The organism is Streptomyces sp. NPDC002838, assembly GCF_040295365.1.
Lineage (GTDB): Bacteria > Actinomycetota > Actinomycetes > Streptomycetales > Streptomycetaceae > Streptomyces.
Genome location: NZ_JBEOVF010000031.1, coordinates 57,672 through 115,342 on the forward strand (window position 1 = coordinate 57,672; position 57,671 = coordinate 115,342).

At 68.9% G+C, this 57,671-nt stretch carries 43 protein-coding genes and 1 pseudogene (2 of these 44 cut by a window edge); 19 read left to right on the forward strand and 25 right to left on the reverse strand.

Annotated features, from left to right (window positions below; genetic code table 11):
* The 3 genes in view from ABT063_RS32500 to ABT063_RS32510 are tightly spaced (each overlapping or abutting the next) and all read right to left on the reverse strand, a layout consistent with a single transcriptional unit that may run on beyond the window.
* Positions 1–502, reverse strand: the 5' portion of a protein-coding gene (locus ABT063_RS32500; RefSeq protein ID WP_351063307.1) for a carbohydrate ABC transporter permease. It extends 329 nt beyond the left edge of the window; 502 of the gene's 831 nt are visible here — the first part of the coding sequence; the start codon lies at positions 500–502; its stop codon lies beyond the left edge, outside the window.
* Complete coding sequence (locus tag ABT063_RS32505; protein WP_351063308.1) at positions 499–1,452, reverse strand: carbohydrate ABC transporter permease; 954 nt, start codon at positions 1,450–1,452, stop codon at positions 499–501. Before ABT063_RS32505 ends, ABT063_RS32500 begins: the two co-directional genes overlap by 4 nt.
* Positions 1,452–2,765: an ABC transporter substrate-binding protein gene (locus ABT063_RS32510; RefSeq protein WP_351063310.1), complete on the reverse strand. Its 1,314-nt coding sequence runs from the start codon at positions 2,763–2,765 to the stop codon at positions 1,452–1,454. The genes ABT063_RS32505 and ABT063_RS32510 overlap by 1 nt, the downstream gene beginning before the upstream one ends.
* Before the next feature lie 347 nt (positions 2,766–3,112).
* Here ABT063_RS32510 and ABT063_RS32515 point away from each other — a divergent pair, with 347 nt between their 5' ends.
* The 6 genes from ABT063_RS32515 (at position 3,113) to ABT063_RS32540 (ending at position 13,070) form a co-directional block, all read left to right on the forward strand.
* On the forward strand, positions 3,113–5,482 hold the full coding sequence (locus ABT063_RS32515; RefSeq protein ID WP_351063312.1) for a glycoside hydrolase family 2 protein: 2,370 nt from the start codon (positions 3,113–3,115) through the stop codon (positions 5,480–5,482).
* The gene (locus ABT063_RS32520; protein ID WP_351063313.1) at positions 5,479–6,507 is read left to right on the forward strand and encodes a LacI family DNA-binding transcriptional regulator; all 1,029 of its coding nucleotides are present in this window, start codon (positions 5,479–5,481) and stop codon (positions 6,505–6,507) included. Before ABT063_RS32515 ends, ABT063_RS32520 begins: the two co-directional genes overlap by 4 nt.
* A gap of 130 nt (positions 6,508–6,637) precedes the next feature.
* On the forward strand, positions 6,638–7,855 hold the full coding sequence (locus ABT063_RS32525; RefSeq protein ID WP_351063315.1) for a thiolase family protein: 1,218 nt from the start codon (positions 6,638–6,640) through the stop codon (positions 7,853–7,855).
* On the forward strand, positions 7,852–9,993 hold the full coding sequence (locus ABT063_RS32530) for a 3-hydroxyacyl-CoA dehydrogenase NAD-binding domain-containing protein (RefSeq protein WP_351063317.1): 2,142 nt from the start codon (positions 7,852–7,854) through the stop codon (positions 9,991–9,993). The genes ABT063_RS32525 and ABT063_RS32530 overlap by 4 nt, the downstream gene beginning before the upstream one ends.
* 163 nt (positions 9,994–10,156) lie before the next feature.
* Positions 10,157–11,593 (forward strand): cellulose binding domain-containing protein, encoded by a 1,437-nt coding sequence (locus ABT063_RS32535; protein ID WP_351063319.1) that lies wholly within the window; start codon positions 10,157–10,159, stop codon positions 11,591–11,593.
* Positions 11,594–11,609: 16 nt separating this feature from the next.
* Positions 11,610–13,070, forward strand: a complete 1,461-nt coding sequence (locus ABT063_RS32540; protein WP_351063321.1) for a polysaccharide deacetylase family protein — start codon at positions 11,610–11,612, stop codon at positions 13,068–13,070.
* Between the two features lie 58 nt (positions 13,071–13,128).
* Here the strand turns inward: ABT063_RS32540 and ABT063_RS32545 are convergent, their stop codons facing one another.
* The 3 genes from ABT063_RS32545 to ABT063_RS32555 form a co-directional block, all read right to left on the reverse strand.
* A complete protein-coding gene (locus ABT063_RS32545; protein ID WP_351063323.1) occupies positions 13,129–14,847 on the reverse strand; it encodes a glycosyltransferase in 1,719 nt (572 codons plus the stop codon).
* A complete protein-coding gene (locus ABT063_RS32550; RefSeq protein WP_351063325.1) occupies positions 14,844–16,115 on the reverse strand; it encodes a nucleotide sugar dehydrogenase in 1,272 nt (423 codons plus the stop codon). The genes ABT063_RS32545 and ABT063_RS32550 overlap by 4 nt, the downstream gene beginning before the upstream one ends.
* A 236-nt stretch (positions 16,116–16,351) precedes the next feature.
* The gene (locus ABT063_RS32555) at positions 16,352–17,368 is read right to left on the reverse strand and encodes a PLL family lectin (RefSeq protein ID WP_351063327.1); all 1,017 of its coding nucleotides are present in this window, start codon (positions 17,366–17,368) and stop codon (positions 16,352–16,354) included.
* A 32-nt stretch (positions 17,369–17,400) separates the two neighbouring features.
* On the opposite strand from ABT063_RS32555, the gene ABT063_RS32560 reads away from it, so the two are divergent.
* Genes ABT063_RS32560 through ABT063_RS32570 form a run of 3 tightly spaced genes read left to right on the forward strand, consistent with a single transcriptional unit; the run spans position 17,401 to position 18,850 of the window.
* On the forward strand, positions 17,401–17,547 hold the full coding sequence (locus tag ABT063_RS32560) for a hypothetical protein (RefSeq protein ID WP_351063329.1): 147 nt from the start codon (positions 17,401–17,403) through the stop codon (positions 17,545–17,547).
* Positions 17,544–18,434 (forward strand): NAD(P)-dependent oxidoreductase, encoded by an 891-nt coding sequence (locus ABT063_RS32565; protein ID WP_351063331.1) that lies wholly within the window; start codon positions 17,544–17,546, stop codon positions 18,432–18,434. The genes ABT063_RS32560 and ABT063_RS32565 overlap by 4 nt, the downstream gene beginning before the upstream one ends.
* Positions 18,435–18,478: 44 nt before the next feature.
* On the forward strand, positions 18,479–18,850 hold the full coding sequence (locus ABT063_RS32570) for a PIN domain-containing protein (RefSeq protein WP_351063333.1): 372 nt from the start codon (positions 18,479–18,481) through the stop codon (positions 18,848–18,850).
* A 662-nt stretch (positions 18,851–19,512) separates the two neighbouring features.
* Here the strand turns inward: ABT063_RS32570 and ABT063_RS32575 are convergent.
* From ABT063_RS32575 to ngcE, 9 genes are all read right to left on the reverse strand, one after another.
* The gene (locus ABT063_RS32575; protein WP_351063334.1) at positions 19,513–21,036 is read right to left on the reverse strand and encodes an amino acid permease; all 1,524 of its coding nucleotides are present in this window, start codon (positions 21,034–21,036) and stop codon (positions 19,513–19,515) included.
* Positions 21,037–21,180: 144 nt separating this feature from the next.
* Positions 21,181–23,109, reverse strand: a complete 1,929-nt coding sequence (gene dxs, locus ABT063_RS32580; protein WP_351063336.1) for a 1-deoxy-D-xylulose-5-phosphate synthase — start codon at positions 23,107–23,109, stop codon at positions 21,181–21,183.
* Between the two features lie 191 nt (positions 23,110–23,300).
* On the reverse strand, positions 23,301–24,605 hold the full coding sequence (locus tag ABT063_RS32585) for a sugar ABC transporter permease (protein WP_351063337.1): 1,305 nt from the start codon (positions 24,603–24,605) through the stop codon (positions 23,301–23,303).
* Positions 24,602–25,393 carry an ATP-binding cassette domain-containing protein gene (locus tag ABT063_RS32590; RefSeq protein WP_351063338.1) on the reverse strand — a complete coding sequence of 264 codons (792 nt, stop codon included), beginning with the start codon at positions 25,391–25,393 and terminating at the stop codon, positions 24,602–24,604. Before ABT063_RS32590 ends, ABT063_RS32585 begins: the two co-directional genes overlap by 4 nt.
* A 194-nt stretch (positions 25,394–25,587) precedes the next feature.
* The gene (locus ABT063_RS32595) at positions 25,588–26,691 is read right to left on the reverse strand and encodes an ABC transporter substrate-binding protein (RefSeq protein ID WP_351063392.1); all 1,104 of its coding nucleotides are present in this window, start codon (positions 26,689–26,691) and stop codon (positions 25,588–25,590) included.
* Between the two features lie 133 nt (positions 26,692–26,824).
* A complete protein-coding gene (locus ABT063_RS32600; RefSeq protein ID WP_351063340.1) occupies positions 26,825–28,024 on the reverse strand; it encodes an ROK family transcriptional regulator in 1,200 nt (399 codons plus the stop codon).
* Positions 28,025–28,206: 182 nt separating this feature from the next.
* Complete coding sequence (locus tag ABT063_RS32605) at positions 28,207–29,130, reverse strand: carbohydrate ABC transporter permease (protein WP_351063342.1); 924 nt, start codon at positions 29,128–29,130, stop codon at positions 28,207–28,209.
* Positions 29,131–29,134: 4 nt separating this feature from the next.
* Entirely contained in the window at positions 29,135–30,061 is a 927-nt protein-coding gene (locus ABT063_RS32610) for a carbohydrate ABC transporter permease (protein WP_351063343.1), read from the reverse strand.
* Positions 30,062–30,089: 28 nt separating this feature from the next.
* Entirely contained in the window at positions 30,090–31,550 is a 1,461-nt protein-coding gene (ngcE, locus tag ABT063_RS32615) for an N-acetylglucosamine/diacetylchitobiose ABC transporter substrate-binding protein (protein ID WP_351063345.1), read from the reverse strand.
* A 382-nt stretch (positions 31,551–31,932) separates the two neighbouring features.
* Between ngcE and ABT063_RS32620 the strand changes: the two genes are divergently transcribed.
* A complete protein-coding gene (locus ABT063_RS32620; protein WP_351063347.1) occupies positions 31,933–35,760 on the forward strand; it encodes a GH92 family glycosyl hydrolase in 3,828 nt (1,275 codons plus the stop codon).
* Between the two features lie 20 nt (positions 35,761–35,780).
* Positions 35,781–37,754 carry an alpha-glucuronidase gene (locus ABT063_RS32625; protein ID WP_351063348.1) on the forward strand — a complete coding sequence of 658 codons (1,974 nt, stop codon included), beginning with the start codon at positions 35,781–35,783 and terminating at the stop codon, positions 37,752–37,754.
* A 7-nt stretch (positions 37,755–37,761) separates the two neighbouring features.
* Here the strand turns inward: ABT063_RS32625 and ABT063_RS32630 are convergent, their stop codons facing one another.
* The 5 genes from ABT063_RS32630 to ABT063_RS32650 form a co-directional block, all read right to left on the reverse strand.
* Positions 37,762–39,774 carry a beta-galactosidase gene (locus tag ABT063_RS32630; protein ID WP_351063349.1) on the reverse strand — a complete coding sequence of 671 codons (2,013 nt, stop codon included), beginning with the start codon at positions 39,772–39,774 and terminating at the stop codon, positions 37,762–37,764.
* On the reverse strand, positions 39,771–40,460 hold the full coding sequence (locus ABT063_RS32635) for a YesL family protein (protein WP_351063393.1): 690 nt from the start codon (positions 40,458–40,460) through the stop codon (positions 39,771–39,773). The genes ABT063_RS32630 and ABT063_RS32635 overlap by 4 nt, the downstream gene beginning before the upstream one ends.
* 80 nt (positions 40,461–40,540) lie before the next feature.
* A complete protein-coding gene (locus tag ABT063_RS32640) occupies positions 40,541–42,196 on the reverse strand; it encodes an ABC transporter substrate-binding protein (RefSeq protein WP_351063351.1) in 1,656 nt (551 codons plus the stop codon).
* A gap of 104 nt (positions 42,197–42,300) precedes the next feature.
* Positions 42,301–43,182 (reverse strand): carbohydrate ABC transporter permease, encoded by an 882-nt coding sequence (locus tag ABT063_RS32645; protein WP_351063353.1) that lies wholly within the window; start codon positions 43,180–43,182, stop codon positions 42,301–42,303.
* Positions 43,176–44,171 carry an ABC transporter permease gene (locus tag ABT063_RS32650; protein WP_351063355.1) on the reverse strand — a complete coding sequence of 332 codons (996 nt, stop codon included), beginning with the start codon at positions 44,169–44,171 and terminating at the stop codon, positions 43,176–43,178. Before ABT063_RS32650 ends, ABT063_RS32645 begins: the two co-directional genes overlap by 7 nt.
* Positions 44,172–44,439: 268 nt before the next feature.
* On the opposite strand from ABT063_RS32650, the gene ABT063_RS32655 reads away from it, so the two are divergent.
* On the forward strand, positions 44,440–45,474 hold the full coding sequence (locus tag ABT063_RS32655; protein ID WP_351063357.1) for an acetylxylan esterase: 1,035 nt from the start codon (positions 44,440–44,442) through the stop codon (positions 45,472–45,474).
* A gap of 218 nt (positions 45,475–45,692) precedes the next feature.
* Here ABT063_RS32655 and ABT063_RS32660 read toward each other — a convergent pair whose 3' ends face one another.
* Positions 45,693–46,790, reverse strand: a complete 1,098-nt coding sequence (locus tag ABT063_RS32660; protein ID WP_351063359.1) for a lytic polysaccharide monooxygenase auxiliary activity family 9 protein — start codon at positions 46,788–46,790, stop codon at positions 45,693–45,695.
* A gap of 374 nt (positions 46,791–47,164) precedes the next feature.
* On the opposite strand from ABT063_RS32660, the pseudogene ABT063_RS32665 reads away from it, so the two are divergent.
* Positions 47,165–47,839: pseudogene (locus ABT063_RS32665) on the forward strand (IS200/IS605 family accessory protein TnpB-related protein); the annotation flags it as partial.
* A 165-nt stretch (positions 47,840–48,004) separates the two neighbouring features.
* On the opposite strand, the gene ABT063_RS32670 reads toward ABT063_RS32665, so the two are convergent.
* The 3 genes from ABT063_RS32670 to acnA form a co-directional block, all read right to left on the reverse strand.
* Complete coding sequence (locus ABT063_RS32670) at positions 48,005–49,588, reverse strand: ATP-binding protein (RefSeq protein ID WP_351063361.1); 1,584 nt, start codon at positions 49,586–49,588, stop codon at positions 48,005–48,007.
* The gene (locus ABT063_RS32675; protein ID WP_351063363.1) at positions 49,585–49,710 is read right to left on the reverse strand and encodes a hypothetical protein; all 126 of its coding nucleotides are present in this window, start codon (positions 49,708–49,710) and stop codon (positions 49,585–49,587) included. The genes ABT063_RS32670 and ABT063_RS32675 overlap by 4 nt, the downstream gene beginning before the upstream one ends.
* Positions 49,711–49,880: 170 nt before the next feature.
* Positions 49,881–52,598: an aconitate hydratase AcnA gene (acnA, locus tag ABT063_RS32680; protein WP_351063365.1), complete on the reverse strand. Its 2,718-nt coding sequence runs from the start codon at positions 52,596–52,598 to the stop codon at positions 49,881–49,883.
* Positions 52,599–52,938: 340 nt separating this feature from the next.
* Here acnA and ABT063_RS32685 point away from each other — a divergent pair, with 340 nt between their 5' ends.
* From ABT063_RS32685 to ABT063_RS32705, 5 genes are all read left to right on the forward strand, one after another.
* Entirely contained in the window at positions 52,939–53,721 is a 783-nt protein-coding gene (locus ABT063_RS32685) for a DUF899 domain-containing protein (protein WP_351063367.1), read from the forward strand.
* 37 nt (positions 53,722–53,758) lie between these two features.
* Positions 53,759–53,938 (forward strand): hypothetical protein, encoded by a 180-nt coding sequence (locus tag ABT063_RS32690; RefSeq protein ID WP_351063369.1) that lies wholly within the window; start codon positions 53,759–53,761, stop codon positions 53,936–53,938.
* A 58-nt stretch (positions 53,939–53,996) separates the two neighbouring features.
* On the forward strand, positions 53,997–54,611 hold the full coding sequence (locus tag ABT063_RS32695; RefSeq protein ID WP_351063371.1) for a hypothetical protein: 615 nt from the start codon (positions 53,997–53,999) through the stop codon (positions 54,609–54,611).
* Between the two features lie 426 nt (positions 54,612–55,037).
* Complete coding sequence (locus ABT063_RS32700) at positions 55,038–55,694, forward strand: class I SAM-dependent methyltransferase (RefSeq protein WP_351063373.1); 657 nt, start codon at positions 55,038–55,040, stop codon at positions 55,692–55,694.
* 168 nt (positions 55,695–55,862) lie between these two features.
* Positions 55,863–56,510, forward strand: coding sequence for a class I SAM-dependent methyltransferase (locus ABT063_RS32705; RefSeq protein ID WP_351063375.1), 648 nt, complete (start codon positions 55,863–55,865; stop codon positions 56,508–56,510).
* A 16-nt stretch (positions 56,511–56,526) separates the two neighbouring features.
* Here the strand turns inward: ABT063_RS32705 and ABT063_RS32710 are convergent, their stop codons facing one another.
* Positions 56,527–57,435 carry an SMP-30/gluconolactonase/LRE family protein gene (locus tag ABT063_RS32710; RefSeq protein WP_351063377.1) on the reverse strand — a complete coding sequence of 303 codons (909 nt, stop codon included), beginning with the start codon at positions 57,433–57,435 and terminating at the stop codon, positions 56,527–56,529.
* A gap of 98 nt (positions 57,436–57,533) precedes the next feature.
* Here ABT063_RS32710 and ABT063_RS32715 point away from each other — a divergent pair, with 98 nt between their 5' ends.
* On the forward strand, positions 57,534–57,671 hold the start of the coding sequence (locus tag ABT063_RS32715) for an Lrp/AsnC family transcriptional regulator (RefSeq protein ID WP_351063379.1). The gene runs 297 nt beyond the window's last position; the window shows 138 of its 435 coding nt (coding positions 1–138); the start codon lies at positions 57,534–57,536; the stop codon falls past the right edge of the window.

Sequence of the window (57,671 nt, forward strand, 5' to 3'; positions counted from 1 at the left end):
AGATCGGGATGGACCGGACGAACTGCAGGAAGATGTAGATCGAGACGATGTCCGTACCCATGTAGAGCGCGATCGGCGCCCACAGGGAGTCGAACATCCCGAAGCTGTTGACGATCTGGAAGGTCGCCACCTGGGTGGTGACGCCGGGGACGAGCGCGGCGACCAGGAAGAGCGCGACCACCGTCTTCTTGAGGCGGAAGGTGAAGCGGTCGATGGCGTAGGCCGTCATCGAGCCGATGAGGACCGTGCCGCCGATGGCGACCAGCAGGATGAGGGCCGTGTTGCCGAAGGCCGAGAGCATCCGGCCGTCCTGGAACGCCGTCACGTAGTTGTGGAAGTTGAGCAGGTCGTCGGGGAGCGACAGCGCGCCGCTGCCGTTCGCGATCTCCTTCGAGGACTTGAGGGAGGTCAGGAAGACCACGCCGAGCGGGAGCAGGACGACCAGTGTCGCGGCGATCAGCGACAGGTACACGAACGTTCGGGCTACCGCACGGCGCGTCATGCGAGGTCCACCTTGTCGTCGGGGACGAGGCGTCGCTGCACCCAGGTCACCACCAGGATGATCAGCAGCAGCACGACCGCGGCCGCCGAGGCGAGCCCCGTCTTGTTGAACCGGAAGGCCAGGTTCAGCGTCTGGATCACGAAGGTCTCGGTGCCGGTCGCCCCGCCGGTCATGATGTACGGGACCTCGAAGACCGACAGCGAGCCGGAGACGGAGAGGATCACCGTCAGGGTGAGGACCGGCTTGATACCGGGCGCGATGATGTAGCGGAACTGGTGCCAGCGGCTGGCCCCGTCCAGTTCGGCCGCCTCGTACAACTCCCCCGGGATGGACTGGATCGCGCCCAGGAAGAGCACGAAGTTCAGGCCCATGTAGCGCCAGATCGAGACGCCGGCGAGAGAGGTGTTGGCGGAGACGGGGGTGCCGAGCCAGGCGTGGTCCGTGTGGTAGCCGAACAGGCTCAGCACCGAGTCGAGGGTGCCGCCGTCCTGGAAGAAGTAGAGGAAGACGAAGCCGATCGCCACCCCGTTGATCAGGTACGGGAAGAAGAGCACGCCCTTGAAGAAGTTCCGGAAACGGACGTTGAAGCTCAGGATCGTCGCGAAGTAGAGCGCGGCGACGATCTGGACGGCGGAGGCGGCGAGGTAGTAGCCGCTGACGAAGAAGACCCGGAAGAGGTCTTCCCTGGTGAAGATCTCCGTGTAGTTCTCGGCGCCCGTGTAGCGCAGTTCGGGGCTCACGCCGTCCCAGTCGGTGAAGCTGTACGCGATCATGTTGGCGATCGGCGCGTACGTGAAGGTGATCAGCAGGGCGAGCGGGGCGATCAGGAAGAGCCAGGGGGTGACTCCGCGCCAGACACGCGCCCTGCGGGGCGCGGGGGCCGGGGCGGGGGCGACGGGTGCCGCCCCCGCCCCGGCCCTGACGGCCGCCTTCTCGGTGGTGTCCGTCATCAGGACCCCAGGGTCTGCTGCGTCTCGGTCCAGCGTTTGCTGAGGTCGGCGAAGAAGTCGTCCAGGTCGCCCTTCTTCGCACCGCGCGCGAGGTCGACGAGGTTCTGGCGGTACTCGGGGGCGTAGATGCCGATCTCCGACTGGTTGTCGATCTGCTTGACGCGGGCTCCCTGGGCGTCGTCGACCTCGATGAGCTTCACGCCGGTGTCCTCGTACGGCTTCAGCACCTCCGGCAGGGGCGCGTCCTTGAGCGGCGAGATGGCCAGGTTGTCCTTGTCGTAGCCGGACTTGTCGGTGAACCAGTCGATCCAGGCGCGGGCCGCCGGCTTGTTCTTGGAGTGGACGTTGACGGCCTGGTTGTAGTCGGGCGCGACGACCGCGCAGAACTTTCCGTCCTGCTGGGCCGGGAAGGGCATGAAGCCGATGTCGTCGGGGTTGACGCCGGCCTTCCGGGCTGCGTCCTGGAACTGGATGATCGCCCAGGTTCCGAGCCACTGCGTGGCCAGCTCGCCCTTCGCCAACCGGGGCTTGGACTCCTCCCAGTTGGTCGTCGTCGGGTCCTTCTCGATCAGCTTCTCGCGCACGATGTCGTGCAGGAGCTGGTCACCGACGCGCAGGTCGGCTCCCTCGGCCCACGGGTCGCCCTCGGCGAGCTCGGTGGTGGCCCGGGTGTCGCAGCTCACCGAGCCGTTGACGGACGTCCACTGGGACAGGGGCCACTGGGCGGCGAAGTTGGTGTAGTACGGGACCGCGTCGGTCTTGGACTTGATCGCCTTCAGCGCGGTGATGAACTCGGCCGGGGTCGTGGGCCACTGGGTGACCCCGGCTTCCTCCCAGACCTTCTTGTTGTAGAGGAATCCGGGGATCACTCCGATCGGGCTCTGGCCGTAGACCTTGCCGTCGACGGTGGTGTAGTCGGTGAACAGGTACTTCTTGCCGCGCTCCGCCTCGGTGCCCAGCGAGGCGAAGAATCTCGGGTAGTCGTCCTTCTTGATGACCGCGGGGATCAGCAGCACATCGCCGTAGTTCTCCGTGTTCATACGGATCTTGACTTCGGTCTCGTAGTTCGTGAGGGCCTCGAACTCGACCTTGACCTTCGGATACGTCTTGTTGAACTCGGCGGCGTACTTCTTCATCGTGCCGTCGGCGACGAGGTCGGTGCGCTGGGTGAGGACCTTGATGGTTCCGCTGACCTTTGACGGATCGTCAGCTGCCTTGGCGTCGGCGCCTTTAGAGGTGCCTCCGGTGCCGGTACACGCCGAGAGCATCAGGGCTCCGGCGGCCAGAGCGAGGACGGTGCGGCGGCGGTTCATGTGCATCAGCTCCGTTCGTGGGACGGACTCAGGGCCTGCCCGGCGGATCCTGTCGGAGACGCGGGCTCTGGCACGCACATCTGCCGCGTTGTCGTCGGTCGCCGACGCTCCGCGTCGACTCCCTCCTCCGCCTTGCAGCTGCACGCACCAGACCCCGCTCACCGGCGCCGGTCAGTTACCGCTTCTTTCCTCCGACCTGATCCGCCGGACAGGCCCTGGCACTTGCGGGTTGGCCGGGTTGGCTGGTTCCGAACTCTGACAACGTTTTCTAAACCGGTAAAGTCCCTATCTCGCCAACGATGCAAAAATCTTTCCGAGTGCTGGACTTGATCGGTTTAGGAGTGCGCATGCTTCAGGCCACACCGCTCACCGAGGGATGGATCCTGCGGCACGAGGGGGCTGGGCTCCCGGCTGTCGTGCCGGGCTGCGTGCACACCGATCTGCTGGCGGCCGGAGTGATCCCGGATCCGCTTCTCGGCCGCAACGAGACCGAGGTCGCGTGGGTGGGGCGGCGGGAGTGGACGTACGAGACGGAGCTGCCGGAGACGAACGGGCACGAGCAGACCGACCTCGTCTTCGACGGCCTCGACACCGCGGCCGAGATCCTGCTCGACGGCCAAGTCCTCGGCCGGACGAGGAACATGCACCGCTCGTACCGCTTCGACGTCACCGGGCTCAGCGGGCGGCTGTCCGTGCGGTTCGTCTCCGCCTATGCCGAGGCCGAAGCCGTACGCGGGCGAGTGGGCGAGCGGCCCGCCGCCTACGCCGAGCCCTACCAGTACATCCGCAAGATGGCCTGCTCCTTCGGCTGGGACTGGGGGCCGACCCTGGTGACGGCCGGGATCTGGCGTCCGGTGCGGCTGGAGCAGTGGTCGACGGCCCGGATCGCGCGCGTGCGGCCGCTGGTGACCGTCGAAGGCGGGCTGGGGCAGGTCGAGTTGGCCGTCGAGGTCGAGCGGACCCGGGTCGAGGCGCCGCTCGCCGTGGAGGCGACGGTCGGTGGGGTGCGGGCCCGGGCGGAGATCGACGGGACGGCCGGAACCGTACGCCTTGAGGTGCCGGACGTGCGGTTGTGGTGGCCGCGTGGATATGGCGAACAGCCGCTGTACGACGTCGAGTTGACGCTCCTGCACGGCGAGCAGGCGTTGGACGTGTGGCGGCGCCGGATCGGCTTCAGGACCGTCGAGCTGGACCGGCGGCCCGACGCGCACGGCAGCGGGTTCACCTTCGTCGTCAACGGTGAGCGGCTCTTCGCGCGGGGCGTGAACTGGATCCCGGACGACGTGTTCCCGTCCCGGATCACCCGGGACCGGTACCGGGAGCGGCTGCGGCAGGCGGCGGACGCCGGTGTGGACCTGGTGCGGATCTGGGGTGGCGGGATCTACGAGAGCGAGGACTTCTACGACGCCTGCGACGAACTCGGGCTGCTGGTCTGGCAGGACTTCCCCTTCGCGTGCGCGGCCTACCCGGAGGAGCAGCCGCTGCGGGGCGAGGTGGAGGCGGAGGCGCGCGAGAACGTCGTACGGCTGATGCCGCATCCCTCGCTGGTGCTGTGGAACGGCAACAACGAGAACCTGTGGGGGTTCCGGGACTGGGAATGGGAGCCGCGTCTCGCCGGGGACTCCTGGGGCGAGGGGTACTACCTGGGCGTGCTGCCGCGGGTGGTGGCCGAGTTGGATCCGACGCGGCCGTACACGGCGGGCAGTCCGTGGTCCGGTTCGTGGGACCGGCATCCGAACGATCCGGCCCACGGCACGCACCACTCGTGGGAGGTGTGGAACCGGGAGGACTACGCCGACTACCGCCTTCAAGTGCCGCGTTTTGTCGCCGAGTTCGGCTGGCAGGCGCCGCCCGCGTACGCCACGCTGCGGCGCGCGCTGCCCGGCGAGGAGCTCATGCCCGACTCCCCCGGGATGCTGCACCACCAGAAGGCGGACGACGGCAACGGCAAGCTGCGGCGAGGGCTGGAGAGGCATTTCGCCTTCCCCGAGGGCGACTTCGACCGCTGGCACTACCTGACGCAGGTCAACCAGGCCCGCGCGGTCGCCGCCGGGATCGAGCACTGGCGGTCGCACTGGCCGGTGTGCGCCGGGACGGTGGTCTGGCAGCTCAACGACTGCTGGCCGGTGACCTCCTGGGCGGCGATCGACGGGGACGGACGGGAGAAGCCGCTCTACCACGAGCTGCGACGGCTGTACGCGGACCGGCTGCTCACGCTTCAGGTGCGGGAGCGCGGGCTGGTCTTGGCGGCTGTCAACCAGGCGGCGGAGAGCTGGAACGGCACGCTGACGCTGCGGCGGATGTCCGTCGAGGGTGGGGTGATCGGTGAGTCGCGTGTGGGGCTGGCGGCGGAGAGGCGGGCGGTGGCCCATGTCGGCGTCCCCCGGGAGCTGGAGCCCGTCGGGCCGAAGGAGTTCCTGGTCGCGGACGCGGACGGGCTGCGTGCCCTGCGCTTCCCGTCGCCGGACCGCGACATCCCGTATCCCCGGCCGGAGTTCGAGGTCGCGCTCGTGCCGGGCGGGATCGAGGTGACGGCCCACACCCTGGTACGGAATCTGCTGTTGCAGGCCGACCGGCTGGATCCGGCGGCGCGGGCCGACCGGGGGCTGGTCACGCTGCTGCCCGGCGAACGGGTCACCATCGGGGTGCGCGGCTGGCAGACTCCGGATGCCGAGACGGCACGATCGGCCCTGTACTGCATGGAGCCCCACCGATGACGACCTCCCGCGTCACCATCAAGGACGTCGCCGCGCGCGCCGGCGTGTCCAAGGGGGCCGTGTCCCTCGCCTTCAACCACAAGCCGGGGCTGTCGGAGGCGACCCGGGACCGGATCTTCCGGGCCGCGCAGGAGCTGGGCTGGGCGCCGAGCCTGACCGCCCGGACGCTGGCCGGCTCGCGCGTGGACGTGGTGGGGCTGGCGATCTGCCGGCCGGCCCGGCTGCTCGGGCTCGAACCCTTCTACATGGAGTTCATCTCGGGCGTGGAGAGCGTCCTGACCGAACGCTCCTGCTCGCTGCTGCTGAGGCTCGTACGGACTCTGGAGGAGGAGGTCGGGCTCCAGGAGTCGTGGTGGCGGGGCCGGCAGATCGGCGGGTCGATCCTCGTCGACTTCCGCGCGGACGACCCCCGGGTGGCGGCGGTCGAGCGGCTCGGGATGCCGGTGGTAGCCGTCGGGCATCCGTCGCTGACGGGCGGCCTCACCTCCGTGTGGACCGAGGACGCCACCGCGGTGACGGAGGCGGTGCGCTACCTCGCCGCACTCGGGCACCGGCGGATCGCCCGGGTCGGGGGCGCGGCGGCCCTCGGGCACACCTCCATGCGGACCGCCGCCTTCGACGAGGCCGCCCGGGCGCTGGAGCTGGCCGGGGCCTGGCAGGTGGCCACCGACTACTCCGGGGAGGCGGGGGCGCGGGCGACGCGGTCGCTGCTCACGGCCGGGCCGCCCGACCGGCCGACGGCGATCGTCTACGACAACGACATCATGGCCGTGGCCGGGCTGTCGGTGGCCGCCGAGATGGGCCTGAGCGTGCCGGACGACGTCTCCCTGCTCGCCTGGGACGACTCCCAGCTGTGCCGGCTCACGCACCCGACCCTCTCCGCGATGAGCCATGACGTGCACGGATTCGGCGCCGACGCGGCCCGCACGCTGTTCGGAGTGATCACGGGAGAGGGGCCGGGGTCGCATCCGGTGCCGACTCCCGTACTGACCCCACGGGGTTCGACGGCTCCCCCGAAGGTGTGATCTCAGGTGTGACCTTCACCGCTCCGGCCTGGGGGGCTGTGCAGCTACGTTACCCATAAGTAGCATGGGTCCTGAGCGCGCGCTCAGCGCATCGCAGCAGTGCAGATCCCGCACCTGGAGGAGAGCCATCGTGCCTCGTACCGTCAGGGACGTCGTCTTCGTCGACGGCGTCCGCACCCCGTTCGGCAAGGCGGGCCCGAAGGGCATCTACCACGAGACCCGTGCCGACGACCTTGTCGTGAAGGCGATCCGGGAGCTGCTGCGCCGCAACCCCGGTCTCGACCCGAAGAAGGTCGACGAGGTCGCCATCGCCGCGACCACGCAGATCGGTGACCAGGGCCTGACCATCGGCCGCACGGCCGGCATTCTCGCCGGTCTGCCGCAGTCGGTCCCCGGCTACTCCATCGACCGCATGTGCGCGGGCGCCCTGACCGCCGTGACCACCACGGCCGGTTCCATCGCCTTCGGCGCGTACGACGCCGTCATCGCCGGCGGTGTCGAGCACATGGGCCGCCACCCCATGGGTGAGGGCGTGGACCCGAACCCGCGGTTCGTGAGCGAGAAGCTGGTCGACGAGTCCGCCCTGTTCATGGGCATGACCGCCGAGAACCTGCACGACCGTTACCCGCACATCACCAAGCAGCGCGCCGACGAGTACGCGGTGCGCTCGCAGGAGAAGGCCGCCAAGGCGTACGCCAACGGCAAGATCCAGGCCGACCTGGTGCCGATCTCCGTACGCCGTACGAACGCGGAGGCGGGCGAGACGGGCTGGGGCCTGGTCACCGCCGACGAGCCGATGCGTCCGGGCACCACCCTGGAGAACCTGGCCGGTCTCAAGACCCCGTTCCGCGTCCACGGCCGGGTCACCGCGGGTAACGCGGCCGGTCTGAACGACGGCGCCACCGCCTCGATCATCGCCTCCGAGGACTTCGCCCGCGAGAACAACCTCCCGGTGAAGATGCGCCTGGTCTCCTACGCCTTCGCGGGCGTCGAGCCCGAGGTCATGGGCTACGGCCCGATCCCGGCGACGGAGAAGGCCCTCGCCAAGGCGGGCCTGTCGATCGAGGACATCAACCTCTTCGAGATCAACGAGGCCTTCGCCGTCCAGGTCCTGGCCTTCCTCGACCACTACGGCATCGCCGACCACGACGAGCGCGTCAACCAGTACGGCGGCGCCATCGCCTTCGGCCACCCGCTGGCCTCCTCCGGCGTCCGCCTGATGACGCAGCTGGCCCGCCAGTTCGAGGAGCAGCCGAACGTCCGCTACGGCCTGACCACGATGTGCGTCGGCTTCGGCATGGGCGCCACCGTCATCTGGGAGAACCCGCACTTCGAGGGGGACAAGTGAGCACCACCGCTGAGCTGTTGAAGGGTGCGTCCGACCTCTTCCCGGACGAGGTCGTCACCCAGGCGCACGTACGCCACCTGGATCTGCCGTTCGGAGCGGGCCGTTTCGCGCTCATCACGCTGGACAACGGCCTCGACCACACCAAGCCGACCACCTTCGGCCCGGCCTCGCTGGCGAACCTCAACACCGCCCTCGACCAGGTCGAGAAGGAAGCCGCGGCCGGCGAGATCGTCGGTGTCGGCATCACCGGCAAGCCGTTCATCTTCGCCGTCGGCGCCGACCTCAAGGGCGTCGAACTGCTGAAGCGGCACGAGGACGCGCTGGCCATCGGCAAGGGCGGCCACGAGGTCTTCAAGCGCCTGTCCGCGCTCGCCGTCCCGACCTTCGCGTACTACAACGGTGCCGCGATGGGCGGTGGCGTCGAGGTCGGTCTGCACTGCGAGTACCGGACGGTCTCCAAGGCCCTGCCGGCCTTCTCCCTCCCCGAGGTCTTCCTCGGCCTGGTCCCCGGCTGGGGCGGCTGCACGCTGCTGCCGAACCTGATCGGCGCCGACAAGGCCGTCTCGGTCATCATCGAGAACTCGCTCAACCAGAACAAGCAGCTCAAGGGCCAGCAGGTCTTCGACCTCGGCATCGCCGACGCCCTCTTCGAGGGCGCGGACTTCCTGGAGCAGTCGCTGATCTGGACGGCGAACGTCCTCAAGGGCGAGATCGAGGTCGAGCGCCCGGTGATCGACCGCGGCGAGGCCTGGGACCAGGCCGTCGCCAAGGGCCGCTTCATCGCGGACAGCAAGGTGCACGGGGCCGCTCCGGCCGCCTACCGCGCCCTCGACATCATCGCCGCCGCGAAGAACGGCGACCTCCAGCAGGGCTACGACGCCGAGGACAAGGCCCTCGCCGACCTGATCATGGGTGGCGAACTGCGCGCCGGCATCTACGCGTTCAACCTGGTGCAAAAGCGCGGCAAGCGTCCGGCCGGCGCGCCCGACAAGAACCTGGCGCGTCCGGTCACCAAGGTGGGCGTCGTGGGCGCGGGCCTCATGGCCTCGCAGCTCGCGCTGCTCTTCCTGCGCCGCCTGGAGGTGCCGGTCGTGCTGACCGACATCGACCAGGAGCGCGTCGACAAGGGTGTGGGCTACGTCCACGCCGAGATCGACAAGCTGCTCGGCAAGGGCCGTATCAACCAGGACAAGGCCAACCGCCTGAAGGCCCTGGTCACCGGTGTGCTGGACAAGGCCGAGGGCTTCGCGGACGCCGACTTCGTCATCGAGGCGGTCTTCGAGGAGATCGGCGTCAAGCAGCAGGTGTTCGCGGAGGTCGAGGCGGTCGCTCCGGCGCACGCGATCCTCGCCACCAACACCTCCTCGCTGTCCGTGTCCGAGATGGCGTCGAAGCTGAAGAACCCCGAGCGGGTCGTCGGCTTCCACTTCTTCAACCCGGTCGCCGTGCTGCCGCTCCTCGAGATCGTCCGCGGTGAGCAGACCGACGACGCCTCGCTGGCCACGGCGTTCGCCGTCGCCAAGAAGCTGAAGAAGACGGCGGTTCTGGTCAAGGACGCCCCGGCGTTCGTCGTGAACCGCATCCTCACCCGCTTCATGGGCGAGATCCAGAACGTCATCGACGAGGGCACTCCGGTCGAGGTCGCCGAGAAGGCCGTAGAGCCGCTCGGTCTGCCGATGTCGCCGCTGGTGCTCCTGGAGCTGGTCGGCCCGGCGATCGGTCTGCACGTCTCCGAGACGCTCAACGAGGCGTTCCCGGACCGCTTCAAGGTCTCCCCCAACCTCAAGGCGGTCGTCGAGGCGGGCAAGCGCGGCTTCTACGTGTACTCCACTGAAAGTGGTCCCGCCAAGCCCGAGCTGGACCCGGAGGTCGCCGCGCTGCTGAAGCAGGGCGACACCGTCCTGACCGAGGAGCAGGTGCGGGCGCGGGTCCTGGACGCGGTGGCGCAGGAGATCGGGCTGATGCTCGACGAGGGCGTCGTCGCCGAGGCCCAGGACATCGACCTCTGCCTGATCACGGGCGCCGGGTGGCCCTTCCACCTGGGCGGCATCACGCCGTACCTGGACCGCGAGGGCGTCTCCGAGCGCGTGAACGGCAAGAAGTTCCTGGCTCCGGGCGTGGCGAGCGTCCCGGCGTAACGCATCACCTCTGAGGGGGGTGGGGCGCATGATAACGATCCATGCGCCCCACCCCCTTTCCCATGCCGCGACGGATAGGATCCTCACACAATCCGACCACTTGTTTACATTGCCCTGACGGTTGTGACCCACGCGCCGATCAGTGTCGTGCGAAGGAGTTTCCGTGGCGACCACCCGCCGCCGCCCACCCCGACGTCGGGTCTGGCCCAAGATCAGGCTGCTCCTGGTGATCTGTGTGGTCGCCGCCGGTGCCACGGCGCTGTATCCCGTGTGGAAGGCGGCGAATCCGGACCCGCCGGAGCTCACCGTCCGGTACCGCACCGACACCCCGGACACGGCCGAGGTGGCCAAGCCGTCCCTCGAGGTGTTCAACGACTCGAAGAAGCCGCTGCCGCTCGCCGATGTGACCCTGCGGTACTACTTCACCGCGGACGGGAACTCGCCGTACGCCTTTAACTGCGTCCAGGCCGCCGTCGGCTGCTCGAACATCGCCGGGACCGTCACGAAGCTCGACAAGTCCGCCGAGCACGCCGACCACTACCTGGAGCTCCGGTTCACCGAGGCCGCGGGCACGCTGAAGCCCGGCGGCAACAGCAAGGGCATCGACGTCCAGCTCTTCCGCGCCGACCACAAGGAGCTGGACCAGTCCAACGACCGCTCCTTCGACGCCGAGAAGACCACCTACAAGGAGTCGAAGACGGTCACCGCCTACAAGCGGGGCGTCCTCGCCTGGGGCGACGAGCCGGACAGCGGCGACGAGAAGGGGGCGTCGGCCAAGGCGTCCGCCGCGCCCGCCCCGGTGCCGGCCGCCCCGGCCGGGGTGCTGTTCGACAACTTCCACTACACCGGCGCCAAGGACCCCGCGCTGTTCAAGCACGGCTGGCTGGTGCGCACCAGCAAGGGCGGCCCCGGCATCGAGAACACGTGGTCGGCCGACGGGGTCACGTTCCCGGGCGAGAAGGACGCCCTGGCCGACGGCCAGGTGCTCAACCTGCGCGCCTCCACCGACGGCACCAAGTCCGGTACCCAGCAGGCGAGCCTGGGCACCGCGAGCCGCGAGTTCCGCGACGGCACCTACGCGGCCCGGATCCACTTCAGCGACGATCCGACCGAGGGTGAGGGCGGCGACCACGTCAACCAGACCTTCTACACCATCGGCGGCAGCGGCAAGACGTACAGCGAGCTCGACAACGAGTACATGCCCAACGGCGGTTGGGGCCGGCTCGGCCCCAAGCTCGACACGGTGAGCTGGTACGACCACAAGTCGAACGACCGCGTCTACACCACGACGAACAAGAGCCTGGCCGGCTGGCACACCATGATGATCACCGTCAAGGACGACGTGGTGACCTACCGCATGGACGGCAAGAAGCTCTTCACCAGCAGCGGCAAGTACGCCCCTCGCTCGGGCATGTCGGTCAACTTCAACCACTGGTTCGTCGACCTGCCGTTCAAGGGTGACCGTTCGTGGGACATGAAGGTGGACTGGCTGTACTACAACGCCAATGACGTCTTGACCGTCAAGGAAGTCAACAACGCGGTCAAGGAATACAGCGACAACGGCATGAACTACTTCGACACCGTGCAGGCGTCTCGTTGAGCAAGGAGCAACCCCGTTGAGCAAGGAGCAACACCGTGGCCGGGACGGCCGACTGAGCCGGCGCGCAGCGCTGCTCATGGGCGGCACGGGAGGGGTCGCGCTGGCAGGCGGCGGTGCCTGGCTGGGCAGCGTGGCGGCCCAGCCCGCGGCCGCCCCGGCGGCCGAGGCGGCCATCGGCGGCCTCACCACGCCGCCCGCCTACGCACCGTCGGGGCGCCGCCCCAAGTACCGCCGGGCCACCTGGTCCCAGCAGTTCCAGGCCTCGCACGGCTGGACGCCGGGGGGCGCGGGCACCGCGTCGGCCGAGGCGAACGACACGTCCGCCTTCGTACGCGGGACCCAGTCGGTCCGCGTCACCACCAACGGCACCGGCAAGCAGTCGTACGTCCGCAAGACCGGTATGGCCGCGCTGAACCTGACCAACAAGATGATCAGGCTGGTGTTACGGGTCGACGACGTGACCAACCTGTCGAAGCTCGTCTTCTACCTGGGCAGCGGATCCCTCGCGAACCACTTCTCCTGGACGTTCCACGCCCATTCCAAGACGGCGGCCAACTACGTCCAGTCCGGCGAGTGGGTGACGGTCCACCTGCAGTGGGCCGACGTCACCAACGCGGCCGGAACGTACTCGGTCTCCGCCTCCGGGGCACCGTCCACCAAGACCGGCTTCACCGACATGTCGTTCGCCGTGTACGACAACGCGGGCGGTCCGGTGACCTACCGGCTGCAGGCCGTCGAGGTGGTACCGGACACCGCCACGGTCTTCCCCAAGGGCGTCGTCTCCATCACCTTCGACGACTCCCACAAGTCGGTCCACGACCTGGCCCGGCCGGTGATGGACCAGTTCGGCTACTCCGGCACGGTCTACAACATCGCCGACGCGATCGGCACCGGCAACTTCCTGACGGTCGGCCAGATGCGCTCGATGCAGGACTACTCGGGCTGGGAGATGGCCGGGCACTCCTACGCGAACGCCACCCACACCGCCAGCTACCCCAAGCTCACCGCGGAGCAGGCGGACGACGACTTCCGGAAGCTGCGCGAGTGGCTGGTGGGCAACGGCTTCTCCAGCGAGCACTTCGCCTACCCGCACGGCGCGTTCCAGAAGACGTCGGACGGCGTTCCGGTGGACCTGATCGCCAGCCGGCACTTCACCACGGCCCGGTCGATCATCTCCGAGACGATCGAGTCCTTCGCCCCGGCGATGCCGTACCGCCTCAAGGCGCTGACCGGCATCAACGACGGCACGGGCATCGGCGGTACGGCGCTGTCGAAGGTGACCGGCGCGGGCGGCCGGCTCGACCGCTGTGCGAACAGCGGTGACTGGCTGATCCTGTGCCTGCACAAGGTCGTCGAGGGCGCTCCGGCGACCAGCACGGAGATCGGCAAGGCCGGTCTCACCGCGCTGATGAAGGCGATCGACGACCGGGGCATCCCGGTGCTCACGGTCGAGGAGGCGATGGCCTACTACACGTGAGGCCTGCCGACGAGCAGAGGGGCGGCCGTATGGCCGCCCCTCTCTTGTGCGTGGCTGCTTACCAGCCCTGTCCGTGCCCCTGACCGTTGCCCTGCTGCCAGGACGGGTCGGCATAGCCGCCCTGTTGTTGCTGAGGGTTGTACCCCTGCTGGTAGGGGTCGGCGGCCCACTGCTGCTGTCCGGCCGTCGACGGCGTCCCCCAGGTCACGGGCTGCTGGGGGACGTGCGCGTGCTGCTCGTCGTAGCCGGGCAGCGGCTGCGGCTGGGTGGGGATGCCGCCTGTCGGGCGGGGCCGGGTGCGCAGGGCCACGCCCTCGAGGCGCATCAGCTGGAGCGTCTCGGTGACCTTCTTGTCGGAGTACGGGTCCTCTTCCTCGAAGATCTCCGTCACATCGGCCTCGTGGTCGCCGGCCACGGACACCTCGACGCCGCCCTGGCGGGTGCCCCAGCTGCCCTTGTGCAGAGTGAACAGGGCGTAGAAGCGCAGCGGGGTCAGCAGGGTCAGCTGGATCACGCCGTAGATCGGCGCGAGCAGGAACATGCCGAACCGCTTGATGAAGCCCATGCCGCGGCGCGGGAAGTCGAGGTACCGCACATTGCGCAGGTACCCCATCAGGACCATGAAGATCAGGTAGTCGCCGATGTGGTTGACGAACTGGTCCGGCTTGATGATCGGCAGGATGACCATCGAGTAGAACATCGCCGAGCCGAAGACCAGCCACAGCGCCAGTTCCATGCAGGTCAGCCAGAAGGCGGGCCGGTACTTCTTCTGGTGCCTGAAGGCCCACAGGGACTCGCGGAAGAAGGACTTGTTCCAGCGGACCTGCTGGCGCAGGAAGTGCGGCAGCTTCTCGGGGACGGCCGTGTAGCCGACGGCGGTCTCCTGGAAGACGACCTGGCCTTCCATCAGGCAGTAGTTGGTCATCCGGCGGTCGTCGCCGAAGACGGCCGGCTTGCCCAGGAACTGCTGGTTGAGGAAGTCCGGCAGGTACTTGCGCACCAGCGTGCCGCGGTAGGCGGACAGCGCGCCGCAGCAGCACAGGACCGACTTCAGGCGCGAGTAGGCGGCCCGCTCGAAGAGGAAGGAGTTGCCGTAGCGCAGGTCTTGCAGGCGGGTGAAGATGTTGCTGTCGTGGTTGAGGGCCAGCACCATGCCGGTAGAGGCCATGATCTTCTCGTCGGCCAGCGGCAGCAGCAACTCGCGGACGGTGTCCCGGGACAGGACCGTGTCCGAGTCGACGCAGAGGAAGATGTCCGAGTACGGGGCGGCCTCGAAGCCCAGCGCGAGGGCCTCGCGCTTGCCCTTGTTCTCGGGCTGCACACTGACCGTGTACTTGACGCCCTTGGCCTCGAACTCGCGGCGCATCTTCTTCGCCGCCCTGATACCGGAGTCGTTGGCGCTGGCGTCGTCGATGATGTGGATCTCGTTGGGCAGGCGGCTCTGCGCGAGGAGGCTGCGCATGCCCTGCTCGAACATCACCGGGTCCTCGTTGTAGATCGGGATGACCGCGGTGACCCAGGCGTTCTCCAGGTACTCCAGCTCCTCCCGCCCGGCCTTGGCCGGACGGTAGAAGAGGGCGCCGAACATCTTCAGAGCCAGCAGGCCCATGGCGCCCATCGAGTACAGGTGCAGAGAGCCCGCGTCGAGCCGGGTGGCGATCAGCGCGGCCAGACCGAGGAAGACGAAGTACGAGACCTTCAGGTGCCTGCGCTTGCGGTGGCTCTGACGGCCACCGGAGTCGACGGCTCCGGGTATGTAGGTGTCCTCGGAAGTCACAGCTTGACCACCCGCGGGTGATCGGCGGACTTGCCCCGGGTGTCGAAGAGCGACCGGGCGCGGTCGGCGAGCACGTCCAAGTCGATCTCGCGGTGCGGCTGGAGCAGGATGGTGAGGTCGACGGACTCGGCCTCGGCGAGGTAGTCGTCGACGCGCCGCACGCTCGCGCCGCCGACCTGCCAGTCCGTAACGCGCGGGTCGAAGTAGACGAGTTCCGCGCCGCGCGCGAGGAGGTTCTCCGCGACGGCCATCGCCGGGCTCTCCCGCTGGTCGGATATGTCCGCCTTGTACGTCACGCCGAGCAGCAGGACGCGCGAGCCGCGGACCGCCTTGCCCTGGTCGTTGAGGAGGTCGGCCGCGCGGTTGACCACGTGCACGGGCATGCGCTGGTTGATCTCCTGCGCCAGCTCCACGAAGCGGAACGGTATGCCCAGCGAACGAACCTTGTACGACAGGTAGTTGGGGTCGATCGGGATGCAGTGGCCGCCGACACCCGGGCCCGGGTAGAAGGGCGCGAAGCCGAAGGGCTTGGTGGAGGCGCAGCGGATCGCGTCCCAGAGGTCGACGCCGATCTCACGGCAGAACATCGACATCTCGTTGACGAGCGCGATGTTGACGTGCCGGTAGGTGTTCTCCAGGAGCTTGGCCATCTCGGCCTCGCGCGTGCCCTTGGCCTCGACGACACGGCCCACGAAACGCTCGTAGAGGGCGCGGGCGGCCTTGGTGCAGTCCGCGGTGATGCCGCCGACCACCTTGGGCGTGTTCTCCAGGCCGAACGAGGGGTTGCCCGGGTCGATGCGCTCCGGGGAGAAGGCGAGGTGGAAGTCCGTGCCGACGCGCAGGCCACCGGCCTCCAGGCGCGGGCGGACGACCTCGTCGGTGGTGCCCGGGTACGTCGTCGACTCCAGCACCACGAGCGTGCCGGGCCTGAGGTGGGCCGCGATGTCGTCCACGGCGGCGTGCACCGCGCCGAGGTCAGGGGCGCCGTGGTCGGTGAGCGGGGTGGGGACACAGACGACGACGGCGGCGGCGTCCGCGATGACCTCGGCCCCGTCGACGGCCTCGAAGCCCTGGCCGAGCATGGCGCCGACTTCGGCGTCGGTGATGTCGTCCACGTGCGAGCGGCCGGCGTTCAGCCCGTCGACCACGGGTCGGCTGCGGTCGAGACCGACCACCTTCATGCCCGCGGCAGCGGCGGAACGGGCCAGCGGCAGCCCCACGTAACCGAGTCCGACAACGACAAGATCCACCGTGGAGGATCTGCTCACGACAACATTCCCAACCCCGTTCCGGCGTCAGCCGGGTGCCGGTGCTACATCGGTCTCCCGATAATTCGAACAAACGCAGGGAGGCTAGCAAGCATTTTCACCTTTTAACCACAGCTTCTTAAAGTTTCCTGAGTGCCACTTGTCACGCATCGGCCCATACAACCCTCACTGGGGTTCGTGTGTCTCTGGTCCCTGACGGCCACCTGTCACGGGACCAGGGGCTTCCTGCGCGGGCGTCAGACCTGGCGCCAGGCCTCCAGCGCGAGGCCCGGCTCGTCCTTGCGGCGGGTGAGGAGCAGCTGTCCACTCGTCGGGGAGAGCGTGGCCGCGACCACCCGGTCGTCCTCGTCCACGGCCAGGGACACCTCGGCGTCCGCGGGGAGTTGGGGTCCCGACTCGGTCCACCAGGCGCCGGCCGCCTCCTGCTCGGTGGGGTAGGCGGCGAAGGCGACCCGGCCGCTCGCCGAGCGCTGGGCGAGCAGCGTGCAGTCGTGGCCGTCGAGTTCGCAACGGACAGCGCGGACCGGGCCGGGCCCGGCGGAGGCGATCAGGGTGACCGGCTTGGCCCCGGGGCGCCAGACGCACAGGTCGCCGGAGGTGTCGGTGTAGAAGAGGGTGGTGCTCTCCGGGGAGGTGGCGAGGGCGTGCAGGGTGCCGGGACGGACCGGGGTCTCGATCGTCTCCTCCAGGACGGGCTCGGCGCCCGGCTTCTCCTGCCGCCAGTGCACGATGCCGTCGGGGGTGGCCGCGTACAGCTCGACGCGTCCGGACTCCCCCGTCACGGCCGCCAACTCCTCCTGTACGTCACGCCCCTTGAGGTCGCGCCACGGGCCCCAGCCGCCCTTCTCCTTCTGGCCGAGCATGCTCACGCCGCCGCCCTTGTTGCGGACGAAGACATGGGCGCGGCCCTGGGCGTCGACCGCGACGGCGGGCGTGCCGGTGCGCTCGCCCCTCTTGTTGGGGTGCCCGATCGGGATCCAGTCGAGGGCGGCGAGCCGGGGCCGGAAGTGCGTGGAGTGGACGAGGCCTGACTCGCCGCGGGCGGTGGGCCGCCAGGAGACCAGATGGGCGTAGCCGTCGGCGCCCTGGCCGACCGCGAGCAGGGAGTGCAGCTTCTGGTCGCCGCCCACGCGACGGGGAGCGTCCCACGGTCCGCCGGGCCCGCGCTCCGCCCGGCACAGGACGGCGTCGCCCGCAGGCAGATACACACTGAGCCGGCCGTCGCGGCCGCGGATGAGCCAGTCGCCGTTCACCAGTTCACTTTAAGCAAGGGGGAGCGCCGGGCGTGTCCCGGCCCCGGCTGTCTACCGTCGAGGCCAAGAGCAACAGGCCGAACGAGAGGCCGTTCGAGAAGTCGAACGAGAAGCCGTCCGAGAAGCTGTACGAGAAGCCGTACGAGAAGCCGTACGAGAACAGGAAGCCGACGTCATGACCGACACCCTCACCGTGAGCGTCCTGGGCACCGGGATCATGGGGGCCGCGATGGCCCGCAACCTCACCCGCGCCGGACACACCGTCCGCGCTTGGAACCGCACCCGCGACAAGGCCGAACCCCTCGCCGCCGACGACATCGAGATCACCGACACCCCCGCCCAGGCCGTCCAGGGCGCCGACGTCGTCCTGACCATGCTGTACGACGGTCCGGCCGCCCTCGGTGTCATGCGCGAGGCGTCGCCCGCGCTGCGCTCCGGCGCCGCGTGGGTGCAGTCGACGACCGCCGGCATCGAGGCGATCGGCGAGCTGGCCGACTTCGCCCGCGAGCACGGCCTGGTCTTCTTCGACGCGCCGGTGCTGGGCACCCGGCAGCCCGCCGAGGCGGGGCAGTTGCTCGTCCTGGCCGCCGGTCCCAGTGAGCACCGGGGAGCCGTGGTGCCCGTCCTCGACGCCGTGGGAGCGCGCACGGTGTGGACCGGTGAGGACGGCGCGGCCGGCAGCGCGACCCGGCTGAAGCTGGTGGCCAACAGCTGGGTCATCGCCGCCACCAACGCGGCCGGTGAGGTCCTGGCGCTGGCGAAGGCCCTGGGCGTGGATCCGCAGAGCTTCTTCGACGCCATCGCCGGCGGGCCGCTCGACATGGGTTACCTGCGCGCGAAGGCCGGGCTGGTCCTCAACGACCAGCTGTCCCCGGCGCAGTTCGGGGTGTCCACGGCCGCCAAGGACGCCCGTCTGATCGTGGAGGCGGGCGAGCGGTACGGCGTCCGTCTCGACGTGGCCGCCGCGAGTGCGGAGCGGCTGGAGCGGGCCGCTGCGCAGGGGCACGGCGACGAGGACATGGCCGCCGCGTACTTCGCGAGCTTCGACGAGAAGCGGGAGGAGTGACTTGGCGGTCCGTTGAGCTCGGTCGACCGTGGGACCCTGACCGCATGGACGACAACGCCCCTCTGCTCGTGATCGTGGACGCCGCGAACGTCGTCGGGTCGGTGCCCGACGGTTGGTGGCGGGACCGGCGGGGGGCCGCGGAGCGGCTGCGGGACCGGCTGGCGGTGGACGGGGTGCCGGGGCATGCGGGGCCCGTGGAGGTCGTTCTCGTGGTCGAGGGGGCGGCGCGTGGGGTGGAGTCGGTGCCGGGAGTGCGGGTCGAGTCGGCGCCGGGGAGTGGGGACGATCACATGGTCGAGCTGGTGGCGGGGGCGGGTGAGCGGCCTGTTCTGGTTGTTACGGCGGATCGTGAGCTGCGGGGGCGGGTGCGGGAGTTGGGGGCGGATGTGGTGGGGCCGCGGGCTGTTCGGCCGTGAGGTGCCCGGGGTTGGTGCCGGGCGGGGATGGGTCGCCCGGCCCGGCGCGGGCTGACGGCGTCGGCTGCGCCAAGTGCCAAGGTGCCGGCCCCCCGTTCAATCGCCCGGCATGACGGCTGAACGGAGTGGGTCGCCCGGCCCGGCGCGGGCTGACAGCGTCGGCTGCGCCAAGTGCCAAGGTGCCGCCCCCCGTTCAATCGCCCGGCATGACGGCTGAACGGAGTGGGTCGCCCGGCCCGGCGCGGGCTGACAGCGTCGGCTGCGCCAAGTGCCAAGGTACCGCCCCCCGTTCAATCGCCCGGCATGACGGCTGAACGGAGTGGGTCGCCCGGCCCGCCGCGGGCTGACAGCGTCGGCTGCGCCAAGTGCCAAGGTGCCGCCCCCCGTTCAGTCGCCCGGCATGACGGCTGGGCGGGGGTGGGTCGCGCGGCCCGGCGCTACGGGGCGCCGCACGCTGTGGGTCGGGAGCCGCCCCAGCGGCACGACTGCCCGCAGCCTGACGGCCAGGCGGGGCAACACCCGCAGCCTGGCGGCGTCGGATGGCTGCGGCGGGGTGGGAGCCGCCGCGCACGGCTGGACGGCATCGACTGGGGGTCACGTTGTCCGGCCCCGCAGTCCGTGGGGAGAACGGGACTACGGGGCCGGTGAGGGAATCGGCTCGGCTACTCGGTCTCGCCGGGCTTCGGTTTCAGTACCTCGCCGACCGTGGTCTCGTCGTGCCGGCCCAGGCGGCTGTGGGAGCGGCCGTAGAGGAAGTAGACGAGGAAGCCGGCGGCCATCCAGATGCCGAACCGCACCCAGGTCTCGGCGGGCAGGTTCAGCATCAGCCACAGCGAGGCGCACACCGACAGGATCGGGATGAACGGCACCCACGGGGTGCGGAAGGCCCGGTGCAGGTCGGGGCGCGTCCTGCGGAGGATGAGTACGCCGATGGCGACGACCACGAAGGCGAACAGGGTGCCGATGTTCACCAGTGCGGCGAGTTCGTTCAACGGGGTGAAGCCCGCGAGGATCGCGATGACCACGCCGAGCAGGATGGTCGGCCGGTGCGGGGTCTTGAACCGGGGGTGGACGCGCGAGAAGAAACGGGGCAGCAGTCCGTCGCGGCTCATCGCGAAGAAGACCCGGGTCTGGCCAAGGAGAAGGATCATGCAGACCGTCGTCAGGCCGACCGCCGCGCCGAAGCTGATGAAGCCCGCGTACCAGGGGTGCCCGGTGGCCTTGAACGCGTCGGCGAGCGGCGCGTCGACGGACAGTTGGCTGTAGTGCTGCATGCCGGTCACGACGATCGACACGGCGACGTACAGGGCCGTGCAGATGAAGAGGGAGCCGAGGATGCCGCGCGGCATGTCGCGCTGCGGGTTCCTGGTCTCCTCGGCGGCCGTGGCCACGACGTCGAAGCCGATGAAGGCGAAGAACACGACGGAGGCGGCGGTGAAGATGCCCATCACGCCGAAGTTGGAGGGCGCCCAGCCGAACATCAGCTGGATCAGCGGGGCTTGGAGGCTCTCCCCCGCCGGCACGTCCTGCGCCTTCGGGATGAACGGGTCGTAGTTGTCGCCGTCGATGAAGAAGGCGCCCGCGATGATGACGACGAGGACGACCGTCACCTTGATGGCGACGACGAGCGAAGTGATCCGCGCGGACAGCTTCATGCCGAGGACGAGGATGCCGGTGAGCACCAGAACCAGGGCGGCGGCGAGGATGTCGAAGCCGAAGTCGCCGGCCCCTTCTCTGCTTCCCAGCGCCGCGGGCATCTCCCAGCCCGCGTTGTCCATGAGCGACTGGATGTAGCCGGACCAGCCGACGGCGACCACCGCCGTGCCGAGCGCGAACTCCAGGACCAGGTCCCAGCCGATGATCCAGGCGGGCAGTTCACCGAGGGAGGCGTACGAGAAGGTGTACGCGGAGCCGGCCACCGGGACCGTGGAGGCGAACTCGGCGTAACAGAGCGCGGCGAGCGCGCAGACGACGCCGGCCGCGGCGAAGGCCAGGGCGACGGAGGGGCCGGCGTTGTTCTTGGCCACCGTGCCGGTGAGGACGAAGATGCCGGTGCCGATGATGACGCCGACGCCGAAGACGGTCAGATCCAGCGCGGACAAGGATTTCTTGAGCGCGTGCTCTGGTTCCTCGGTATCCAGGATGGACTGCTCGACCTTCTTCGTCCGGAAGAGGGTGCTGCTCATGGGTACCTCCCACGCTGTGTCGTCCTCGACATGATCGAGAGGGGGCGTAGTCCGTATGCCCCGGCGCGGGCGGGTTCACGCGAACGGGCCGCGTCCACCACTCTTCGCAGTGGTGGACGCGGCCCGTTCAGGCGTGTCGCCGCGTCAATCGCGCGCGGGCTCCACCGAGTCGACCTCGGCTGCCGTACTGCCGTACCGGCCGTCCAGCTTGGAGACCAGACCGGTGACCTGGCGGGCGATGTCGGGTGCGGTGAGCCCGATCTCCGCCATGACCTCGGCACGGGAGGCGTGGTCGAGGAAGCGCGGCGGGATGCCGAAGTCACGCAGCGGGACGTCGACGCCCGCGTCGCGCAGGGCCTGCGCGATCGTCGAGCCGACGCCGCCGACACGGGAGTTGTCCTCGACGGTGACGACCACGCGGTGCCGCTCGGCGAGCGGGGCCATGGCCTCGTCGACCGGCTTGACCCAGCGGGGGTCGACGACGGTGGTGGAGATGCCCTGCTTGTCGAGGAGGGAGGCGATCTCCAGGCACATGGGAGCGAGGGCGCCGACCGACACCAGAAGCACGTCCGGGGTGTCGGTGCCCGGCTCGCGCAGCACGTCCATGCCGCCGACACGCCCCACGGCGGGTACGGCGGGACCCACGGCGCCCTTCGAGAAGCGCACCACGGTGGGCGCGTCGTCGACCTTCACGGCCTCCCGCAACTGCGCGCGCACCTGGTCGGCGTCGCGTGGGGCGGCCAGCCGGAGCCCCGGCACCACCTGGAGGATCGACATGTCCCACATACCGTTGTGGGAGGCGCCGTCGGTGCCGGTGATGCCGGCCCGGTCCAGGACGAACGTCACACCGCACTTGTGGAGGGCGACGTCCATCAGCACCTGGTCGAAGGCACGGTTGAGGAAGGTGGCGTACACGGCGAAGACCGGATGCAGACCGCCCGCGGCGAGGCCCGCCGCGGAGACTGCGCCGTGCTGCTCCGCGATGCCGACGTCGTAGATGCGGTCCGGGAAGGCGTCCGCGAACTTCTTCAGGCCGACCGGCTGCAGCATCGCCGCGGTGATCGCGACGATGTCCGCGCGCTCCTTGCCGAGCTCGACCATCTCCTCGCCGAAGACGGAGGTCCAGTCGGCGCCCGAGGCCTTGATCGGCAGACCCGTGTCGGGGTGGATGGGGCCGATGCCGTGGAAGCGGTCGGCCTCGTCCTGGAGGGCGGGCTGGTAGCCGCGGCCCTTCTCGGTGAGGCAGTGCACGATGACGGGGCCGCCGAAGCGCTTGGCGCGGGCCAGCGCCGACTCCAGGGCCTCGATGTCGTGTCCGTCGATCGGCCCGACGTACTTCAGCCCCAGGTCCTCGAACATGCCCTGCGGCGCGATGAAGTCCTTCAGCCCCTTCTTCGCCCCGTGCAGGGTCTCGTACAGCGGCCGGCCGACGACCGGGGTGCGCTCGAGCACCTCCTTGGTCCGGGCGAGGAACCGCTCGTAGCCGTCCGTCGTCCGCAGCGTCGCGAGATGATTGGCCAGCCCGCCGATGGTCGGCGCGTACGACCGCTCGTTGTCGTTGACGACGATGACCAGCGGGCGGTCCTTGGCGTCGGCGATGTTGTTGAGCGCCTCCCAGGCCATACCGCCGGTCAGGGCGCCGTCACCGATCACGGCGACCACGTGGTCGTCGCGTTCGAGGATCTGGTTGGCCTTCGCGATGCCGTCGGCCCACCCGAGGACCGTCGACGCGTGACTGTTCTCGATGACGTCGTGCTCGGACTCGGCCTGCGAGGGGTAGCCGGACAGGCCGCCCTTCCTCTTCAGCTTGGAGAAGTCCTGACGGCCGGTGAGCAGCTTGTGCACGTAGGACTGGTGACCGGTGTCCCAGAGCACCTTGTCCTTGGGCGAGTCGAACACCCGATGCAGGGCGATGGTGAGCTCGACCACACCGAGGTTGGGGCCGAGGTGGCCGCCGGTCTTGGAGACGGCGTCGACGAGGAAGGTCCGGATCTCCTCTGCCAGCTGGTCCAGCTGCTCCAGGCTGAGCCGGTCCAGATCGCGCGGTCCCCTGATGCGGGTCAGCAGCGGCACCCGTGCCTCCTTGCAGTAGAGCTGATCGAGCTGTTTCCGGGCTTGTCGAGTCTAATGTTCCGCCTTCGCGCCCGGCGCCCGGGCGGTGCGTGATGGGTCACGCGATCGGCTGTACCCAAGTTGTGCCGTTCCTACGACATGACTGTTGCCCGGCACCGCCTTTGGTGCCGGGCAACAGGGTTGGTGCGCGCCTACGCGCGGCCCGCGGTCTTCTGCGTCTTACGGGTCACCGCGTCGATGACCACGGTCGCCAGCAGCACCCCACCGGTGATCATGTACTGCACCGGAGAAGCGATGCCCTCCAACGCCAGCCCGTACTGAATCGACACGATCACCAGCACACCGAGCAGCGCGTTCCACGTACGCCCACGCCCACCGAACAGCGACGTGCCACCGATCACAGCCGCCGCGATCGCGTTCATCAGCAGGTCACCGCCACCGGCCCCCTGGTTGGCGGAAGCGATCTTCGAGGCGATGAACAGACCGCCCACCGCCGCGAACGTACCGGCGATCGCGAAGACCGAGATCCGCACCAGCTCCACATTGATACCCGCACGACGAGACGCCTCGACACTGCCGCCGAGCGCGAACACCTTGCGGCCGTACGTGGTGCGGCGCAGCACGAAGTCCGTGACCAGCAGCACGGCGATGAAGATCACCACGGCCAGCGGCAGGCCCTTGTACTGGTTGAAGACGATCGCGACGGCGAAAGCCACGGCAGCCAGCAGCACCGAGCGCAGGATGATCTCGCTCAGCGGCCGGGACGGCACACCCGCGGCCTCGCGGCGGCGGTTGCCGAAGAACGAGGTGAGGAAGTACAGCCCGGTCACCGCGATCGCGAGCCCGTAGGCGGCGGCCACGTCGGAGAAGTAGTAGCTGGTCAGCTTGGCGACCACACCGTCGCTGTCCAGGTTGATCGTGCCGTTCTGACCCAGGATCTGGAGCATGAAGCCGTTCCAGAACAGCAGGCCGGCCAGGGTGACGGCGAACGCCGGGACGCCGATCTTGGCGAAGAAGAAGCCGTGGATGGCGCCCGCGGCCGTGCCGGTGAGGATGGCCAGCACGAAGGCGAGCCACTCGTTCATGCCGTTGCTGACGTTGAGGACCGCGAAGGTGGCGCCCGCGACGCCGCTGACCGAACCGACCGACAGGTCGATCTCGCCGAGCAACAGCACGAACACGATGCCGACGGCGATCATGCCCGTACCGACCATGGCGACGGACATGTCCGACAGGTTGCCCGCGGTGAGGAAGTTGGAGTTCAGGCTCTGGAAGATGATCCAGATGACGGCCAGGCCGATGACGACCGGGATGGAACCCAGGTCACCCGCCTTCATCTTGCGCTTGAACTCGGTGAGGTAACCCGCGAAACCCTGTTCGCGCACCAGCAGCCGGGGGTCGACGACGGTGACGGCCTTGGCCGCCGCCTCGGGGTTCTCCACGACGTGCGCGTCCTCGGGGGTCCCCGGGGTCGCGGAGGTCTTGTCGATGCTCACTTCTGGATCTCCCCATTGGTGCGCGCCGCACGACGGGTCACGGCGTTTTCCGTGGCGCCGGTGATGGCGGAGATGATCTCTTCCTGCGAGGTCGACTTGACCTCGAAGACGCCGTTGTTGCGCCCCAGACGCAGCACGGCGACCTTGTCGGCCACCGCCTTCACGTCGGCCATGTTGTGGCTGATGAGGATCACGGCGTGACCGCGCTCGCGCAGCCGCTCCACGAGGTCGAGGACCTGGGCGGTCTGCTCGACGCCCAGGGCGGCGGTGGGTTCGTCGAGGATGACCAGCTTGGGCTCGCCGAGCATGGACCGGGCGATGGCCACGGTCTGGCGCTGACCGCCGGAGAGCGAGGCGATCGGGATGCGGACGCTGGGGATGCGGATCGACAGCGTGTCGAGCAGCTCGCGCGAGCGGCGCTCCATCTCGACCTCGTCCAGGACGCCGCGCTTGCGGAGCTCCCGGCCCAGGTAGAGGTTGCCGACCACGTCGATGTTGTCGCACAGCGCGAGGTCCTGGTAGACGGTCGCGATGCCCAGGTTCTGGGCGTCGTGCGGCTTGTTGATCTGGACGGCCTTGCCGTCCCACTCGATGACGCCCTCATCGATGGGGTGCACGCCGGCGATCGTCTTGACCAGCGTGGACTTTCCGGCGCCGTTGTCGCCGACCAGGGCGACCACTTCACCGGCATGGACCTCAAGCTCTACGTCGGTGAGCGCCTGAACGGCACCGAACCGCTTGGAGACCCCGCGCAACGCCAGCACGGGCGTAGCGGACACGTGAACCATCTCCTTCGCCGCCTGACCCGGCGGGAGGTTGTGCAGAAGAGTTGGGGGGGTTCCGTCCGGCGCCCCGCAACGAGCTTGCGGGGCTGTCTGTTACGCGGGGCACCGGACGGAGCCTTGAGCATCAAGTCCCTGAGGACCTCCCGTACGGGAATTCGAGGACGAATTCCCGTAGCGGGGAAGGGACTTGCGGCTGCTTACTCGAGGCCGATCTTGTCGCAGGCGGCCTTGTACTTGCCCGCGCAGATCTCGTTCACCGTGTAGATGCCGTCCTTGATGACGGTGTCCTTGATGTTGTCCTTGGTCAGCGAAACGACCGGGACGAGGACGGAGGGCACGCCCTTGGTGGTCGGGCTGTCGACCTTGTCCTTGGCGATGGAGTCGAGCGACTCGCCCTTGGCGAGGGCGACGGCCATCTCGGCGGCGACGTCGGCCTCCTGCGGGTACGGCTTGTAGACGCTCATGTACTGCTCGCCCGTGACGATGCGCTGCACGCCCGCGAGTTCCGCGTCCTGGCCGGTCACCGGGATGTCGCCGATTCCGGCGGCCTTGAGGGCGGTGATGATGCCGCCGGCCATGCCGTCGTTGGCGGAGTAGACGCCGACGATCTTGTCCTTGCCGAGCGCGGAGATGGCGCCTTCCATGTTGGCGTTGGCGTTGGCCGGCTTCCACTCCTTGGTGTCGTACTCGCGGCCGATCTTCACCTTGCCGTCGAGGACGGAGTGGGCGCCCGCCTTGAACTGGGCGGCGTTCGGGTCGGTGGAGGACCCGTTCATCATGACGATCTGGCCGTCCTTGGCCTTGTCGCCGAGGGCCTTGAGGAGGGCCTCGCCCTGGGTCTTGCCGACGGTCTCGTTGTCGAACGAGGTGTAGGCGTCGATCGGGCCCTGCGCCAGGCGGTCGTAGGCGACGACGGGGATTCCGGCGTCCTTGGCCTTCTGCACCGAGTTCTTGATCGCGGCGGCGTCGACCGCGTCCACGATGAGCACGTCCACCTTGTTGGTGACCATCGTGTCGACCTGCTGGCTCTGCAGGCTGGCGTCCTGCTTGGCGTTGGCGTAGACGACCTCGCCCTTGTTGCTCGTGAGCTCCTTGACCTTCTTCTCGATCAAGGGCTTGTCGAACTTCTCGTACCGGGCGGTCTCGTTCTCCGGCAGGAGCAGACCGACCTTGATGTCGTCGCCCTTCTTGGGGCTCGACGCGGCGGAGTCGTTGTTGTCGCCGGACTCCTTGGCGCTGCCACAGGCAGCAAGCGAAACGGCCATCGCACCGGCGGCAACAGCGACGGCGGCACGACGCATACGCGTGTTCACTTCAGAAACCTCCCTGACGAGGCCGCGACATTGCGACCGAGGTGGCTGGAAGTCAACTCGGCCATACGTGCGACGTCAAGAAGTAAATCCTTAACGGGTTGGCAACGGTGCCATCCGTTCTCTAAGTGAAGGCGGGTGCGGCAGCATGCAGGGTGCTGTCCAAAAGGGTTGAATCGCCCATCTCGCTGAGTGCGAGAGCGAGTGCCCCGAGCACCTCCGCGCGGCCACCGAGTGCCCCCGGGAGAACGGAGAGTTGACGGGCCGCGCTGGGGATGGCGTAGCGGCCGACGGACTCCCTGATCGGCCCGAGCACCAGCTCACCGGCCTCGGCGAGATCACCGCCGAGAACCACCCGGCTCGGGTTCAGCAGATTGCAGAGATTGGCGACTCCACTGCCGATGTGACGGCCGACGTCGGCGATCACCCGACGGCAGCCCGGGTCTCCGTCACGTGCCAGTCGTACGACGCCTTCCATCGTCAGGTCGGTGCCGTGGCTGGACTGGAGCAGCGGCAGGACATAGCGAGCGGCCGCGAAGGTCTCCAGGCAGCCGCGGTTTCCACAGCGGCAGACGGGGCCGGATTCGTCGAGCGTGATATGTCCGATCTCCCCCGCCGTGCCGCCGGGGCCCCGGTAGATCTTCCCGTTGATCACCAGGCCCGCGCCGACACCGCTCGCGACCTTGATGTACGCCAGGTCCCGCACCCCCCGGCCGCTGCCCCAGACCAGTTCGCCGAGGGCGCCGAGGTTGGCGTCGTTGTCCACGTGCACCGGCACGCCGAGCCGCCCCCGCAGCTCCTCGGCGGGCTTGGTGCCGGTCCAGCCGGGCAGAATGGCGGTCGAACCCAGCGTGCCGGACTCCACGTCGATCGGGCCGGGGACACCGAGGCCCACGCCGGCGATCTTGGAGCGGTCCACTCCGGTGGCCTCGATCAGCCGGGTGACCAGCTGTTCCGCCCGGTCCAAGCCCTGCGTGGAGGAGGCGTCCACGTCCAGCGGCTCGGACTCCTCGGCGAGCACCTGGTGGGCGAGGTTGCCGACCGCCACGCGCAGGTGGGTGTGCCCGAAGTCGACGCCGATGACGATGCCGGCGTCCCCGCTCAGCGAGACGCTGCGGGCCCGGCGGCCGCCCGCCGATGTGGGCGTGACCTCGACGGTTCCGCCGTCCTTGAGCTCGCGCACGATGTTGGAGACGGTCGCCGCGGACAGGCCCGTCGTCCGTGCGATCTCCGCCTGCGTGAGCGACCCGGCCAGCCGCACGGCTCGTACGACCCGCTCCAGGTTGGCTCGGTGCAGCGACGACTGCGACCCCGGAGTCTCCACGACGACCTCCTGCGCGCGGGACCGCTTCGATGAGGCCCCGTCCATGTCCAACTAGTGAACTCTAAGCTGAGCCGTTCGGGTCGCCTCCCGTCAAGAGGTTGAACCGCATCCGCGTCGTCGCACACAGCGACGGAGCGCCGCGCCCGGAGGCCGGGAGCGGCGCCCCTGCGGGCGGAGAGTCGCTACTTCAGCGCGCCCGCCGTCAGCCCCTGCACCACCTGTCGCTGGAAGATGATGTACGCGGCGAGGACCGGCAGCATCGCCATGACCAGGCCCGCGAACAGGCCGGACCAGTCGCCCTTGTACCCCTGGCTGACCGCGAGTTGCACCAGCCCCTGGGTGAGGACGCGCTTGTCCGGGTCGGTGTTGAGCACCGTCGGCAGCATGTACTGGTTCCACTGCCCGAGGAAGTTGAAGATTCCCACGCTGACCAGGCCGGGCTTGGCCATCGGCAGCATGATCTGGAAGAACGTCCGGGAGTGCGAGGCGCCGTCCACGAAGGCCGCCTCCGCCACCGAGGTCGGCAGGGTGCGGAAGAACGCGGTCAGGAAGAACACCGTGAACGGCAGCGAGTAGGCGATGTAGACCAGGATCAGGCCGTGGATCGTGTTCAGCAGCCCCATGTTGTTCACGACGTAGAACAGTGGGACCAGCGCCAGCATGATCGGGAAGCTCATGCCGCCGATGAACAGGTAGTAGATGAACCGGTTGCCCGGGAAGTCGAAGCGGGCCAGTACGTACGCCGCCATGGAGCCGAGCACCAGCGTGCCGATGAGCGAGCCACCCACCACCAGGACGGTGTTGAGGAAGTAGTCGCTCATGTTGGCCTCGGTCCAGGCCCGCGACCAGTTGTCGAAGTGCAGCTTGTCCGGCAGCGACCAGGGCGAGCCGAAGATGGAGCTGTCGTCCTTGAAGGAGGTCATCACCGCCCACAGCAGCGGCAGAACGACCATGATCGCCCAGAGGACCAGGATCCCGTGCGAGAAGACGTTGAGGGTGGTGCCCTCCTTCTTCTCCTTCTGGGGCGGGCCGGCCGGGGCGTCGACCTTGGCGACGGGCGCACCCGACTCGGCCGGTACGGGGGCGGGGGTCTCGGTCGTCTTCATCTGATCAGTACTCCAGCCGCTCGCGTCGGCCCAGCCGCATCACGAGGGCGGCGAAGGCCAGCGTGACGACGAGCAGGGCGACGCCGATGGTGGTGGCGTAGGCGGCCTGCCCGTCACGGAACGCCTTCTGGTACACGTACAGGACCATGACGGTGGTCGAGTAGTCGGGACCGCCGGGCCCGGTCGTCATGATCTGTACGACCGCGAACGACTCGGCGCCCAGGGCGAGGATGCCCATGTAGACCCAGCCGGACTGCACGGTGTCCCACAGCAGCGGCAGGGTGATCCGGAAGAACGTGGTGGCACGGCCGGCGCCGTCGAGCAGCGCGGCCTCGTAGAGGTCGGTCGGGATGGAGGCCATGCCGGCGGAGAACAGCACCACGAAGAAGCCGACCGTGGACCAGACCAGTACCGCCAACACGCACCACAGGGCCAGGCTCGGGTCGCCCAGCCACAGCGGCTGGACGCTGTCGAGCCCGATCCCGCGCAGGAACGAGTTGATGGCGCCGCTGTCCGGGTTGTACGCGAAGGCGAACAACAGGGCGACGATCGCGATCGAGAGCACCTGTGGAAAGAAATAGACGATCTTGTAGAAGGAAGAGCCCCGGACACCGGAGATGACCGGGCCGCCCTTCCTTCTCCGGCCGCCCACATTGATCATGAAGGCGAAGAACAGCGCCAGGCTGATCGTCACCAGCGGCAGCACGACCGCGAACATCAAGCTGTGCTGCAAGGACTTCCAGAAGATCTCGTCGTCCAGCATCCTCCGGTAATTGTCCAGGCCGACCATCTTGAATTCGGGGCTCAGGCCGGTCCAGTCCGTGAACGAGTAGTAGATGGACTGGATGAACGGCCAGACCACGAAGAGCGCGTACAGTCCCAGGGGCAAGGCCAAAAACCCCACGATGAACCGGTACTTGCCATGCTGCATCGCTACTCCGGTGCCGTGAGAATGCCGGTTACTGGTGCTTGTAGTGCTTGATCGAGGTGTCCTTGGCGGTCTCGTCGGCGAAACCCTGGATCTTCTTGATGGCCTCGGCCGGGGTAAGACGGCCGGCCATCATCTCGCCGAGGCCGGACACGCCGATCTTCTCCTTCTGCAACTGCACGTACCAGTCCTGCATACGCGGATTCACCACGTTCTCCCCGGCCTTTTCCAGCGCCGCGACACCGGATTTCAAACCGGGTGTGAGGGTGATGCCGTCGGTGCCGCCGTTGTAGGCGGTGAGCGACTTGACCTTGCTGGTGAAGTTCCTCGAGGACGCCTCGCTGAGCATGATGCGCAGCTGCTCCATGCCGCCGGTGCCGTTCTTCGCCTTGGCCGGGACGATGAAGGGCTCGCCGCCGGAGGCCCAGATGGTGCCGAAGGACATCTTGTCGGAGGAGTCGATGCCGGTGGGCGCGGAGACGGCCAGGTCGAAGTCCTTCGGGATGACGTTCGCCGACTCGTTCTCCACCCAGGAGCCGTTCGGGATGAACAGCGCCTTGCCCTTGGCCCAGGCGGTCTGCGACTGGATGTGGTCCAGACCGGGGGTGCCCCTGAGGATGTAGCCCTTCTTGTAGAGCTCGTAGTAGGCGTCGAAACACGCCTTGACCGCCGGGTGCTTCCAGGCGTTCGGCTCCAGGTTGTCGATGGCGTCGAGGACCTCGGCGCCGCCCACCTTGCCGATCATCGGGTAGAGCGAGAAGGGGAGGTAGTACGGGTACTTGCCCGCGTACGTCCAGCCCGCCATGCCCTTCTTCTTGGCCTTCTCGCACACCGCGAGCATCTGGTCCCAGGTCTCCGGGTACTGCTCGTCGAGCGAGTCCAGGGCCTTCTGCGAGTACCAGACGCCGTACACCGTGTAGGCGTAGTACATGATCCAGACCGGGTCGCCGTCCAGCTGGCCCATCTCCACGATGCCGGGGCGGAGCGTGTCGCGGACCTTCTTGTTCGGGTCGTCGTAGGACGGGGCGTCGAGGAGCGGGGTGAGGTCGGCGAGCTGGTTCTTGCCGGCCAGGACGCCCATGTCCATCTGCTCGGCGCCGGAGTTGTCGATGAGGTCGGGCGGCGTGCCCTGGTTGAAGCGCGGCTGCAGGGTGGACTGGATCTTCTGGGTGGCCGAGAACTTCACCTTGGCCTTGGGGAAGTCCTTTTCGTAGATCTTCACGGCGTCCTCGGCGTACTCCTTGCCGAAACCGCCGTCGAACAGGACGAATTCCATCCCCGCGGTGTCGTTTACGCCAAGCGGGTTCTTGGCGGTCTTCTCGCCCGCCTTGGCCTTGTCGCCGTTGTCGTCGCCGCCACTGCTGGCGCACGCGGACAGGAAGCTCATCGTGGGGACGGAGATCAGGCCCAGCGCGGCGGACCGCTTGATCAGATCGCGGCGGCCGACGCCTGCGGTGCCGTTCTCGGTGTTCTCGGCGGAAGTGGATCCCATGCTCAAGTCCTCGCCTTCTCCAGGACTCAGGCGGTGAACCGGATCCTTCCCGGCACCGCGGTCAGGTCAAGCAGGGTCGTGCAAGAAAAGTGGATCATGAAGTGGAGCGTGACGTGCGGATCGCGTGAAGTGCCGACAGGTATAGTCCATTTCCCGGCAGTGGAGCAAGATCGAATGCAAGGTTGGCCGCGGGTCTTTTCCGAGTTGAGACCTCGCGGAAATATGAGTGCCCTGTGTGCCACTTGCCGGAAAAATCCCTGACATAGACCCCGAATGCCACAGCCAACACCCTTGACAACACTGCACACTTGAGTCACAACTGGTTCCTTGCGCAGCGAAGTTGACAACGTTGTCCTCACCAGCGCAGGGAGGGTGCTCGCGTATGCGGCAGCACAGGGTTCGGCACAGACGGGGCAGGGCGGGAAGAGCGGGTTCGGCGGTCGTGGCGTTCACGGCCGTCTTCGCTGTGGCGGTGGGCTCGCAGGGGACCGCGGTCGCCCTGCCGGAGGCACCCACCGCCGACCGGGGGTTCGCCTCCTCCTTCGAGGCGGGCGAGCCGGCACCCGACTGGCTCAACACCGTCGACACCGCACCGGACGGCGGCAAGCGGGCCTCAGGCGTCGACGGCGGCTACAGCACCGGTATTCCGGGCAATGTCACCGACCACGTCACGGACGTACGGGCGAGCGGCGAGAACACCGGCGGCGGCGAGGTGAAGGAGAACCTCGTCGACGGCGAGCCGTCCACCAAATGGCTCACCTTCGAATCCACCGGCTGGGCCGAGTTCGACCTGGACAAGCCGGTCAAGGTGGTGATGTACGCGCTCACCTCGGCGAACGACGTCGCCCAGCGCGACCCGCAGGACTGGACCCTCCAGGGCTCCACGGACGGCAAGAACTGGAAGACCCTCGACACCCGCTCCGGCGAGTCCTTCTCCGAGCGGTTCCAGACCAAGACGTACGACATCCCGCCGGCGGCCGCCGCGGAGTACCGGCACTTCCGGCTGGACATCACCAAGAACAACGGCGCCGACATCCTCCAGCTGGCCGACGTGCAGTTCTCCACCGGCGGCAGCGACGGCCCCGTCCCGCAGGACATGCTCTCCCTGGTCGACCGCGGCCCGAGCGGCTCGCCCACCGCGAAGGCGGGCGCCGGATTCACCGGAAAGAGGGCCCTGAGGTACGCCGGTCGGCATACGGCGGACGGGCGGGCGTACTCGTACAACAAGGTCTTCGACGTGAACGTGGCGGTCGGCCGGGACACCCGGCTGTCGTACCGGATCTTCCCGTCGATGGCGGACGGCGACCGGGACTACGACGCGACGAACGTGTCGGTGGACCTGGTCTTCACGGACGGCGGCTCGCTGAGTGACCTCAGGGCGACGGACCAGCACGGCTTCGAGCTGAGTCCGCGAGGGCAGGGCGCCGCCAAGGTGCTCTACGTCAACCAGTGGAACAACGTCGTCTCGCGGATCGGGTCGGTCGCGGCCGGGAAGACCGTCGACCGGATCCTCGTCGCGTACGACTCCCCCAAGGGCCCGGCGAAGTTCCGCGGCTGGCTGGACGACGTGACGATCGAGCGGGCCGCGCCCGAGAAGCCGAAGGCACATCTGTCCGACTACGCGCTGACCACCCGCGGCACCAACTCCAGCGGCGGCTTCTCCCGCGGCAACAACTTCCCGGCGACGGCCGTCCCGCACGGCTTCAACTTCTGGACGCCGGTGACCAACGCCGGCTCGCTGAGCTGGCTGTACGACTACGCGCGGGCGAACAACGCGGACAACCTGCCGACCATCCAGGCCTTCAGCGCCAGCCATGAGCCCAGCCCCTGGATGGGCGACCGGCAGACCTTCCAGGTGATGCCGTCGGCCGCGTCCGGCACCCCGGACCACGGCCGGGAGGCCCGGGAGCTGGCCTTCCGGCACGAGAACGAGACCGCGCGGCCGTACTACTACGGGGTGCGGTTCGAGAACGGGCTGAAGGCGGAGATGGCGCCGACCGACCACGCGGCCGTACTTCGCTTCACCTATCCGGGCGACGACGCGAGCGTGCTCTTCGACAACGTGACCGACCAGGCCGGGCTGACCCTCGACAAGTCGGCGGGCGTCGTCACCGGGTACTCGGACGTGAAGTCCGGACTGTCGACCGGCGCCACCCGGCTCTTCGTGTACGGCGTCTTCGACAAGCCCGTGACCGAGGGCTCCTCCAGCGGGGTCAAGGGCCATCTGCGCTTCGACGCCGGCGACGACCGCTCGGTCACCCTCCGTCTGGCCACCTCGCTGATCAGTGTCGACCAGGCGAAGGACAACCTGCGCCAGGAGATCCCGGACGGCACCTCCTTCGAGTCGGTCAAGTCGCGCGCCCAGCGCCAGTGGGACCGGATCCTCGGCAAGGTCGAGGTCGAGGGAGCGACACCGGACCAGCTGACGACGCTGTACTCCAACCTGTACCGGCTGTACCTCTACCCCAACTCCGGCTTCGAGAAGGTCGGTTCGAAGTACCAGTACGCCTCGCCGTTCTCGCCGATGCCCGGCCCCGACACACCGACGCACACCGGCGCGAAGATCGTGGACGGCAAGGTGTACGTCAACAACGGCTTCTGGGACACCTATCGGACGACCTGGCCGGCGTACTCGCTCCTGTCGCCTCGTCAGGCGGGCGAGATGGTCGACGGGTTCGTGCAGCAGTACAAGGACGGCGGCTGGACCTCGCGCTGGTCCTCGCCGGGGTACGCGGACCTGATGACCGGCACCTCCTCGGACGTGGCCTTCGCGGACGCCTACGTCAAGGGCGTCGACTTCGACGCGAAGTCGGCGTACGACGCGGCCGTGAAGAACGCGACGGTCGTGCCCCCGTCCTCGGGTGTGGGCCGCAAGGGCATGGCGATCTCGCCCTTCCTCGGCTACACCAGCACCGACACGCACGAGGGCCTGTCCTGGGCGCTGGAGGGCTACCTCAACGACTACGGCATCGCGCGGATGGGCCGGGCCCTGTACGAGAAGACCGGCGAGAAGCGCTACAAGGAGGAGTCGGAGTACTTCCTCGACCGGGCCCAGGACTATGTGAACCTCTTCGACTCCGAGGCCGGTTTCTTCCAGGGCAGGGACGCCAAGGGCGACTGGCGGGTCGAGTCCTCGAAGTACGACCCGCGCGTGTGGGGCTACGACTACACGGAGACCAACGGCTGGGGCTACGCCTTCACCGCCCCGCAGGACAGCCGGGGCCTCGCCAACCTCTACGGCGGCCGCGGCGGCCTCGCGGAGAAGCTCGACGAGTACTTCGCCACCCCGGAGACGGCCTCGCCGGACTTCGTCGGCTCCTACGGCGGGGTCATCCACGAGATGACGGAGGCGCGGGACGTCCGGATGGGCATGTACGGGCACTCCAACCAGGTCGCCCACCACGTCAACTACATGTACGACGCGGCAGGGCAGCCCTGGAAGGCGCAGCGGAACGTGCGCGAGGTGCTGTCGCGGCTGTACACCGGCAGCGAGATCGGCCAGGGCTACCACGGCGACGAGGACAACGGCGAGCAGTCGGCCTGGTTCCTGTTCTCCGCGCTGGGCTTCTACCCGCTGGTGATGGGCAGCGGCGAATACGCCGTCGGCTCCCCGCTGTTCACCAAGGCGACGGTCCATCTGGAGAACGGCCGGGAGCTGGTGGTCAGGGCGCCGAAGAACAGCGCGAAGAACGTGTACGTGCAGGGGCTGAAGGTCAACGGCCGTACGTGGACGTCGACTTCGCTCCCCCACTCGCTGCTGTCTCGCGGCGGTGTTCTGGACTTCGACATGGGACCGCGGCCCTCGTCGTGGGGCACCGGCAAGAACGCGGCGCCCGTGTCGATCACCAAGGACGACAAGGTGCCGACGCCGAGGGCGGACGTGCTGGAGGGTGACGGGGCGCTCGTCGACAACACGTCGGCGACCGAAGCCTCGGTGTCCACGGTCGAGTTGCCGGTCGCCGAGAGTGCGAAGGCGGTGCAGTACACGCTGACGTCGTCGTCGGACCGTACGAAGGCGCCGACCGGGTGGACGCTCCAGGGATCGGCCGACGGGACCACGTGGAAGACCCTCGACGAACGCTCCGGGGAGTCCTTCTCCTGGGACCGGCAGACCCGGGCGTTCACCGTGAGATCGCCGGGTACGTACGAGAGGTACCGCCTGGTCCTCGACGGCACGGCGACCGTCGCGGAGGTCGAACTGCTCGCCTGAGCAACGGAGTTGGGAGTCCCATGTCGCTTCCCGTGCCGGTCCTGCCCGACGGTGTCGACCCCGCGTGGCTGCCGCCCGCCGCCTTCCGGGCGGTCGGCACCCGGCGCACGCTGATCCGGGGGTCGGGACCGCTGGTGGAGACGGTGCACGGGGAAGTGACTCAGGCCTGCGCCCGGTTCGGTGGTCGTGTGGACCGCGACCCCGAGCCGGGTTCCGGCACGTCGTACGACCTCGTGCTGGAGCCGGCCGGCACCGACGACTCGGAGGCGTTCACCTACGAGCGCGCGGGCAGCCGTACGACCGTCACCGCGTCGGGACAGGCCGGGCTCCTGTACGGGTTCTTCCATGTCGTACGGCTCGGCGAGGACGCCTTCCGCGGTGAGCGCCCGCGGGAAGCGCACCGTCCGGCACTGGCGCTGCGGATGCTGGACCACTGGGACAACGTGGCCGTGCACCCGGTCATGGGGCAGGTGGAGCGCGGGTACGCCGGAGGGTCGCTGTTCTGGCAGGACGGGCGGGCGCGCGGTGACCTGGAGCGGGTACGGGCGTACGGCAGGCTGCTGGCGGCCTGCGGAATCAACGCCGTGGCGGTGAACAACGTCAACGTGCACGAGACCGAGGCGCACCTGCTCACCGACCGGATCGGTGAAGTCGCCGAGATCGCGGGCGCGTTGAGACCGTACGGCATCAGGACGCATCTGTCGGTGAGCTTCGCCGCGCCCATGGTCCTCGGCGGGCCGGCCACGGCCGATCCGCTGGACGCCTCGGTGCGCGCCTGGTGGGCCGAGACGACACGGCGGGTCTACCACGAGATCGAGGACTTCGGCGGATACGTCGTCAAGGCGGACTCCGAGGGCCAGCCGGGGCCGTTCGCGTACGGCCGCACTCACGCCGACGGGGCGAACATGCTGGCCGCGGCGCTCGAACCGTACGGCGGCACGGTCCACTGGCGAGCCTTCGTCTACAACCACCGCCAGGACTGGCGGGACCGCACGACCGACCGGGCGCGGGCGGCGTACGACCACTTCGTGCCCCTGGACGGGCAGTTCGCGCCGAACGCGGTGCTCCAGGTCAAGCACGGGCCGGTGGACTTCCAGGTGCGGGAGCCGGTGTCCCCGCTGATCGGCGCGATGCCGCGCACGCGGCTGGCGGTGGAGGTGCAGGCCACGCAGGAGTACACCGGGCAGCAGCGGCACGTGTGCTGGCTGGGGCCGATGTGGAGCGAGGTGTTGCGATTCCGGCCCGCCGGGGAGGCGAGCGTCGGGCAGCTGGCGGGCGGGCTCGTGGCCGTGTCCAACGTCGGCGACGACCCGTTCTGGACCGGGCATCCGCTCGCCCAGGCGAACCTCTACACCTTCGGGCGGCTGGCATGGCAGCCGGACGCGGCTCCGGACGGCGTTCTCGACGAGTGGATCCGGCTCACCTTCGGGACGGGTCCGGCGGCGGGGCCGCGCGCGGTGCTGGACGGTTCGTGGCGGACGTACGAGAAGTACACCGCGCCGCTCGGGGTGGGCTTCATGGTGCAGCCGGGGCACCACTACGGGCCGAGCGTGGACGGATACGAGTACAGCCCGTGGGGGACCTATCACTTCGCCGACCGGGACGGGGTCGGGGTCGACCGCAGCTGCGCCACCGGCACCGGGTACGCGGGGCAGTACGCCAAGCCGTGGGCCGAACTGTACGAGTCGCCGGACACCTGCCCCGACGAACTGCTGCTGTTCTTCCACCACGTGTCGTACGGGCATGTGCTGCAGAGCGGCAAGACGGTGATCCAGCACATCTACGACACGCATTTCGAGGGCGTGGCGGAGGTGGAGGAGGCCCGGGAGGTGTGGGCCTCGCTGGCCGGTCTGGTGAACCCGGCGCGCCACGCGCGGGTGACGGAGCGGTTCGAGGAGCAGCTCCGCAGCGCCCGCGAGTGGCGCGATCAGGTCAACAGCTACTTCTTCCGGAAGTCGGGTGTGCCCGACGCACATGGGCGCCGGATCTACTGAACCGCATCTACTGAATGAGCAGAATCGCTGTGCCCAGCGGATCGAGGGTCAGGGGTTCGCCCTCCTCGACCCGCTTGCCGGTCAGCAGGTCGGTGGCGGTGGTGTGCGCGGTCAGGCGGGCCGGCTCGGGTGCGTGGTTGAGGAGGAAGAGGAGCCGGGTGCCGTCGGCGGTGACGCGGGTCGCGGTCTCCAGGTCTGTGTGCTCGGGATACGGGCCGATCAGGTCGTGGCGGGCCAGGATGCGCCGGATCACCTGGTCGACGCCTGGCTGGTCGAGCGCGGTGGCGACGTACCAGCCCTCGCCGTCGCCGAATCGGTTGCGGGTCACGGCGGGGGTGCCCGCGTAGAAGTCGGTGCCGTACGTGGCGACCGGCTCGGCGCCCCGTGGCAGCACGATCTCGAAGACGAGCCGGGCCTCGGCCGACAGCTCAGGGACGGTCTGGAGGAACTCCGGCGGGCGGGAGTCCCATTCGTCGACGCGGACGCCCATGAGAGGGGCGAGCGGGCCGGGCACGTCGGTGAGGAAGGCGCGGTCGTGTTCGTCGACCCGGCCGGAGAGGAAGGTGGTGAGGACGGTGCCGCCGCGTGCGGCGACGGCTTCGAGGCGGGTGGCCAGGTCGCCCTTGACCATGTGCAGGGCGGGGGCGAGGACCACGTCGTAGGACGTGAGGTCGGCGGTCTGCGGGATGACGTCGAGGTCGGCGCCGGCCGCGCGGGCGGCCCGGTAGTAGGCGTGGACCACCTCCTGGTAGCGGACCAGGCGTGAGGGGCCGTCGGAGATCTCCAGGGCCCACCAGCTGTCCCAGTCGAAGATCAGCGCGGTACGGGCAGGAGTCCGGGCGCCGAGGGTGCTGGAGCCCAGAAGCTCCAACTCCCGTCCCAGATCGGCAACTTCGCGGAACACGCGGGTGTCGTCGCGGCCCGCGTGGCCGATGACCGCCCCGTGGTACTTCTCGCAGGCTCCGCGCGAGGCGCGCATCTGGAAGTACAGGGCCGCGTCCGCGCCGTGCGCGATGGCCTGGAAGGTGGCGAGGCGCAGCTCCCCCGGCCTCCGCAGCGGGTTGACGTCACGGCAGGCGGTGGTGGACGGGGTCTGCTCCATCAGCCAGAAGGGGGCGCCGTCCTTCAGGCCGCGCATCAGGTCGTGGGCGAGGGCGGGCCAGGTCGGCGGGGCGTCGAGGGGCGGGTAGCTGTCCCAGGAGGCGAAGTCGAGGTGGGGCGCCCAGCGGTGGTAGTCGAGGGGGCGAAACATGCCCATGAAGTTGGTGGTGACGGGCGTGTCGAGGTCATGGGCGCGGATCACCTCCTTCTCGGCGAGGAAGCAGCCGAGCAGGGCGTCGGTGGTGAAGCGGAAGTAGTCGAGGGTGGTGCCCTGGAAGGCGGTGTGGTCGGGGCCGCGCCAGTGTTCGGTGAGGGCGTTCGGAGGCTCGATCTCTTCCCAGGTGGTGTAGCGGTGGGACCAGAAGGTGGTGCACCAGGCGTCGTTGAGGGCGTCGAGGGTGGCGTACTTGTCCCTGAGCCATTCCCTGAACGCCTCGGCGCACAGATCGCAGTAACAGGCGCCGCCGTACTCGTTGTTGATGTGCCAGGCGAGCAACGCCGGGTGCCGCGCGTACCGTTCGGCGAGCCGGGCGGCCATCTCCGTGGCGAGGCGGCGGTATGCCGGTGAGCTGGGGCAGAAGTTGTGGCGCTGGCCGTAGCGGTGGCGGCGGCCCTCGAAGTCGGTGCGGTTGACCTCGGGGTACTTCTTCGCCAGCCAGGGCGGGAGGGCGGCGGTGCCGGTGGCCAGGCAGACCTGGCGGCCCTCGGCGGCGGCCCGGTCCAGGATGCGGTCCAGGATCGCGAAGTCGTAGGTCTCCTCGGCCGGTTGGGTCAGCGACCAGGAGAAGACGCCGACGGTGAGGGTGTCGATGCCGGCCCGGGTGAACAGGCGGTGGTCCTCGTCCCGGACCGGCTCCGGCCACTGCTCCGGGTTGTAGTCACCGCCGTACGGGATCTTGGGGGTACCGGGCACGGTCATGCGGTGAAGTCCTCCTGGGTCTCGGCGATCACCGGGCGGCTGCTGTGCAGCAAGGAGAGCAGCAGCGGGGCGGCCAGCAGGGCGGGCAGGGCCTCGGTGAGCAGGGCGGTCAGTCCGGCGGCCAGGACGAGCAGCGAGGCGGCGCCCAGGGTGGCGCGGCCGTGCCGGAGCAGGAAGTAACCGGACAGACGGGCGGTGTCGCGGGCGCGGAAGGTGAACAGGGAGGTGAGGACGAGCGCGTGCGCGCCCCAGAGGAGGGAGCCGGCCCCGACGGCTCCGAGGAGTACCGCCCACCAGCCGGGCAGTCCGGTGGCGGAGAAGTGGGTCAGTGTGAAGGCGATGACGGTGAGCCAGGCGAGCAGAGGCGCCCACAGCTTCAGGGACGGTAAGGCGTTCAGGCGCCAGCCGCGCCAGTAGGTGCGGGCCGGGTGCAGGTCGGTGAGGTCGCGGTCGCGGTGGTGGAGGGCGTACAGCGCGGCGGACAGGGCCGGGCCGAGGGGCAGCAGGCATACGGCGGCCAGGGGGAGGTTGGAGGCGTCGGCGCCCAGCAGCAACAGCCCGGCCAGTCCCGGTGCGGCGGCGACGAGCAGCAGCGCCTCGACGGTGACCATGGTGTGGATCAGGGCGGCGGCCCGGGAGAGGGGGCCGTCGCCGAAGGCGGTGGAGGTGGGTGCGGGTGTGCTCACTGCGGCTCCGTTCCGAGCGGCCGCCGCCCGTCCCGCCACGGCGTCGGTGAGCCGGCCGCTCGGCCCGGTCGGCACACGGATCACCCGGTCTCCTTCTGGAAGCGGTCCAGCGCCTTGTTGTGCAGGTCGACGAGCTGATCCATGTTCTTGGCCTTCAGCTCGGCGACATACGCGTCCCATTCGGACAGCGGACGCTTGCCGAGGGCGAACTTGAGCGTGTTCTGGGTGACGTGGTCCCTGAGCGGGGTGTCCCAGAGCGTCGCCTGTTCCTGCTCGACGGACTGGAGCGGGTGGGCCGGGTCGATGGGCAGTTGTTCGCGCTGGGCCATGGCGTCCTGGAACTTCTTCTCGTCCGGGCTGAAGGAGGAGGAGACCAGCGCCCAGCTGCCGCCGTAGGTGAAGACGCCGTTGAAGAAGCCGTAGTCCTTCTGTAGATCCTTCGGGGCGTCCGGGTCGGAGCCCATGAGGCTGATGCCGGGCTCCAGCTCGAACCGGCCGCCGGACTCGGTGTAGGTGACGCCCTCGACGCCCCACTTGCAGAACTTCTGGCCCTCGTCCGAGTACCAGAGCCAGTCCACGAACTGCATCATCGCGACGAAGCTGTCGCTCTTGAGAGCCTTGCTGGAGATCATGACTCCGTTCTCCAGCCGGGTGCCGCCCATCACCACCGGGCCCGCCGGTCCGAGCGGCACCGGCACCATCTCGATCTTCGCGCCCCTGACCTGCCTCTCCAGGTCGTAGCGGTACTTCTGCACCAGCTCCTGCGGGTTGGCGCTGATCGCGAAGGACTTCTCGCCCAGCAGCTTCTGCACGGCAGCGTCGTCGGTCTGGGTGAAGCTCTCCGGATCCATCAGCTTCTCGGCGACGAGTTTTCTCAGGTACTCGATCATCTGGCGGAAGCCGTCCGTCGCGCCGGTGAAGACGAACTCCTTCGCGTTGGAGTCGAAGCTGATGTTGTCGTACGTCCAGCCCGCCTTGACGCCGTATGCCTGGCCGAGGTAGCTGAGCAGGGCGGCGCAGGGATAGGGGGTGTTGGTGCTCCAGCGGTCGGAGAAGGGGTAGCGGTCGGGGTACTCCTCCTTGATCGCCTTGAAGACGGTGTACACCTCGTCCCAGCTGGTGGGCAGGGACAGGCCCAGCTTGTCGAGGACGTCCGTGCGGAAGGACATCGAGTATCCGGACTTGGGCCTCTCGTGCAGGCCGGGCAGCAGGTAGTACTTGCCGTCGGACTGCCGGATCGAGTCGAGCTCGGGCTCCAGGCGCCACTTCTTCACCTTGGCCCGGTAGTTGGGCATCAGGTGCACGTAGTCGCTCACCGGGAGGATCGCGCCCGACGACACGAACGCGGCCTCCGCCGGGTGGTAGGTCTTGGGGATCAGGAACGGGGCGTCGCCCGCGCCGATGAGGACGCTGCGCTTCTTCTCGTAGTCGACCAGGGGGACGTCGACGGGCTTGAAGGTGACACCGGTGCGCTTGGTGACCTCCCTCCAGAACAGCCAGCTGTTCTTCATCGGATAGACCGGGTTGTTGTTGTGCAGGACCGAGAAGGACAGTGGCTTGGCCGCCTTGAACTGCTGGCCGGCGCGGTACTCCTTCATCGCGCCGTTCTGCTTCTTCGACAGGTCCTTGCTGTCCCCGCCTTCCTCGCCGCTGCCGCAGCCGGTGAGGGTGGCGAGGCCTATGAAACCTGCGGCGGAAAGGATCTGACGCCTCGACAACTTCCCTGAGTTCTGCACGGAGACTCCTTTGTTCCGTAAGCGACAATTCCTGAGCGACAATTTCTGAGCGACATCCAGAGCGACATTCCTAGGCGGCATGCCGTAAGCGATATGAGGGAGCGTCAGCCCTTGACCGCGCCGAGCATCACGCCCGAGACGAAGTAGCGCTGGACGAACGGGTACACGCAGAGGATCGGCAGCGCGGTGAGCACGATCGTGACCGACTGGATGTTCGCCCCGACCTGGCTGAGCTGCTCCGTGGCGGCGCCGGCGTTGCCACCCGTGGTGGCGCCCGAGATGAGGTTGCGCAGGTAGACGGTGGCCGGCATGAGTTCGGTCTTGTCCATGTACAGGAACGCGCTGAACCAGGAGTTCCAGAAGGACACCGAGTAGAACAGCACCATCGTCGCGACCACCGCCTTGGACAGGGGCAGCACGATCCGCAGCAGGATGCCGTACGTGCTCAGGCCGTCGATCTGCGCGGCCTCCTCCAGATCGGTGGGCAGGCTCTCGAAGAAGGCCTTCATCACCAGGAGGTTGAAGACGCTGATGGCGTTGGGGAGCGCTATCGCCCAGACACTGTTCTTCAGGCCGAGGCTGGTGACCAGGACGTAGTTGGGGATCAGGCCACCGGTGAAGAACATGGTGAACACGGCGACGCCCACCAGCACGCCGCGCCCCTTGAGGTTCTTCTTGGACAGGACGTAGGCGTAACACGTCGTCAGGACCATGGCGACGGCGGTGGCCACCACCGTGTACAGCACGGTGTTGCCGTAGTTCCGCCAGAACATCGAGTCCTGGAACACGATCTTGTACGTGGTGAGGTTGAAACCCTTGGGCCACAACGTCACTTCACCGGCCCGGATCTGCCGTTCCGAGCTGAACGAGCGGGCGATGATGTTCACGAACGGGTACAGGGTGACGACCACGACCAGGGTGAGGATCACCCCGTTGACGCCCTGGAAGACCCGGTAACCACGTGTGGGCCGGTTGACGCTCACCACAGGCTCGTCCCCACTGTGCGGCGCGAGAGCTGGTTGGCGGACGTGATCAGCACCAGGCCGATGATCGCCTCGAACAGGCCGATGGCGGCGGCGTAACTGAAGCTGTTCGACTCGACACCGGCGCGGTAGAGGTACGTCGAGACCACGTCGGCGGTCGGATACGTCAGCGGGTTGTACAGCAGCAGGACCTTCTCGAAGCCGACCGCCAGGAACGTGCCGATGTTGAGGATCAGCAGCGTGATCATGGTGGGGCGGATGCCGGGCAGGGTGACGTGCCAGATCTGCTGCCAGCGGTTGGCGCCGTCGATGCGCGCGGCCTCGTACAGGTCCTCGTCGATCGTGGTGAGCGCGGCGAGGTAGAGGATCGTGCCCCAGCCGGCGGTCTGCCAGATCTCCGAGCCGACGTAGATCGTGCGGAACCACTCCGGTTCCTGGATGAAGCGGATCGGATCGTGGCCGAACCAGCCCAGGATGTGGTTGACCGGCCCGTCAGTGGCGAGCATCTGCATGGTGATGCCCGCGACGATCACGATCGACAGGAAGTGCGGAAGGTACGACACCGACTGCACGAACCGCTTCAATGACCGCCGGCGCACCTCGTTCAGCAGCAGCGCCAGCACGATCGGGATCGGGAAGCAGAAGACGAGCGTCAGTCCGCCGAGCCACAAGGTGTTCTGGAACACCTGCCAGAAGGTGGGATCGGTGAGGAACATGCGCACATAGCGCAGCCCCACCCACTGCTCGCCGAAGATCGAGCCGCCCGGCTCGAAACGCCGGAAGGCGATCACGTTGCCGATCATCGGCAGATAGCGGAAGACCAGGAAGAACAGCAGCGGCAGGATCGCCAGCGAGTACAGCTGCCAGTCACGGCGCAGCGCCCGCCGCCAGCCGGTGCGCGCGGGCTTGCGCGTACGGCGACGGGGTGCGGCTCTGGCCGGCGGTGGGTCCTGGGTGCCCGGCGGTGGGGCCGACGTGGTGGACGTGCTCATGCTCGGGCCTCCCGTGGCATGGGACGCGGAACCGAAACTTTCGAGCTCTTACCGGTAACTTCGCGGCAACTTAGGGGCAGCAGAAAGCGCTGTCAATGGGGGATGCACGCGGGAATCTTGGGGCCACAAGACGGTTGTGCCGCCCTGGATTCACCTCGGTGCGAGGGTGGAAGAGATGAATGGATCGGCGCGGTCACGCCGGAACTTTCTGCTCTGCGACCGCAACGATCGGACCGAGCCGCCCCGTTGACGCCTGTGAGGTGCCGCCGTGCCCGCGTTCGACCTGCCGTTGAAAGAGCTCGAGCAGTACCGACCGGAGCCCGAAGAGCCCGTCGACTTCGACGAGTTCTGGCGGGCCACGCTGAAGGAGGCCGGGCAGACGGACCCGGTGGTCTCGGTGCGGCCGGTGCGGACCGGCCTGCGGCTGACGGAGACCTGGGACGTGACCTTCCGCGGCTTCGCCGGCGATCCGGTCCGCGCCTGGTACAGCCTCCCCCACTCTCGGCTTCGCTCGAGCGGGGGGACCCCCATGACCGGCGTGCGCGAACCGCTGCCGGCGGTCGTCGAGTACGCGGGCTACGGCCGCGGGCGCGGCCTCCCCCACGAGCGGCTGACCTGGGTGAACGCCGGGTACGCGCACCTGCTGATGGACAACCGCGGCCAGGGCGACCAGTACGGCTGCGGCGGCGACACCCCGGACCCGCACGCGGGCGCGCCGGGCGGCCCGGGGCCCGCGGTACGGGGCCTGCTCGCCCCGCAGGACTACCACTACCGGCGCCTGATCACGGACGCGGTACGGGCGGTGGCGACGGTGCGCGCGCTGCCGGGGGTGGACGGTTCACGGGTCGCGGCCGTCGGCAACAGCCAGGGCGGCGGCCTCGCCCTGGCCGTCGCCGGACTGGTCCCCGACCTGGCGGCGGCACTGATCACCGCGCCGCTGCTGTGCGGCATCCGGCGCGCGCTGGATCTCACCGACACGAGCCCGTACGGCGAGATCACCGCGTATCTGTCGGTGCACCGGGGCGCCGAGCAGGCCGCCCATCACTCGCTCGCGTACATGGAGGGCATCTCCTTCGCCCGGCGCGCGCAGGCACCGGCGCACTTCGGAGTGGGCCTGCGCGACGCGGTGTGCCCGCCGAGCGGGGCGTACGCGGCGTTCAACCGGTACGGGGAGTTGGCCGCCGAGGACCCCCGCAAGGAGATCCACGCCTATCCGTACAACGGCCACGAGGGCGGCGACGCGGTGCATGTGCGCCGCCAACTGGACTGGCTGGCGGAGGAGTTCAGCCCGGAGCGAGCGTGAGCACATGCGGCACCCGGTCCCGGGGCAACTGGCTTGACGTCGTTGTCCGTTGACGCGATAGAGTCAGGCGCAGGCCACTCGACAACGTTGTCGCACCACGGTCTCCCCCAAGCCGACACCATCCGACCGGGCGTTCTCCCCCCTCCCCCGGCCGGCTCGCGGACCCGGTGGCGCACCGCCCACCGGGTCCGCCCCGAGCGGAGGTTCAGTACGGCGGTTCAGCCGACCCGGCAGGGCAGGGCCGTCGCCGTATCACCGCCGGATCCGGAGACGACGTAGCCGAACGTCGTGCTCTCCCCCGGATCCAGCGAGCCGTTCCAGTTGGCGTTGTGGACCATCACGTTCTGCCCGGTGTAAGTCGCGTTGCCGCTCCACAGGCTCTCGACCTTCTGGCCGCTCGGCAGCGTCCAGTCGACCATCCAGCCCAGCATCGGGACGTCGCCGGAGTTGGTGACGGTCACCTCGGACTGGTAGCCGCCGTTCCAACTGCCGGTCGTCTTACGGGTGGCCGTGCAGGTGCCCGGCACCGGTTCGGTCGGGTTGCCCGGGTCGCGGATGCCGGTGACCTCGCCGTTTCCGCCGTCGAAGACGATGTCGGAGCAGGAGTAGAAGGTCTCCTGGCTGTCCGAGCGCTGCCAGACCATGTAGATGATGTGCCGCCCGGACTTGTCGGCGGGGAGCTTGCCGGTCCAGGAGTAGTTGGCCTCGACCGTGCCCGGGCTGCCGTTGAGCGGCGGGTGGTCGACGCTCAGGAACGGCTGGTCCTCCATGTCGCCCCAGGTGAGGGTCTGCTTGGGATCGAAGCCGTCCTTGGTGATGTAGACGTAGAACCAACCGGGGTGCGCGGCCCAGGCGTTGTAGGAGAAGTCGACCGTCGCGCCCGAGGTGAGGTGGGTGAGCGGCCAGTCGTCGCGGGGCGCGTTGAAGCCGGTGAAGTTGGTGTTGCCGCCGCTGCACAACTGGCCGTCCGGCACGAAGCCGCGGGTGCGGCCCGCGCCGTCCGAGCGCAGCACCGAGAACCAGTTGTAGAACGGCGTGGTGCCGCTGACCTGCTGGGCGTTCTTGCAGGCGGGGTTGACCGGCTTGATCTCACCGGTGTCGGTCAGGCCGTCCTGCCAGCACAGGAAGGTACGGCTGCCGGGCTTCATCGGAGTGCCGTGGGCCTCCGCCTCGCCGCCGGCCGTGACGACCAGGCTGAGCGCGGGGATGGTGGCGAACAGGGCCACCAGGACGAGGAAGAGGGATCTGGCACGGGTGGGGGCCAGTAATCGGCGCGGGGAGTCCGGGGACTTCACCGGGGTTCTTGTCAGGATCATGACAGATCAGTCCGTTCCTTGAGGTACGGGCCGTGTGGATGCGTGTGTGCGGATGCGGGGGTGGGAGCGGGCCCGGCCGGGCGGGTTCCGGTCCACCCTTGTGGGAGCGCTCCCACCCCTCTGTCTGGGGAAGCTAGCGCTGTGCGGCTCAGTTGTAAACGCTTGGCGCACCAGGCCTGACGCCGCGTCAGCCGACACCGGCGCCGAGGCGGGGAGACGCAGGTCGCGCTCGTCCATGTCACAGGGCGTTGGGCTACCCCGCCTCAGGGGTTCGAACTGCTGCCGCTTGACCGTGCACAAGCGCGCATTGGCGAGTGTGAGTCAGTGCCCGTGCTGTCGACGAACGTGCGCGGACGGGCTTCGGAGGGAGGTTCGCCCGTGGGGTGGTGGCGGTGGCGGTGGACATGAACGACGACCACCTCGCCGCCTGGCAGCTCGACATCCACGGCGACCCGGTCGGCGAACCGGGGCGTTTCTTCTACGATCTGTCGGGCAGCGCCTCGCAGCGGGACGCCCAGATCCGGCATGCGCTGACCCGCCTGCTTGCACCACACCCGCCGCAGCGGTGCCGCCGCCATCGCCGTCGAGAACCTCGACTTCACCGACGGAAAGTCCCGGGAGAGGTACGGCCGCAACAAGCGCTTCCGCCGTCTGATCTCCCGCTTCCCCACCGCGCGGCTGAAGGCCCGGCTGGTGTCGATGGCCGCCGAGCAGGGCGTTACGCTCGTCGCGGTCGACCCGGCCTACACCTCGAAGTGGGACGCCCAGCACTGGCAGCAGCCCCACCGGCAAGAACCGCAAGACCACTCGCCACGACGCGGCAGCCGTGGCGATCGGAGGGCGCGCCCTCGGGCATCCGATCCGGCGACGGACGGCACCGCCCCGCAACGACCAGAGCGATCGTTGCGGGCATCGGACCGCCCAGGCCGGACCGGAGACCCGGCGGCGTGAGGGGTCCCGCCCCCGCATCCCCGGACCACGCACCAGATGCGCGCCGCCCGGACGCGGAGCGAACGCGGGCGACCTGGGGGTACCTCCCACGCCCTTAAGGCAGTGGGGGAGCGCCCAACACCGTTCGGCGCACGCGGCTGAGCATGCATCCTGGCAGCAGGACTCACTCCCACTCAGCCTTTGACAACGGTGTAGCCACCGACGGCCACGCGCGCCCCGTAGGAGTCAGCTCACCAACTGCTGGTACCGGGCGCGCGTCCGGCTCACCGGAGGGAAGCCCTGGCCCCCTCCGTCACCGGATCCACTCGCGTCACCGTTGCCGTGTTCCCCGCCGTCGGCAATTCCACCGTGAACTCCGTACACCCCGGGACGCTGTCCACCTCGATGCGTCCCCCGTGCGCCGCCATGATCGCCGCCGCGACGGCCAGACCCAGGCCCGAGCCACCCTGCCTGGCATCCGCGCGGGAGCGGGACGTGTCGGCACGAGTGAAGCGTTCGAAGACCGTGGGGAGGAGGGATGGCGGGATGCCGGGGCCGTCGTCGCGGACACGGATGACGCGGCGGGCGGGTGTGGTTTCGACGGAGGCCACCACCGTCGTGCCAACAGGTGTGTGCATACGCGCGTTGGCCAACAGGTTGGCCACCACCTGGTGGAGTCGGGCCTGGTCGCCGGCGACCAGCGCGGGGGCGTCGAGGCGCAGTTCCAGCTGCCAGTCGTGGCCGCCGCCCGCCGCCCGCGCTGCCCACACCGCCTCCGCGACCAGCGCCGCCAGGTCCACCTCGGCGGACTGCAACGGCCGGCCCTCGTCGAGCCGGGCCAGCAGGAGGAGGTCCTCGACCAGGCCGGTCATGCGGGCCGACTCGGCGGAGACGCGGCTCCAGGCGAGGACCGGCTCGATCGGGCTCGTGCCGCGGGTCATCAGTTCCGCGTATCCGGCGATGGACGCGAGCGGCGTGCGCAGTTCATGGCTGGCGTCGGAGAGGAAGCGGCGCATGCGTTCCTCGCCGCGGCGCACCCGCTCCTCGCTGCGCCGGCGCTCGGCGATCTGGGACTCGACGTGGTCGATCATCCGGTTGAGGGCGGCACCGACCTGCCCGACCTCGCTGCCGGGGTCGGTGTCCCGGGCGGGTACGCGGGCGAGGCCGGTGACCTCGGCCCGGTCCAGCTGTGCGCGGGAGACCTCGGTTGCGGTGGCGGCGACCCGGCGGAGGGGACGCAGTTGCCGCCGTACGACCACCCCGCAGACGCAGCCCGCGACGGCGAGCCCGGCGCCGGCGACGACTCCCTCTACCGCTACGAGCCTGCTGATCAGGTGCTCCACGTCGTCCATCGGGAGGCCGGTCAGGACGCGGACCCCGTCGTCGGCCAGCGCGGCGACCCGGTAGGTGCCGAGGCCGGGGACGGTCCGGGTGTGCCGGGAACCGTCGGTCGCGATGCCCGCCAGGGCGGTGCGCTGGGCTGTGGTGAGGGACCGCGGTACGGCGTCGTGCCTGACGACCGCCCCGGTGAGAACCGTGCCGTCGTCGTCGAGCCGGGCGGCGAGCAGACCGGCCGGGTGACCGGTGTCGTCGAGGAAGGTCAGGTCGTCCTCGATGTCCGGCTGCCGCGCGGCACCGTCCAGTCCACGCTCGGCGGCGTTGGTGATCCTGTCGTCCAAGTCGCCCATCAGATAGGCCCGTTGGGCGAAGGCTGTGGTGATCGCCGTCGCGGCGCATACGGCGACGAGGGTGGCGCCGATGCAGAGCAGCAGGCGGGTGCGGAGGGAGTGCGTGCGCGGGACACGGCCCTGACGGGCGGTCCCCGCTCGTCGCGGGCGCGGGCTCGGGCTCGGTCCGGTGGCGGTCATCTCCCGGCCTCCGTCGGCCCGATGGTGCGGCCCAGCCCGCGGTCGGTGTGGGTGGGGGCGGGCTCACCGTCGACGACGAGCCCGCGGACGCGGCCGGTTCGGGACCGGGAAGTGCCAGACATGTCTCGATACTGTCCCCGTCCGCTGGGGGAACCCTGTGTTCAACCTGAGGGTGGGCGATGTTCTCGGGCGGATCGGGACGCATACGGCGAAGGGCCGCATCCCCTCGCCGGGGATGCGGCCCTCAACTGCCCTGCCGTACCGCTTACTTGGGTTACCTGGGTTATTTGGGTTACTTGCGGATCAGGCTGCGCAGCACGTACTGCATGATGCCGCCGTTGCGGTAGTAGTCGGCCTCACCGGGGGTGTCGATGCGGACGACCGCGTCGAACTCGACACCCGTGTCGGTCGTGACCTTGACCGTGCGCGGCGTGGTGCCGTCGTTGAGCTCGGTGACGCCGGAGATGGAGAAGGCCTCCTCCCCGGTCAGACCGAGCGTCGAGGCGGACTGACCCTCCGGGAACTGGAGCGGGAGCACACCCATGCCGATGAGGTTGGAGCGGTGGATGCGCTCGTACGACTCGGCGATGACGGCCGTGACGCCGAGGAGGGCCGTGCCCTTGGCCGCCCAGTCGCGGGACGAGCCGGAGCCGTACTCCTTGCCCGCGAGGACGACGAGCGGGATGCCCTGCTCGATGTAGTTGCGGGAGGCGTCGTAGATGAAGGAGACCGGCCCGCCGTCCTGGGTGAAGTCGCGGGTGTAGCCGCCCTCGGTGCCCGGCGCGATCTGGTTGCGCAGGCGGATGTTGGCGAACGTGCCGCGGATCATGACCTCGTGGTTGCCTCGGCGGGAGCCGTAGGAGTTGAAGTCACGACGCTCCACACCGTGCTCGGTGAGGTACTGGCCCGCCGGGGTGTCGGCCTTGATCGCGCCGGCCGGGGAGATGTGGTCGGTGGTGACCGAGTCGCCCAGCTTGGCGAGGACGCGCGCGCCCGAGATGTCGGAGACCGGGGTGGTCTCCATCGTCATGCCCTCGAAGTACGGGGGCTTGCGGACGTACGTGGACTGCGGGTCCCACTCGAAGGTGTTGCCGGTCGGGATCGACAGCGCCTGCCACTGGGCGTCGCCGGCGAAGACGTCCTGGTAGGACTTGTTGAACATGTCCTCGCCGATGGCGTTCGCCACGACGTCGTTGACCTCGGCCTCGGAGGGCCAGATGTCGGACAGGTAGACCGGCTTGCCCTCCTGGTCCGTGCCGAGCGCGTCCTTGGTGATGTCCACCTTCATGGAGCCCGCGAGGGCGTACGCGACGACCAGCGGCGGGGAGGCCAGGTAGTTCATCTTGACGTCGGGGTTGATACGGCCCTCGAAGTTCCGGTTGCCGGAGAGGACCGAGGTGACCGCGAGGTCGTGGTCGTTGACGGCCTGGGAGACCTCCTCCGGCAGCGGGCCGGAGTTGCCGATGCAGGTGGTGCAGCCGTAGCCGACGAGGTTGAAACCGACCTTGTCGAGGTACGGGGTGAGCCCGGCCTTGTCGAAGTAGTCCGTCACGACCTTCGAACCCGGGGCGAGGGTGGTCTTGACCCACGGCTTGCGGGTCAGGCCCTTCTCCACGGCCTTCTTCGCGACGAGCGCGGCGGCGACCATGACGTACGGGTTGGAGGTGTTGGTGCAGGAGGTGATGGCCGCGACCGTCACCGCACCGTGGTCGATCTCATACGTCGAGCCGTCGGGGGCGGTGACGGTGACCGGGTTGGACGGGGCGCCGTTCGGGGCGATGGCCGGGGCGTCGGAGGCCGGGAAGGACTCCTGGCCGGCCTCGTCCACGGTGTCGACGTAGTTGCGGACGTCCTGCGTGAACTGCTCGGCGGCGTTCGCGAGGACGATGCGGTCCTGCGGGCGCTTGGGACCGGCGATCGACGGGACGACCGTCGAGAGGTCGAGCTCCAGCTTCTCCGAGAAGTCGGGCTCGGCGGCCGGGTCGAGCCAGAGGCCCTGCTCCTTGGCGTACGCCTCGACGAGCGCCAGCTGCTGCTCGCTGCGGCCGGTCAGCTTCAGGTACTTGATGGTCTCGGCGTCGATCGGGAAGATCGCGGCGGTCGAGCCGAACTCCGGCGACATGTTGCCGATGGTGGCGCGGTTGGCGAGGGAGGTGGCGGCCACGCCCTCGCCGTAGAACTCGACGAACTTGCCGACGACGCCGTGCTTGCGGAGCATCTCGGTGATGGTCAGCACCAGGTCGGTGGCGGTGGTGCCGGGCGTGAGCTCACCGGTCAGCTTGAAGCCGACGACGCGCGGGATGAGCATCGAGACGGGCTGGCCGAGCATCGCGGCCTCGGCCTCGATGCCGCCGACGCCCCAGCCGAGGACGCCGAGACCGTTGACCATGGTGGTGTGCGAGTCGGTGCCGACGAGGGTGTCGGGGTACGCCTGCCCGCCCCGGACCATGACCGTGCGGGCCAGGTGCTCGATGTTCACCTGGTGGACGATGCCGGTGCCGGGCGGGACGACCTTGAACTCGTCGAAGGCGGTCTGGCCCCAGCGCAGGAACTGGTAGCGCTCGCGGTTACGGCCGTACTCGAGCTCGACGTTCTGCGCGAAGGCCTCGTTGGTGCCGAACTTGTCGGCGATGACGGAGTGGTCGATGACCAGCTCGGCCGGGGCCAGCGGGTTGATCTTCGCCGGGTCACCGCCGAGCTCCTTGACGGCCTCACGCATCGTGGCGAGGTCCACGACACAGGGCACGCCGGTGAAGTCCTGCATGATCACGCGGGCCGGCGTGAACTGGATCTCCTGCGACGGCTGGGCCTGCGAGTCCCAGCCGCCAAGGGCACTGATGTGGTCGGCGGTGATGTTCGCGCCGTCCTCGGTGCGGAGCAGGTTCTCCAGCAGGACCTTAAGGCTGTAGGGGAGCCGGGCCGAGCCCTCCACCTTGTCCAGGCGGAAGATCTCGTACGACTCGTCGCCCACCTGCAGCGTGCTGCGGGCGTCGAAGCTGTTCGCCGACACGACAGTCTCCTTCATTTTTGTGCGCTTACCACCGCATCCTGCCGCCACGCCCTCTTGGCCGATCCGCTAAGGTAAGGCTAAGTTAGGTACGCCTTACTGGAGTGGCGACTGTGGTGCGCCTCGGCAGATATCTCGATGTCGAGATAACTCTAGTACATGGGGCCGGGTTGGTCATTCCCGGCCTCCCCGTTGCCCTGTCTCAGCGGAACTGGGGCAGTCCCAGAGCGCGACCAGAGCGTCCCCTGCCGCGATGAGTTCCGGCCGGGTGGCGAGTCTGTTCTGGTGACCGTCGTAGGACGTCGTACGACGCTGCCCGGCTCGAGACACCACGGAGGACACCATGACGACCACGCCGAATGACCCGACCACCGCGCTGCCCGGCCGCCCGCCCGTCGTCGACCTGGCCACCTGGCAGACCGCCCGTGACGAGCTTCTGGTCCGCGAGAAGGCCCACACCCGCGAGGGCGACGCCCTCGCCGCGGCCCGCCGCCGGCTGCCGATGGTGGAGCTCGACGGGACGGTCGAGGTCGTCGGAGCCGACGGGCCGGTCCCGTTCCTGGACCTGTTCCAGGGCCGCGACGAGCTCGTGGTCTACAAGCACATGTGGTACGACGGCGCGCCGCACCAGGGGCAGTGCGAGGGCTGCACCACCACGGCCTGGCACCTGAAGGACGCCGTCTACCTCAACGCCCGCGGCGTCTCGTTCGCCATCCTGACCACGGGCCGGTGGGACGAGGTGGCCTCCTACGTCGAGTTCATGGGCTACACCCAGCCCTGGTACTCGGTGCGCGACGTGGACGCGCCGGTCGGCGGCAGCATGGGTTACCTCACCTGCTTCCTGCGCGACGGCGACCGCGTGTTCCTCACCTACTCCACGACGGGCCGTGGCAACGAGCGGGTCAACGGGTCCCTCGGCCTGCTCGACATGACGCCCTACGGCCGCGGCGAGGCGTGGGAGGACAAGCCCGAGGGCCGGCCCGAGGGACGCCCCCCGTGCTGGTCCTGGCGCTCGGACGCGGACGGGAACGCCACCTGGGGCCCGACCAGCCGCCCCGTGCCGCAGTGGACCCGCCCCGGCGCGACCCCCGTGGAGACCCTCGGCCGGCACGGCCACCACCACTGACGCGCCTTCGTCGACGGCGTCGGCAAAGGTGTCAGGCGTGCCCGGCGAAGAGGTACGTACGCAAGCCGAGGTCGCCGAGCTGACCGCCTCAGGGACGTCGGTCCCGGAGCGGACCCTGCACCGCATGCGGCTGAAGTGGCGCGACGAGGGAGCGTGGGATCTGGTCGAGACGGCGGGCCACGCGGCTGTCCATGCCCAGCACGGGACGAGTGGATGAGCGACTCGCCCGGGTAGGTTCGGCGATGCGGGCCGGCAGTCGGTTGCGGGGAGGGGCGATGGCGGCGAAGCCATTACGGCTCACGGCGCGTTGGGGGCTGCTGGGAGCGGTGGGCGGCCTGATCGCGTCCGCCCTCATGGTCGGCTCGGGCGCGCTGCTGACCCTCTTCTGGTCCGAAACGACCTCTCTTGCCGTGCTGGGCAGTGCGATCGGCATGGCGACCGTCGTCTGCTGGCCCACCGTAATACTCCGCCTCCTCTCCTGGCATGTCGCGGCCACGGCAGTGGTGCAGTTCGCACTCATGATGACGGTGGCCGTGCTGTTCGGAGACGCCGTCCTCGACCAACGGGGCGTGCGCGTGACGGCCGTGGTCTCCGAGACCCGCGAAATCACTCAGAAAGACGGTGGCACCGGGCATGTCTGCCAGCTCCGCCTGCCGGACGGGACCTCATCGGAACCCACCGGTTGGGATACGGGCTGCGACGCGGACACCGAGGTCGGCGACCACTTCACGGTGCACCAGGACCCGGAAGGGCTGATACCCCCACAACGCTCCCTTCTGGTCACCGCCCCGCAGTACGCGTGTTTCGTCGGCGCGGGCGTGACGACGCTCGTCACGCTGGGCGCCCTGACCGGAATACACGCGGCCCGCCACCGGTCGCAGGACGGATGAGGACGAGCCGTGGCCTTCGCCCGGCCGGCGGCCTGGCCGAGGACAGGGTGACGAATGGCTCGTCACAGATCCTTGGCCAGGTAGTCGCCGAGACCGGCTCGAGGACCGACCAGGCCGGGCTGGGGGGTGGGGCAGTAAACGGTCGGACCAGCTCGCAGGCCGACCAGCACACCGGCTGGGACTGAGCCGCTGCGTCATAGTCAGCAGATTCCGGATAGCCCGGCCGGATTCTGGTGGCCCAGCGATGAGTTTCGAGGGGGGCCGGGTCGACGGAAGGTGCTCTGTCGCTTCACCATGTCGCTGGGCGGGTTCGTGGCCGGGCCGAACCATGCAATGGACTGGACGAGATGCCCAGTGCTGCGGCCCACCACGAAGGCGGCGGACTCTCCGCTGAGGTGCTGCTGGAGTACTTGATGGAATGACAACATGACGACACTGCCGCATCGCGTCCTCCGAGCGCTCGAGCAGTTCAACGCCGCCCATCCCTGGGACCACAACGCCCACTACCACCGGTGGATCCTGCGGCAGCTCCCCAAACGCTTCGACAACGCCCTGGACGTCGGCTCGGGCAGCGGTGACCTGGCCAGGCTCTTGGCCACACGCGCCGACAAGGTGCAGGGGATCGACTCCGACCCGGCGATCATCGCCCGCGCACAGGAGCTGACTCCTTCGGCAACCCCAGCGACCTTTGCTGTCGCCGACGCGCTGACCGGCATCCCCGCCGGTTCCTACGACGCCATCACCTGCGTCGCCACCATCCATCACCTGCCCTTCACCGAAGCTCTCACCGTCTTCCGCCGGCGCCTCGTCCCCGGAGGAACCCTGGTGGTCGTCGGCCTCTCCCGAGCGCGGACGCCTGGAGACCATCTGCTCGGCTTCCTGGCCATCCCGCTCAACGCCGTCATGGGCTGGCTCAAGAACAAGGGCCGCCGGGCACCACGGCCAGTCTCGATGACCGCCCCGACCCGACCGGCGGACATGAGCTTTCCCGACATCGTCCGCGAGGCCCGCGACGCCCTACCCGGCGCACGATTGCGCCGTCGGCTCTTCTGGCGCTACACGCTCGTATGGCATCGCCGTTGAGCGAAACCCAGGATCGCCCCGCCTGCCGGACAGTCAGCAGATACCGGTCAGTGGTCACGTTCCTGACTCTTGACCTTGCCCAAAGGTGAAGGCCGACGGTGTCTGTGGCGACGAAGCGGCGAGTTGAGCCCGCTCGACTCCGACCGAACCCGGATGCGAGGAACCTGCATGGATGACGACGCTCTCCTGACAGAGCAGATGGCCTACTACAGGGCCGGTGCGGCCGAATACGACCGGCCCTACGCGGAGCACGAAGACCTGCGGAAGTTGCTGGCTGTCGTCGATGACCTCCCGATTGCCGGGGACGTGCTGGAGTTGGCCTGCGGAACGGGCCAGTGGACCCCGGGACTCGCCGCGCGGGCGCGTTCGGTGACGGCTGTCGACGCGGCACCCGAGGCGTTGGACCTCGCGCGTGCGCGCACGGCATCGCCCACCGTCCGGTTCCTCGAGGCGGACCTGTTCGAGTGGCAGCCGCCACGACGCTACGACACCGTGTTCTTCGCCTTCTGGCTCTCCCATGTCCCGCCGACGCGGCTGCCCGGCTTCTGGAACACCGTCGCCGCCGCGCTCGCGCCGGGCGGCAGAGCGGTCTTCATCGACGACGGCCCCGCCGCAGCCGCGAACGAGGAAGTCCTCGCGAACCAGCCGGCCCCGGCGGCCCTGCGCCGGCTCGATGACGGCAGCGAGTACCGCATCGTCAAGGTGTTCCACGATGTCCGGACACTCACGGACGACCTCACAGCGCTGGGGTGGTCGGTACGCGTCCGGCCCATGGCCGGAGCCTTCATCGGCATCGCCGAACCGCCCTCCCAGTGATGTCTCGGTACGGCCGTCACAGCACTCGGGGCAGGCCCGTCACGGACATCATGAGCGAGTACAGCGAGGTCGTCGCAGTGATGAACAGGCGGTTGTTCCTCGGGCCGCCGAAGGCGACGTTGGAGACCGGTTCGGGCACCCGCAGTCTTCCGATGAGGGTGCCGTCGGGGTGGTAGCAGTGCACGCCGTCGCCGAACACGGCGGCCCACAGCCGCCCTTCGTCGTCGAGGCGGATGTTGTCGAAGCCGCCGGTGTGCTCGGCGAACACCTTGCCGTTCGAGAGGACGCGGTCCTCCCGCACGTCGAAGACGCGGATCTGTCCGGCTCTCGTGTCGGCGACGTACAGCTGCCTTTCGTCGGGTGAGAAGACCAGGCCGTTCGGTCCGCCGAAACCGTCCGCGACCCGCTGGACCCCGCCGGTCACGGGGTCGATCCGATAGACGTCGCAGGTGCCGATCTCGCTCTCGGCACGGTGCCCCTCGTAGTCGCTGGTGATCCCGAAGTCCGGGTCCGTGAACCAGACGGAGCCGTCGGAGCGTACGACCGCGTCGTTCGGGCTGTTGAGGCGCTTGCCCTCGAAGCGGTCGGCGAGCACGGTGACGCGGCCGTCGTGCTCGGTGCGGGTGACCCGGCGGTTGCCCTGCTCACAGCTGACCAGCCGGCCCTCGCGGTCGAGAGTGTTGCCGTTGACGTGCCCGGCCGGGGAGCGGAAGACCCCGATCACGCCGGTCGCCTCGTCCCAGCGCAGCAGGCGGTCGTTGGGAATGTCGCTCCAGATCAGCTGCCGCCAGGCGGGCAGATAGAGCGGCCCCTCGGCCCAGCGGCAGTCGGCGTGCAGCCGCTCGAGCCGGGCGTCGCCGTTGGCGCACCTACGAAAGCGCTCGTCCAGAACCTCGTACAGATTGTTGAGGACCTCGCCAGACATGACCAACCTCTCCCCTAGCACCAGTTGAACGTCATTCTGGGTGATCATATTCTGCCCGAACCAGATATGGTGATGGCGCGGGGAGGGCGAAGGAGATCGTGGACGACATCGACAGGGCGCTGATCGCGGAGCTTCAGCGTGACGCCACACAGGCCTACGCGGTGCTCGGCAAGGCGGTCGGCCTGTCAGCCGGCGCGGCTCACGATCGCGTACGCAAGCTCCGTGAACGCGGTGTC

Excerpts from the sequence above, each read along its gene's own strand:
- ABT063_RS32505 (WP_351063308.1), bottom strand. The coding sequence starts at position 1,452 with ATGACGGACACCACCGAGAAGGCGGCCGTCAGGGCCGGGGCGGGGGCG.
- ABT063_RS32510 (WP_351063310.1), bottom strand. The coding sequence starts at position 2,765 with ATGAACCGCCGCCGCACCGTCCTCGCTCTGGCCGCCGGAGCCCTGATG.
- ABT063_RS32515 (WP_351063312.1), top strand. The coding sequence starts at position 3,113 with ATGCTTCAGGCCACACCGCTCACCGAGGGATGGATCCTGCGGCACGAG.
- ABT063_RS32520 (WP_351063313.1), top strand. The coding sequence starts at position 5,479 with ATGACGACCTCCCGCGTCACCATCAAGGACGTCGCCGCGCGCGCCGGC.
- ABT063_RS32565 (WP_351063331.1), top strand. The coding sequence starts at position 17,544 with ATGACCGACACCCTCACCGTGAGCGTCCTGGGCACCGGGATCATGGGG.
- ABT063_RS32570 (WP_351063333.1), top strand. The coding sequence starts at position 18,479 with ATGGACGACAACGCCCCTCTGCTCGTGATCGTGGACGCCGCGAACGTC.
- ABT063_RS32575 (WP_351063334.1), bottom strand. The coding sequence starts at position 21,036 with ATGAGCAGCACCCTCTTCCGGACGAAGAAGGTCGAGCAGTCCATCCTG.
- ABT063_RS32590 (WP_351063338.1), bottom strand. The coding sequence starts at position 25,393 with ATGGTTCACGTGTCCGCTACGCCCGTGCTGGCGTTGCGCGGGGTCTCC.
- ABT063_RS32595 (WP_351063392.1), bottom strand. The coding sequence starts at position 26,691 with ATGCGTCGTGCCGCCGTCGCTGTTGCCGCCGGTGCGATGGCCGTTTCG.
- ABT063_RS32605 (WP_351063342.1), bottom strand. The coding sequence starts at position 29,130 with ATGAAGACGACCGAGACCCCCGCCCCCGTACCGGCCGAGTCGGGTGCG.
- ABT063_RS32610 (WP_351063343.1), bottom strand. The coding sequence starts at position 30,061 with ATGCAGCATGGCAAGTACCGGTTCATCGTGGGGTTTTTGGCCTTGCCC.
- ngcE (WP_351063345.1), bottom strand. The coding sequence starts at position 31,550 with ATGGGATCCACTTCCGCCGAGAACACCGAGAACGGCACCGCAGGCGTC.
- ABT063_RS32620 (WP_351063347.1), top strand. The coding sequence starts at position 31,933 with ATGCGGCAGCACAGGGTTCGGCACAGACGGGGCAGGGCGGGAAGAGCG.
- ABT063_RS32625 (WP_351063348.1), top strand. The coding sequence starts at position 35,781 with ATGTCGCTTCCCGTGCCGGTCCTGCCCGACGGTGTCGACCCCGCGTGG.
- ABT063_RS32630 (WP_351063349.1), bottom strand. The coding sequence starts at position 39,774 with ATGACCGTGCCCGGTACCCCCAAGATCCCGTACGGCGGTGACTACAAC.
- ABT063_RS32650 (WP_351063355.1), bottom strand. The coding sequence starts at position 44,171 with ATGAGCACGTCCACCACGTCGGCCCCACCGCCGGGCACCCAGGACCCA.
- ABT063_RS32660 (WP_351063359.1), bottom strand. The coding sequence starts at position 46,790 with ATGATCCTGACAAGAACCCCGGTGAAGTCCCCGGACTCCCCGCGCCGA.
- ABT063_RS32670 (WP_351063361.1), bottom strand. The coding sequence starts at position 49,588 with ATGACCGCCACCGGACCGAGCCCGAGCCCGCGCCCGCGACGAGCGGGG.
- ABT063_RS32675 (WP_351063363.1), bottom strand. The coding sequence starts at position 49,710 with ATGTCTGGCACTTCCCGGTCCCGAACCGGCCGCGTCCGCGGGCTCGTC.
- ABT063_RS32685 (WP_351063367.1), top strand. The coding sequence starts at position 52,939 with ATGACGACCACGCCGAATGACCCGACCACCGCGCTGCCCGGCCGCCCG.
- ABT063_RS32695 (WP_351063371.1), top strand. The coding sequence starts at position 53,997 with ATGGCGGCGAAGCCATTACGGCTCACGGCGCGTTGGGGGCTGCTGGGA.
- ABT063_RS32700 (WP_351063373.1), top strand. The coding sequence starts at position 55,038 with ATGACGACACTGCCGCATCGCGTCCTCCGAGCGCTCGAGCAGTTCAAC.
- ABT063_RS32705 (WP_351063375.1), top strand. The coding sequence starts at position 55,863 with ATGGATGACGACGCTCTCCTGACAGAGCAGATGGCCTACTACAGGGCC.
- ABT063_RS32710 (WP_351063377.1), bottom strand. The coding sequence starts at position 57,435 with ATGTCTGGCGAGGTCCTCAACAATCTGTACGAGGTTCTGGACGAGCGC.